At 67.0% G+C, this 56,403-nt stretch carries 53 protein-coding genes and 1 pseudogene (1 of these 54 only partly in view); 16 read left to right on the forward strand and 38 right to left on the reverse strand.

Annotated elements, in window-relative coordinates; genetic code table 11:
* Positions 1-1,604 carry the 3' portion of an ATP-binding protein gene (locus ACYVAK_RS04795; RefSeq protein WP_461058492.1) on the forward strand. It extends 1,168 nt beyond the left edge of the window, so the window shows 1,604 of its 2,772 coding nt (coding positions 1,169-2,772); its start codon lies off the left edge, out of view; the stop codon is at positions 1,602-1,604.
* The gene (locus tag ACYVAK_RS04800) at positions 1,601-3,802 is read left to right on the forward strand and encodes a putative bifunctional diguanylate cyclase/phosphodiesterase (RefSeq protein WP_461058494.1); all 2,202 of its coding nucleotides are present in this window, start codon (positions 1,601-1,603) and stop codon (positions 3,800-3,802) included. The genes ACYVAK_RS04795 and ACYVAK_RS04800 overlap by 4 nt, the downstream gene beginning before the upstream one ends.
* Before the next feature lie 7 nt (positions 3,803-3,809).
* On the opposite strand, the gene ACYVAK_RS04805 is transcribed toward ACYVAK_RS04800, so the two are convergent.
* Positions 3,810-4,283, reverse strand: coding sequence for a GNAT family N-acetyltransferase (locus tag ACYVAK_RS04805; RefSeq protein ID WP_461058496.1), 474 nt, complete (start codon positions 4,281-4,283; stop codon positions 3,810-3,812).
* A 62-nt stretch (positions 4,284-4,345) separates the two neighbouring features.
* Between ACYVAK_RS04805 and ACYVAK_RS04810 the strand changes: the two genes are divergently transcribed.
* A complete protein-coding gene (locus tag ACYVAK_RS04810) occupies positions 4,346-5,140 on the forward strand; it encodes a bestrophin-like domain (protein WP_461058498.1) in 795 nt (264 codons plus the stop codon).
* Here ACYVAK_RS04810 and ntrC read toward each other — a convergent pair.
* The 3 genes from ntrC to ACYVAK_RS04825 are packed head-to-tail and all read right to left on the reverse strand — an operon-like array spanning position 5,137 to position 8,818.
* The gene (gene ntrC, locus ACYVAK_RS04815) at positions 5,137-6,567 is read right to left on the reverse strand and encodes a nitrogen regulation protein NR(I) (RefSeq protein WP_461058501.1); all 1,431 of its coding nucleotides are present in this window, start codon (positions 6,565-6,567) and stop codon (positions 5,137-5,139) included. The two genes, ACYVAK_RS04810 and ntrC, sit on opposite strands and share 4 nt — an antisense overlap.
* The gene (locus ACYVAK_RS04820) at positions 6,564-7,604 is read right to left on the reverse strand and encodes a two-component system sensor histidine kinase NtrB (protein WP_461058503.1); all 1,041 of its coding nucleotides are present in this window, start codon (positions 7,602-7,604) and stop codon (positions 6,564-6,566) included. Before ACYVAK_RS04820 ends, ntrC begins: the two co-directional genes overlap by 4 nt.
* Positions 7,605-7,639: 35 nt before the next feature.
* Positions 7,640-8,818, reverse strand: a complete 1,179-nt coding sequence (locus tag ACYVAK_RS04825) for an acyltransferase family protein (protein WP_461058505.1) — start codon at positions 8,816-8,818, stop codon at positions 7,640-7,642.
* A 180-nt stretch (positions 8,819-8,998) separates the two neighbouring features.
* Here ACYVAK_RS04825 and ACYVAK_RS04830 point away from each other — a divergent pair, with 180 nt between their 5' ends.
* Positions 8,999-9,913, forward strand: a complete 915-nt coding sequence (locus ACYVAK_RS04830) for a LytTR family DNA-binding domain-containing protein (protein WP_461058507.1) — start codon at positions 8,999-9,001, stop codon at positions 9,911-9,913.
* A 218-nt stretch (positions 9,914-10,131) separates the two neighbouring features.
* On the opposite strand, the gene ACYVAK_RS04835 is transcribed toward ACYVAK_RS04830, so the two are convergent.
* From ACYVAK_RS04835 to ACYVAK_RS04845, 3 genes are all read right to left on the reverse strand, one after another.
* Entirely contained in the window at positions 10,132-11,388 is a 1,257-nt protein-coding gene (locus ACYVAK_RS04835; protein WP_461058509.1) for a hypothetical protein, read from the reverse strand.
* A gap of 11 nt (positions 11,389-11,399) precedes the next feature.
* Positions 11,400-12,650: a hypothetical protein gene (locus ACYVAK_RS04840; RefSeq protein WP_461058511.1), complete on the reverse strand. Its 1,251-nt coding sequence runs from the start codon at positions 12,648-12,650 to the stop codon at positions 11,400-11,402.
* A 351-nt stretch (positions 12,651-13,001) separates the two neighbouring features.
* Positions 13,002-13,610 (reverse strand): WYL domain-containing protein, encoded by a 609-nt coding sequence (locus tag ACYVAK_RS04845; RefSeq protein ID WP_461058646.1) that lies wholly within the window; start codon positions 13,608-13,610, stop codon positions 13,002-13,004.
* Here ACYVAK_RS04845 and ACYVAK_RS04850 point away from each other — a divergent pair.
* Positions 13,572-13,859 carry a hypothetical protein gene (locus tag ACYVAK_RS04850; RefSeq protein WP_461058654.1) on the forward strand — a complete coding sequence of 96 codons (288 nt, stop codon included), beginning with the start codon at positions 13,572-13,574 and terminating at the stop codon, positions 13,857-13,859. The genes ACYVAK_RS04845 and ACYVAK_RS04850 overlap by 39 nt on opposite strands.
* A 255-nt stretch (positions 13,860-14,114) precedes the next feature.
* Here ACYVAK_RS04850 and ACYVAK_RS04855 read toward each other — a convergent pair whose 3' ends face one another.
* Positions 14,115-14,699, reverse strand: a complete 585-nt coding sequence (locus ACYVAK_RS04855) for a PIN domain-containing protein (RefSeq protein ID WP_461058513.1) — start codon at positions 14,697-14,699, stop codon at positions 14,115-14,117.
* On the reverse strand, positions 14,699-15,172 hold the full coding sequence (locus ACYVAK_RS04860; protein ID WP_461058515.1) for an excisionase family DNA-binding protein: 474 nt from the start codon (positions 15,170-15,172) through the stop codon (positions 14,699-14,701). Before ACYVAK_RS04860 ends, ACYVAK_RS04855 begins: the two co-directional genes overlap by 1 nt.
* Positions 15,173-15,440: 268 nt before the next feature.
* Here ACYVAK_RS04860 and ACYVAK_RS04865 point away from each other — a divergent pair, with 268 nt between their 5' ends.
* From ACYVAK_RS04865 to ACYVAK_RS04890, 6 genes are all read left to right on the forward strand, one after another.
* Positions 15,441-16,028, forward strand: coding sequence for a recombinase family protein (locus ACYVAK_RS04865; RefSeq protein ID WP_461058648.1), 588 nt, complete (start codon positions 15,441-15,443; stop codon positions 16,026-16,028).
* A gap of 93 nt (positions 16,029-16,121) precedes the next feature.
* A complete protein-coding gene (locus ACYVAK_RS04870; protein WP_461058517.1) occupies positions 16,122-17,576 on the forward strand; it encodes a class I SAM-dependent DNA methyltransferase in 1,455 nt (484 codons plus the stop codon).
* The gene (locus tag ACYVAK_RS04875; RefSeq protein ID WP_461058650.1) at positions 17,576-18,826 is read left to right on the forward strand and encodes a restriction endonuclease subunit S; all 1,251 of its coding nucleotides are present in this window, start codon (positions 17,576-17,578) and stop codon (positions 18,824-18,826) included. Before ACYVAK_RS04870 ends, ACYVAK_RS04875 begins: the two co-directional genes overlap by 1 nt.
* Complete coding sequence (gene hsdR, locus ACYVAK_RS04880; protein ID WP_461058519.1) at positions 18,823-21,177, forward strand: EcoAI/FtnUII family type I restriction enzme subunit R; 2,355 nt, start codon at positions 18,823-18,825, stop codon at positions 21,175-21,177. The genes ACYVAK_RS04875 and hsdR overlap by 4 nt, the downstream gene beginning before the upstream one ends.
* Positions 21,164-21,814 (forward strand): SHOCT domain-containing protein, encoded by a 651-nt coding sequence (locus tag ACYVAK_RS04885; protein WP_461058521.1) that lies wholly within the window; start codon positions 21,164-21,166, stop codon positions 21,812-21,814. Before hsdR ends, ACYVAK_RS04885 begins: the two co-directional genes overlap by 14 nt.
* 79 nt (positions 21,815-21,893) lie before the next feature.
* The gene (locus ACYVAK_RS04890; RefSeq protein ID WP_461058523.1) at positions 21,894-22,490 is read left to right on the forward strand and encodes a hypothetical protein; all 597 of its coding nucleotides are present in this window, start codon (positions 21,894-21,896) and stop codon (positions 22,488-22,490) included.
* Between the two features lie 113 nt (positions 22,491-22,603).
* Here the strand turns inward: ACYVAK_RS04890 and ACYVAK_RS04895 are convergent, their stop codons facing one another.
* The 5 genes from ACYVAK_RS04895 to glnA all read right to left on the reverse strand — a co-directional run bounded on the left by ACYVAK_RS04895 (position 22,604) and on the right by glnA (position 28,082).
* Positions 22,604-23,014, reverse strand: coding sequence for a GIY-YIG nuclease family protein (locus tag ACYVAK_RS04895; protein ID WP_461058525.1), 411 nt, complete (start codon positions 23,012-23,014; stop codon positions 22,604-22,606).
* Complete coding sequence (locus ACYVAK_RS04900) at positions 22,903-24,099, reverse strand: hypothetical protein (protein ID WP_461058527.1); 1,197 nt, start codon at positions 24,097-24,099, stop codon at positions 22,903-22,905. Before ACYVAK_RS04900 ends, ACYVAK_RS04895 begins: the two co-directional genes overlap by 112 nt.
* A 566-nt stretch (positions 24,100-24,665) precedes the next feature.
* Positions 24,666-25,094, reverse strand: a complete 429-nt coding sequence (locus tag ACYVAK_RS04905) for a helix-turn-helix domain-containing protein (protein ID WP_461058529.1) — start codon at positions 25,092-25,094, stop codon at positions 24,666-24,668.
* Entirely contained in the window at positions 25,091-26,296 is a 1,206-nt protein-coding gene (locus ACYVAK_RS04910) for a tyrosine-type recombinase/integrase (protein ID WP_461058531.1), read from the reverse strand. Before ACYVAK_RS04910 ends, ACYVAK_RS04905 begins: the two co-directional genes overlap by 4 nt.
* Before the next feature lie 376 nt (positions 26,297-26,672).
* On the reverse strand, positions 26,673-28,082 hold the full coding sequence (gene glnA, locus ACYVAK_RS04915) for a type I glutamate--ammonia ligase (RefSeq protein WP_461058533.1): 1,410 nt from the start codon (positions 28,080-28,082) through the stop codon (positions 26,673-26,675).
* A gap of 219 nt (positions 28,083-28,301) precedes the next feature.
* Between glnA and ACYVAK_RS04920 the strand changes: the two genes are divergently transcribed.
* Positions 28,302-29,144 carry an undecaprenyl-diphosphate phosphatase gene (locus ACYVAK_RS04920; RefSeq protein WP_461058535.1) on the forward strand — a complete coding sequence of 281 codons (843 nt, stop codon included), beginning with the start codon at positions 28,302-28,304 and terminating at the stop codon, positions 29,142-29,144.
* 37 nt (positions 29,145-29,181) lie between these two features.
* On the opposite strand, the gene ACYVAK_RS04925 is transcribed toward ACYVAK_RS04920, so the two are convergent.
* The 9 genes from ACYVAK_RS04925 to ACYVAK_RS04965 form a co-directional block, all read right to left on the reverse strand.
* On the reverse strand, positions 29,182-31,233 hold the full coding sequence (locus ACYVAK_RS04925; RefSeq protein ID WP_461058538.1) for a tetratricopeptide repeat protein: 2,052 nt from the start codon (positions 31,231-31,233) through the stop codon (positions 29,182-29,184).
* A gap of 40 nt (positions 31,234-31,273) precedes the next feature.
* The gene (locus ACYVAK_RS04930; protein WP_461058652.1) at positions 31,274-32,296 is read right to left on the reverse strand and encodes a YheT family hydrolase; all 1,023 of its coding nucleotides are present in this window, start codon (positions 32,294-32,296) and stop codon (positions 31,274-31,276) included.
* 61 nt (positions 32,297-32,357) lie between these two features.
* Positions 32,358-33,110 carry a lysophospholipid acyltransferase family protein gene (locus ACYVAK_RS04935; protein WP_461058540.1) on the reverse strand — a complete coding sequence of 251 codons (753 nt, stop codon included), beginning with the start codon at positions 33,108-33,110 and terminating at the stop codon, positions 32,358-32,360.
* Positions 33,111-33,113: 3 nt separating this feature from the next.
* Positions 33,114-33,557 (reverse strand): hotdog fold thioesterase, encoded by a 444-nt coding sequence (locus ACYVAK_RS04940; protein ID WP_461058542.1) that lies wholly within the window; start codon positions 33,555-33,557, stop codon positions 33,114-33,116.
* Between the two features lie 4 nt (positions 33,558-33,561).
* Complete coding sequence (locus ACYVAK_RS04945; protein ID WP_461058544.1) at positions 33,562-34,170, reverse strand: YkvA family protein; 609 nt, start codon at positions 34,168-34,170, stop codon at positions 33,562-33,564.
* 91 nt (positions 34,171-34,261) lie between these two features.
* Positions 34,262-36,142: a phospholipase D family protein gene (locus tag ACYVAK_RS04950; protein WP_461058546.1), complete on the reverse strand. Its 1,881-nt coding sequence runs from the start codon at positions 36,140-36,142 to the stop codon at positions 34,262-34,264.
* Positions 36,139-36,732: a YceI family protein gene (locus tag ACYVAK_RS04955; protein ID WP_461058548.1), complete on the reverse strand. Its 594-nt coding sequence runs from the start codon at positions 36,730-36,732 to the stop codon at positions 36,139-36,141. Before ACYVAK_RS04955 ends, ACYVAK_RS04950 begins: the two co-directional genes overlap by 4 nt.
* Entirely contained in the window at positions 36,723-37,199 is a 477-nt protein-coding gene (locus ACYVAK_RS04960; protein WP_461058550.1) for a SixA phosphatase family protein, read from the reverse strand. The genes ACYVAK_RS04955 and ACYVAK_RS04960 overlap by 10 nt, the downstream gene beginning before the upstream one ends.
* 13 nt (positions 37,200-37,212) lie before the next feature.
* Positions 37,213-37,845: a nucleotide-binding protein gene (locus tag ACYVAK_RS04965; RefSeq protein WP_461058552.1), complete on the reverse strand. Its 633-nt coding sequence runs from the start codon at positions 37,843-37,845 to the stop codon at positions 37,213-37,215.
* A 95-nt stretch (positions 37,846-37,940) separates the two neighbouring features.
* Here ACYVAK_RS04965 and ACYVAK_RS04970 point away from each other — a divergent pair, with 95 nt between their 5' ends.
* Positions 37,941-39,428, forward strand: a complete 1,488-nt coding sequence (locus tag ACYVAK_RS04970; RefSeq protein WP_461058554.1) for an AAA family ATPase — start codon at positions 37,941-37,943, stop codon at positions 39,426-39,428.
* Between the two features lie 150 nt (positions 39,429-39,578).
* Here ACYVAK_RS04970 and ACYVAK_RS04975 read toward each other — a convergent pair whose 3' ends face one another.
* Positions 39,579-40,964, reverse strand: coding sequence for a transposase (locus ACYVAK_RS04975; protein ID WP_461058556.1), 1,386 nt, complete (start codon positions 40,962-40,964; stop codon positions 39,579-39,581).
* Positions 40,965-41,197: 233 nt separating this feature from the next.
* Here ACYVAK_RS04975 and chrA point away from each other — a divergent pair, with 233 nt between their 5' ends.
* Positions 41,198-42,409 carry a chromate efflux transporter gene (chrA, locus tag ACYVAK_RS04980; RefSeq protein ID WP_461058558.1) on the forward strand — a complete coding sequence of 404 codons (1,212 nt, stop codon included), beginning with the start codon at positions 41,198-41,200 and terminating at the stop codon, positions 42,407-42,409.
* Between the two features lie 65 nt (positions 42,410-42,474).
* On the opposite strand, the gene ACYVAK_RS04985 is transcribed toward chrA, so the two are convergent.
* From ACYVAK_RS04985 to ggt, 6 genes are all read right to left on the reverse strand, one after another.
* Positions 42,475-43,614: an efflux RND transporter periplasmic adaptor subunit gene (locus ACYVAK_RS04985; RefSeq protein ID WP_461058560.1), complete on the reverse strand. Its 1,140-nt coding sequence runs from the start codon at positions 43,612-43,614 to the stop codon at positions 42,475-42,477.
* Between the two features lie 19 nt (positions 43,615-43,633).
* A complete protein-coding gene (locus ACYVAK_RS04990; RefSeq protein ID WP_461058562.1) occupies positions 43,634-46,744 on the reverse strand; it encodes an efflux RND transporter permease subunit in 3,111 nt (1,036 codons plus the stop codon).
* Positions 46,745-46,851: 107 nt separating this feature from the next.
* A complete protein-coding gene (locus ACYVAK_RS04995) occupies positions 46,852-47,661 on the reverse strand; it encodes a LytR/AlgR family response regulator transcription factor (RefSeq protein WP_461058564.1) in 810 nt (269 codons plus the stop codon).
* Entirely contained in the window at positions 47,658-48,734 is a 1,077-nt protein-coding gene (locus ACYVAK_RS05000) for a sensor histidine kinase (protein WP_461058565.1), read from the reverse strand. The genes ACYVAK_RS04995 and ACYVAK_RS05000 overlap by 4 nt, the downstream gene beginning before the upstream one ends.
* Positions 48,735-48,831: 97 nt before the next feature.
* Complete coding sequence (locus ACYVAK_RS05005) at positions 48,832-49,719, reverse strand: pseudouridine synthase (RefSeq protein ID WP_461058567.1); 888 nt, start codon at positions 49,717-49,719, stop codon at positions 48,832-48,834.
* A gap of 23 nt (positions 49,720-49,742) precedes the next feature.
* Positions 49,743-51,473, reverse strand: coding sequence for a gamma-glutamyltransferase (gene ggt / locus ACYVAK_RS05010; RefSeq protein WP_461058569.1), 1,731 nt, complete (start codon positions 51,471-51,473; stop codon positions 49,743-49,745).
* Between the two features lie 144 nt (positions 51,474-51,617).
* Here ggt and ACYVAK_RS05015 point away from each other — a divergent pair, with 144 nt between their 5' ends.
* Complete coding sequence (locus ACYVAK_RS05015) at positions 51,618-52,412, forward strand: EAL domain-containing protein (protein ID WP_461058571.1); 795 nt, start codon at positions 51,618-51,620, stop codon at positions 52,410-52,412.
* A 64-nt stretch (positions 52,413-52,476) separates the two neighbouring features.
* Here the strand turns inward: ACYVAK_RS05015 and ACYVAK_RS05020 are convergent, their stop codons facing one another.
* From ACYVAK_RS05020 to ACYVAK_RS05055, 8 genes are all read right to left on the reverse strand, one after another.
* The gene (locus tag ACYVAK_RS05020) at positions 52,477-52,761 is read right to left on the reverse strand and encodes a hypothetical protein (protein WP_461058573.1); all 285 of its coding nucleotides are present in this window, start codon (positions 52,759-52,761) and stop codon (positions 52,477-52,479) included.
* A gap of 64 nt (positions 52,762-52,825) precedes the next feature.
* Positions 52,826-53,026 carry a hypothetical protein gene (locus ACYVAK_RS05025; protein WP_461058575.1) on the reverse strand — a complete coding sequence of 67 codons (201 nt, stop codon included), beginning with the start codon at positions 53,024-53,026 and terminating at the stop codon, positions 52,826-52,828.
* Positions 53,027-53,105: 79 nt separating this feature from the next.
* Positions 53,106-53,435 carry a hypothetical protein gene (locus ACYVAK_RS05030; protein WP_461058577.1) on the reverse strand — a complete coding sequence of 110 codons (330 nt, stop codon included), beginning with the start codon at positions 53,433-53,435 and terminating at the stop codon, positions 53,106-53,108.
* A 238-nt stretch (positions 53,436-53,673) separates the two neighbouring features.
* Positions 53,674-53,997 (reverse strand): hypothetical protein, encoded by a 324-nt coding sequence (locus tag ACYVAK_RS05035; protein WP_461058579.1) that lies wholly within the window; start codon positions 53,995-53,997, stop codon positions 53,674-53,676.
* 66 nt (positions 53,998-54,063) lie between these two features.
* Positions 54,064-54,390: a hypothetical protein gene (locus tag ACYVAK_RS05040; protein WP_461058580.1), complete on the reverse strand. Its 327-nt coding sequence runs from the start codon at positions 54,388-54,390 to the stop codon at positions 54,064-54,066.
* A gap of 259 nt (positions 54,391-54,649) precedes the next feature.
* Positions 54,650-55,381, reverse strand: coding sequence for a DUF4304 domain-containing protein (locus ACYVAK_RS05045; RefSeq protein ID WP_461058582.1), 732 nt, complete (start codon positions 55,379-55,381; stop codon positions 54,650-54,652).
* Entirely contained in the window at positions 55,374-55,745 is a 372-nt protein-coding gene (locus ACYVAK_RS05050; protein WP_461058584.1) for a hypothetical protein, read from the reverse strand. The genes ACYVAK_RS05045 and ACYVAK_RS05050 overlap by 8 nt, the downstream gene beginning before the upstream one ends.
* An 83-nt stretch (positions 55,746-55,828) precedes the next feature.
* Positions 55,829-56,158, reverse strand: coding sequence for a hypothetical protein (locus ACYVAK_RS05055; protein WP_461058586.1), 330 nt, complete (start codon positions 56,156-56,158; stop codon positions 55,829-55,831).
* Positions 56,159-56,329: 171 nt separating this feature from the next.
* On the opposite strand from ACYVAK_RS05055, the pseudogene ACYVAK_RS05060 reads away from it, so the two are divergent.
* Positions 56,330-56,403 (forward strand): annotated as a pseudogene (locus ACYVAK_RS05060) (DUF1153 domain-containing protein); the annotation flags it as partial.

The raw sequence follows: 56,403 nt of genomic DNA on the forward strand, positions 1-56,403 counted from the left end.
GCTACCGCGCCGACGAGCTCCTGGCCGGCGACGCGAGCGGCTTCACCCGGCTGATCCTGTCCGAGGACGTCGCGTCGATCAATCCGGTGGTTTCCGACGCCATCCGCGAACGGGGCCGTTTCGACGTGCGCTACCGCATCCGCCATCGCGACGGCAGCGTGCGCTGGATCTGGGAGCTGGGGTCGGTGCACAGCGCCGACGCCGTCCGCGGCCGAAGCCTCACCGGCGTGCTGTTCGACGTCACCGACCGCGAGACCGCCAACCGGGCGATGGGGCTGCTGCGCGGCGGCATCGATGCCCGCGTCGGCGGGGACTTCTTCCTGGCGCTCGCCGAGGGGCTGGTGCGCGTGCTCGACGTCGACACGGTGCTGATCGGCCGGGTCTGCGGCACGCCGCCCCAGCGGCTGTCCTCGCTGGCCCTGGCGCACCGCGAGGGGCCGAGCGAGCAGGTGGCCTTCGACCTCGCCGGCACGCCCAGCGGCGCGGTGGTGGCCGAGGGCCAGCTCGACGTGCTGGACGAGCTCGCGAAGCACTTCCCCGCCGATGCCGACCTGCCCCGCCGCGGCGTCCGCGCCTACATCGGGCGGCGGCTCGACGATTGCCACGGGCGGCCGATCGGCGTGCTGGCGCTGCTGAACGGCCAGCCGATCGCACCCGGTGGCGGCGCGGCACGCCTGCTCGACCTGTTCCAGGCCCGCGTCGCCGCCGAGCTGGAGCGGGTTATCGCCGAGGAGGACCTGCAGCGCCTCGCCGATACCCTGGAGAACCGCGTCGCCGAACGCACGCGCGAGCTGGAAGCGGCGAACGCCTCGCTGTCGCAGGCCATGGAGCAACTGGTGCAGCGCGAGAAACTGGCCTCGCTCGGCAGCCTCGTCGCGGGCGTGGCGCACGAGCTCAACACGCCGATCGGCAACGCGCTGACGGTCTCCACCGCACTCAACGACATCCACCGCCAGTTCGCCGACGACCTGGCGAACGGAGCGTTGAAGCGCTCGTCGCTCGACCGCTTCGTCGCCGAGAACAGCGAAGCCACCGCGCTGATCGAGCGCAACCTGCAGCGCGCCGCCGGATTGATCAGCCATTTCAAGCAGGTGGCGGTCGACCAGGCCAGCGTCAGGCGCCGGACGTTCGTCCTCGCGGCGCTGGTGGAGGACGTACTGTCGACGCTCAGCCCGCGGCTGAAGCGCTCGCCGCATCGCGTGCTGGTCGAGATTCCCGCCGACCTCGCGATGGAGAGCTATCCGGGGCCGCTCGAACAGGTGCTCACCAACCTCGTCGAGAACAGCCTCGTGCACGGCTTCGAGCCGGGGCAGGCTGGCGTGATCCGGATCTCCGCCGAGGCGGAGGGCGGCCGCATCCGCCTGCGCTATGCCGATGATGGACAGGGCATTCCCCCGACGCTGCGCCATCGGGTGTTCGACCCCTTCTTCACCACCCGGCTTGGCCAGGGCGGCAGCGGCCTCGGCCTGTACCTGGTGTACAACCTCGTCCACGGACGGCTCGGTGGCAGCATCCAGCTCGAGGAGAGCACCGGTCCGGGGGCGTGCTTCATCGTGGAACTGCCGGTGATGGCCCCGGCGGCGGCGCAGGAGACGAGCGGATGAACGACGAATGGATCAGCTTCGCCAAAGAGGCCGACGACGGTAGCGGGAGCGCGATGCCCGGCTGGAGCATCGTGGTGATCGACGACGACGAGGAGGTGCACGAAGCGACCCGCTTCGCCCTGCGCCACGTGCACGTCCACGGCAGGCCGCTGTCACTGGTCCACCTGTTCTCGGCCACCGAAGCGCGGCGCGTGCTCCCGACGCTCGAACTGCCTGCCGTGATCCTGCTCGACGTGGTGATGGAAACCGAGAACGCCGGGCTCGACCTCGTCGACTTCATCCGCAGCGACTGCGACCTCGCCGCCACCCGCGTCGTGCTCCGCACCGGCCAACCCGGCTATGCGCCCGAGCTCAGCGTCTTCGCGCGATACGACATCAACGACTACTTCACCAAAGCCGAACTGTCACGCACGCGACTGATCACCGCCATCACCTCCGCGGTGAAGAGCCATGAGCAGATCCGCACGATCGACGAGAGCCGGCGCGGCCTGGAGCTGATCGTCCGCTCCTCGCCCGGCCTGCTGCAGCCACAGGGTCTCGCGAGCTTCGCCGAAGGGGTCCTCACGCAGGCGAAGGCCCTGCTGCGCGCCCCCATCGACGGCATCGTCTGCGCCCAGCGCGGCTCGCCGCTGGACCCGACCGACGACCGGCTCTACGTGGTCGGCGCCGCCGGCGCCCTCGCCGCCTCCGTGTGGCATCCGCTCTCCGACCTCCATGCGGAGCCGGTGGTGGCGGCGATCGCCCGGGCGCTGCGCGAGCGCCGCAACGTCCACGGCGGTGACTACAGCGTGCTCTACCTGTCGACGCGGGAACGCGAGGCGGCGATCTACGTCGCCACGCCGACGCGGCTCAACGACGTCGACCACCAGCTGCTCGAGGTGTTCGCCTCCAACCTCTCGGCCTGCTTCAGCAACCTGCAGCACTTCGAGGAGGTGCACCGGCTCGCCTTCCGCGACCCGCTCACCGGCTTGATGAACCGCGCCGGTCTCTTGCGCGAGCTCCACGGCGTGGCCGGACGGCAGGACCTGCGCCTCGTGCTGGTGGACATCGACCACTTCACCGACTTCAACGACGGTCTCGGCCAGGAAGCGGGCGACCTGCTGCTCAGCGCGGTGGGCCAACGCCTGCGCGAACGGTTCGGTGGGCAGGCGTCGCTTGCCCGCGTCGGGGCCGACGTGTTCGCGGTGGTCGGCGATGCCGAATACCTCGGCGCCAGCGCGCTGCAGGCGGCCTTCGAACAGCCCTTCGCCTACGGCGAACATCTGACGCCAGCGCGCGCCACCCTGGGCCTCTGCGACCTCGGCGACTGCACCGACGGGGTGACTGCGCTCCGCCACGCCAACATCGCCCTGAAGGCGGCGAAGCGCAGCCTCGTCGACGACGCCTTGCGCTACCACCCCGACCTGGCCGAGCACACCCGCCAGCGCCTCGACATGCTCGGACAGCTCCGCCGCGACCTCGAGGGCGGCCGGCTCGACGTCTGGTACCAGCCGCAGGTGCGGCTCGCCGACGACGCGGTCCAGGCGGTGGAGGCGCTACTGCGCTGGCCCGATGGCGGCGGGGGCTGGGTGCAGCCGCCGCACGTCTTCATCCCGCTCGCGGAGTACTCGGGGCTGATCGTCCCGATGGGCGAGTTCGTGCTCGACCGCGCCTGCGCGATGCTCGCCGGCCTGCCCGGGGACGGCACCACGGCGGCACGGGTCGCCGTCAACGTCGCCATGCCGCAGCTGCGCGACCCCCGCTTCGTGGCGATGGTGGAGCAGACCCTGCGGCGCCACGGCCTCGCCGGGGAGCGGCTGGAACTCGAGATCACCGAATCGATCGCGATGGACGAGGCGCGCCGGCTCCGGCGGAGCCTCGAGCACCTCCGCGGCCTCGGCGTTCGCGTGGCCGTCGACGACTTCGGCACCGGCTATTCCTCGCTGGCGCAGCTGCGGGAATTGCCGGTGGACGCGCTGAAGATCGATCGCCGCTTCGTGTCCGAGCGCAGCGAGGGCCCGGACGTGGCCTTCGTCGAGTGCATCGTCGGGCTGGCGCGTCGGCTCGGCCTGTCGACCGTCGCCGAAGGCATCGAGACCGAAGCGCAGGCGAGGCAGTTGCAGCAGCTGGGCTGCGAGCTCGGCCAGGGCTACTGGCACGCGCGACCGATGCCGGAGCCGTCCCTCCGGCCTTGGCTCGCGCAGCGCGGGAAGGGCTGAGCGGCGTTCAGGGCGGCGAGGCGCGGAGGTTCGCGGCAGGCGCCTCGAAGACGCGGTAGTGCGCGTCGTCCATGCCGAGCGCCGCATAGGTGGCCTGCGCACGCCGGTTGTCGTTCTCGACGTAGAGGCGCAGCCCGCAGACGCCCGGCGTCGCCCGAGCCTCCGCCGCCACGTGCGCGTAGAGCGCGCGGAACACCCCGAGGCGGCGCGCGTCGGTGGCGACGAAGACGCTCTGGATCCACCACCACCAGCCGTTGCGCCAGTCACTCCATTCGGTGGTGAGCATCAGCGTGCCCGCGGGCCGGCCGTCGTGCTCGGCGAGGAAGTAGCGCGCCTTCGCCGGGTCCGCGAGGCCCGCCGCGATGCCGGCACGGATCGTCCCGGGGTCGAGCACCTTGCCTTCGGTCTCGAGCGCCATGGCCTCGGCCCAACAGGCGAGGGTCTCGAGGTCGGCGGCGGTGGCGGGACGGATCGTCGTCATCGGGGAGCTCGGGATCGGCGGGTGGCCCGCCATACTAGGGGCTCGACGGGTGGGAGCGCGGGATGGACTGGATCGCAATGTCGGCGGCGGCGGTGCTGGCGCTCGCAGCGCTGCTCGCCGGATTCATGGAGCTCGGCTTCCGGCTCGGGCGACGCGCGCGGGCGCGCGACGGCGCCACCGCGGAGGGTGGCCTCGGCGTCATCGAGGGCGCGGTGTTCGCCCTGCTCGGACTGCTCATCGCCTTCACCTTTTCCGGAGCCGCCGAACGCTTCAACGAGCGTCGCGCGCTGATCGCCGCGGAAGCGAACGCCATCGGCACGGCCTTTCTGCGACTCGACCTGCTGCCGTCCGCCGGACAGGCCGACCTCCGTGCCGGCTTCCTGCGCTACGTCGACGAGCGGATCGACACCACCCGCCACGGCGACCAGGACCCGAACGCCTTCGGCGCCGAAACGCGCACGCAGGCACTTCAAGCCGAGCTTTGGCGGCAGTCCGTGGCGGCCGTGCAGGCCAGCGGCCAACCCGCCCTCGCCGCCGTGGTGCTGGGTCCGATCAACGACATGATCGACCTCACCACCACGCGGCGCATGGAGCGGATGATGCATCCGCATCCGGTGGTGTTCATCGCGCTGGTGCTGGCGGCCGTGCTCTCCGCACTGCTCGCCGGCCACGCGCGCGGCCTCGTGGGTGGCCGCAGCCCGCTGCATGCCGCGGTCTTCGTGCTCGTGATCGGCGGCACCGTGTACGCCATCCTCGAACTCGAATACCCGCGTTTCGGCGTCGTGCGCATCGACAGCGCCGACGTGGTGCTGCTCGAACTGCGCGAGCAGATGGCCGCGCCGGCTCCCGCCCGCTAGGCGGGTTTGCGCCCGCGCCGCCCCGGGCCAAGCTTGCGGGCGACGGTGTTGCGGCCGATGCCGAGCTGTTCGGCGGCGCGTTGGCGATGCCCGCGGTGGTGCGCGAGCGCGGTAGCCAGCAGCGTTTCGTCGAAGGCCTCGCGCAGCGCCTCGGCGAAGCCCTGCGTGCCTTGCGCCAGCCGCGCCTGCACCGCGGCCTCGAGCGCCCGCCGCCAGGCGGTGTCGGGCTCGCCCGAGCCCGCGTTCGCCACGCCGGCGTCGCGCAGCGCGGCATCGACCGCCGCGGCGGGAATCCGCTCGCTGGCGGCGAGCGCCACCAGACGGAAGCACAGGTTGCGCAACTCGCGCACGTTGCCGGGGAAGGCATGCTGCTGGAGGCGTTCGATCGCCGCGGTCGCGAGCCGCCGCGGGCCGAGGCCCATGGCTTGGGCCGCCTCGTTGATGAAGCGTGCCGCCAGCAGCGGAATGTCCTCGCGACGCTCGCGCAGCGGCGGCAGGCTGAGGCGCAGCACGTCGAGGCGGTGCAGCAGGTCCTCGCGGAAACGGCCCTCGCGCACGCGCGCGGCCAGATCCTGGTGCGTCGCGGCGATCACCCGCACGTCGACGCGGATCAGTTCGCGCCCACCGACGCGGAAGAACTCGCCTTCGGCCAGCACGCGCAGCAGGCGCGTCTGCAGGCCCGCGGGCATGTCGCCGATCTCGTCGAGGAACAGCGTGCCGCCATCGGCCTGCTCGAAGCGGCCGACGTGGCGCTTGGTGGCGCCGGTGAACGCGCCGGCCTCGTGGCCGAACAGCTCGGATTCGAGCAGCTCGGCAGGGATGGCCGCGGTGTTGAGGGCGACGAAGGGCCGCGGCGCGCGCGGCGATTCCGCGTGCAGCGCGCGCGCGACGAGCTCCTTGCCGGTGCCGGTCTCGCCGGTGACGAGCACGGCCAGCGGCAGCTGCGCGTAGCGGCCGATGGCGCGGAACAGGTCGCGCATCGGCGCGCTGCCGCCCACCAGCTGCGGCGGACCCTGGGGCGCCGAGGCCTCGGGCCCGGCCGCCTTCGCCACGGCGCCCCCGCGCGCCTTGAGCAGGTCGCGGGCGAGCTGCACCGGCGCATCGAGGTCGAAGGGCTTCGGCAGGTAGTCGCGCGCACCGCCGCGGAAGGCGCCCGCCGTGGTCGCGACATCGGTGTAGGCGCTCATCACCACGACCGGCAGCGTCGCGTCGCGACGGCGCAGAGCATCGAGGAAATCGAGGCCGCCGGTGCCCGGCATGCGCACGTCGGTGAACACGAGGTCGGCGCGTTCACCGGCGGCCAGCGCGGCGAGCGCGGCATCGGCGCTGTCGAAGGCCTGCACGGCGAAGCCAGCATCGCGCAGGGCCTCGACCAGAACGAAGCGCACGGTGCGATCGTCGTCGACGACGAAGATGCGCGGGCTCACGGCGCGGCCTCCGCGCCCTCATCGGGATCGGGCAGCGGCAGCAGCACGGTGAACACCGTGTGGCCCGGGCGCGATCGATAGGCCAGCGAGCCGCCATGCTCGCGCGCGATCTGCTGCGCCAAGGGCAGGCCGAGGCCGGTGCCGTCCGCACGGCCCGAGACCAGCGGCAGGAACAGGCGCTCGACGAGATCCTCGGGCACACCGCGGCCGTCGTCGCCCACCTCGACGCGCACCGCGAGGCGATGGCTGCGATCGCCGATCAGCACCTGGTGCTCGGCGCGCGTGCGCAAGCCAACGGTGGTCGCGCCGCTCTCGAGCGCGTTGCGCACGAGGTTCCACACCGCCTGCGTCAGGCGATCGGCATCGCCCAACAGGTCGGGCAGGCTGGGGTCGTAGTCGCGCACCACTTTCACCGACCAGCCGGCCTCGGCTTCGGCGAGCTGGCGCACGCGCTCCAGCACGGCGTGGATGTTCATCGGCTCGAAGGGCCGCGGCGCGGCGGGATGCAGGATGCGGTCGACGAGGCCGTTGAGGCGCTCGACCTCGCTGGCGATGAGGCCGACGAGTTCGCGGCTGTCCGCATCGCTGGTGCGTCGCGAGAGCAGCTGCGCGGCGCCCTTCAAGCCCGCGAGCGGATTGCGCAGCTCGTGCGCGAGGCCGCGCAGCGAGGCGCTGAGCGCCTGCGGCAGCGCGGTGACCGGGTCTTCGCCGGGGAACTCCTCGACCGGGTGCAGCTCGACGCGCACGCCCTCGCCTTCGCGCACGCACCAGACGTCGGCGAAGCGCGCGGCCAGGGCGCCGAAGCCCAGGCCCACGCGCTGCAGGCGCAGCGCCTGCTCGTCGTGGGGCACGCGCGGCAAGGCGGACGCGATGCGCTCGCCGCCGTCGAGTTCGGCGAGGCCGAGGCCGACCAGCCGGCGGGCGCTCACCCCCAGCCAGCTGGCGAAGGCCGGGTTCAAGGCCGTGATGCGGCCCTCGGCGTCCAGCCAGAACAGCGGCGTGGCGAGGCGATCGAAGGCGGCGAGGTCGGCGGGCATGGCCGAAGTATCGCACCATGATCGGGCATTTGAACCTACCCGGCCGAGGCGTCGGCCCGACGTCCGCGTCGACGCGGAAGCCCGAAGACCCAGCGCATCGGCGCCCAGCGGCGGACCGCGAACTCGTGAAGCAGGGGGCAGCCCAGTGCGGTTCCGCCGAGCACCACGGCGACGTCCGCCGCCGGCCCCAGGCCGCGCTCTCCCGCCCACCACGCGAGCGGCACGATCAGGCTCTGGTGGGCCACGTACCACGGCAGCACGGCGTCGTTGGCATAGGCGAGGCCCGGCCACCGCCGATCGAGGGCGTGGCGCGCCCAACCCAGCACGGCCAGCACCACCGCCGCCATGTAGCCGGCCCGCAGGCTGCGCAGGCTCCAGACCTCCCAGGGCGGCAGGCGATCGTCCACGGCAAACAGCCAAGGAAAGTAGGCGAGCGCGAGCACCACCGCGGCCCCGAGGCTCCACCAACGCGCGCGCCGGAGGGTTTCCCAGGCCCCATCGCCCGAACCGAGCCACAGGCCGAACAGGAAGACGGCACCGTAGTGGGCATGGTTGTAGAGGTCGGGAAAGAAGTCCTTCCGATCGGGCCAGGCGTCGGCCAACAGGTTCATCGCCAAGGCCGCGGGCAACGCGAGCCCGAGCCAGAGCACGGGCAGTGGCGCACGGTGGACGGCCGCGATGGCGGCCTGGCCGGCCCGGGAGCGCCAGACGAAGGCCACGGCCAAGGCGAGCGCACCGTAGAGCCACGCGTAGGGCAGGAACCACAGGTGGTTCCAGGTGATGCCGTAGGCCCAGCCGCCGAAGGCGTCCTCGGGCCAGGGGTGGCCGCCGAAGTAAAGGCCCAGGAAGTCGAGGTAGCCCGGCGGCACATGCCCGCCGCGCAGGGCTTCGATGTACGGCTGCACCGGCACCACCAGCAGCATCCCGACCACGAGGGGCAGCAGCAGGCGGCGGCTGCGCTGGCCGAAGGCGCGCCACGGCGTCGACCACGGCCGCGCGAGGCCGAGGGCGATGCCCGACAGGAGGAACAGCAGGGGCATGCGCCAGCGGTTGAGCAGCGTCATCGGCACCTCCAGCCAGGCGGTCTGGTGCGCGGACTTGATGTGGTAGTCCCAGTCCGCCACGTAGACGAGGCCCACGTGGTAGAGCACCAGCAGGCCGAAGGCGATCACGCGGAGCGCGTCGATGTCGTGGCGGCGGTGGGCGGCAGGCATGGGCGTTCCCGGACGTGAGGCGCCAGCGTGCAGGCCCGAGTCACGAGTCGGACGACGGATGTGACGCAACGTCACGAGGTGGGGACGACCTGCACGTCGACACCGGCCGGAGGGACGAAGGGCGGGCCTTCGGGGACGAAGAGCGGTCATCCCAGAAGCCTGCCGGCCTAGACTGCGCTGATGCCTCCTGCCCCCCTGCTGGAACGCGCACTCCTCGCGCTCCACCGCCGCCCCCTCCTGGTCGCCGTCCTCGTCTGGACGGCGATCTACGCGCTGAGCGGATGGTTCGAGACGCGAACGATGCAGATGGAGTACACACGGCTCGGCATCGCGACCGCGCCCTGGGAGATCCCGACCTGGCAAGGCACGAGCGCGCTGTCCTCGCTGATGCTGGTCGCGCTGGTCGGCTGGGCCGAGGCGCGCTGGCCGCTGCGTTGGGGCCAACTGCGGCGCCATCTCGCGTTCCACGCGGGCCTGTCGATCGCCTACTGCCTGCTGCACGTGGGCGGCATGGTGGCGATGCGCGAGGCGGTGTACGCCTGGCAGGGCGCGAACTACGACTTCGGCGAGTGGCCGCGCGAGCTGCTCTACGAGTACCTGAAGGACGCGCGGAGCTACGCCTTGTTGGTGTTGGTGTTCCACTACTCACGGGCACTGATGCGCCTGGCGCAGGGTGAGGCCCGGCTGCTGCACGAGCCGGACGTCCAGGCCCTCGCCACCGCATCCGACGCCGAGCGACCCGCCTCAGCCCCGACCGACGCCCGCCATCCCCAGCGCTTCGTCGTCCGCAAGCTGGGGCGGGAGTTCATCGTGGACGCCGACCGGATCGATGCGGCGTTGGCCAGCGGCAACTACGCCAACCTCCACGTGGGAGGCGCCGTATACCCGCTGCGCAGCACGATGGCGCAGCTCGAGGCGCAGCTCGACGCCGAACGCTTCCTGCGCGTGCACCGCAGCGCGATCGTCCGCATCGATGCGATCGCGTCGGTGTCGTCGGGCGAGGGCGGCGAAGCGAGCGTGCAGCTGAATTCCGGGCTGCTCGTGCCCTGCAGCCGCCGCTACCGCAGCCAACTGAAGGATCGGATCAAGGGCTGACGCACCCTTGGTCGTTCGACGACTTCAGCGTGCGCCAGGCCTCGTCGAACGATGCCATCTTCGCGTGGTGCAGGACGATGAGCTGCGCCTGCCGAGCATCGTGGCTCGGCGACGGCGACCACGCGGCCAGCGGGCGGCACCGGGGTGCGCGGCACATGCGGCAAGCGACCGCGCGACGGCCGCGACCACGGGCAACGACCAACCGCGCGCCATCGGCGTCATGTCGATGGCGCGTTCGCGCCATCACGGACAGCGGCGGGACGATCCGGCACGGCGAGATGCAACACGTTGTTGTTCCGCTCGTATCGCCGGGAACGCAGCGGCACCGAAATGGCGTTGACCGTCCCGTCGAAAACCAGCGGCCTAGGCCCTCCGCGCAGTTCGGCGGGAAGCCCGGCGAAACGCTCGGCGTTTGAAAGACCGACGGGCATCCCTTCCATCTGCAGGAAGGCGGAGAGCAAGCGACGCATGGCCACGTAGTCGAGCTGGCGCTCGCTGTAGTCACGATAGGCGGGCGTCGCGATATCCATCAGCACGGCGGAGCTCGCGAACGCGATGCGATCGACCCAGCGCAGTGGCGGAGCCACCAGCGCATGGGGGCGGTCCTCGGCCGCGGCGCGACGCGCCTCCTCGCTGCAGGCCGAAGCAAAGTGCTGGGCACTGGCGGCCAGCTGCCAATCGATGTCGCTGACGATGGGGTTGATCGGCTTGGACCAATGCCATTCCAGCGACTCGGCCATCTGGCGCGCCAGCTCCGGGAACATCCTGCGCTGGTAGTGCCACTCGCCGCGAAGCGCGTTGCACACCGTGCCTTCGACGGCGGGGTCCGGGGCTTCGGCCAGCGCACGACAGCTCGACGGCAGCGGGTCGCTGGGCGCTCGCCGCCGCATGTCGGCGATCAGGTGCGCGTTCTGATGGACGATGGCGATTCCGATCATGGCGTCGGTCAGGACGTCCGGGTTCGTCGCCCAGCGCACCGCACCCAAGGTATCGGTGCACGCCGCATCGAGCGCCTCGGCCGTCTGGCCGGTGCTGAACTGGAAAGCCCGCAGGGCGTCGATGCTGGTGACGGGCTCGTAGGCAGGAACGTTGACCATGATGTCCGCCGTGGTGCGGCGATCGCGGTACACCGGCGCGCGCAGCGCGCGGGCGGCGGCCTCCAATCGCTCGCGCGACGCTTCGATCGCTACGGCACTGGCTTCCGGCGCTGCCTCGATGGCGGCGATGCACGAGGCCCGTTCGTCGCAGCGCAACGCGGCGGGGAGACCGCCCTCCGGGCCCGGCGGCAGCGCCATCAGCAACTCGAAGCCGTTTTCGCCCTGGCCGGGCTCGTCGCGCTGCATCAGGTCGATCGCTGACTGTTGCGACGCGGTCGGCGAGGTCAGGCGCCCATAGGTCCAGATCGCGGCGAGCAGAAGGATCAGGGCGAGAAGGGCCAGCAGCAGTCGGGACAACCAGCGCCAAGCAAGGGACATCGGCCGGCTCCTCATGGGGCCGTGGCGACGGCCAACGGGGCCGCCGGCGACACCAATGGCAGCATCAGCCGCGCCTCGTTGCCGGGTGCGCCATCATGCTGGCGGCCGCGAAGGGCCACGCCGAGCGTGTTCGCCCCGGCATCGAATCGCAGCGGGCGCGGCCCATCGCGCAACTCGGCGGGAAGCGCGGCGAAGCGCTCGGCGTTCGAAAGACCGGCCGGCATCGCGTCCATCTGCAGCAAGGCCGCGAGCAGGCGGCGGCGCGCGACATGGTCGAGCTGGCGCTCCCAGTAGTCGGCGTACATCGGCCCACCGGCGATCTGGCCGAGGATGTGCGAGACCGGGAAACTCAGGCGATCGATGGCCCGCGGCGGCACATCGAGGCTCACGCCGTCGATGTCGTCGCGGAAAGCGGCGTCGACCGCCGCAGGCCCGCAGTAGCCGGCCATCCGCTCTGCGCTGCGGGCGGAGAACTGCTCCGGGCTGTGCGGCCAATGCGCGCCAGAACGCTGCGCCTCCGGCACGTGATCGATCACCGACGCGCTCATGCGATCGATCATGCGCCATTCGACCCGGACGCCGTCGCAGATCAATCCCTCCGCCGCGACATCGGGCGCTTCCGCGAGCGCAACGCAGGATGCCGGCAAAGCGACGCCCGGCGAACGGGCCCGCATCTCGGCGATCAGCGGAGCGCTTTGGCGGAAGCCGGCGACGGCGATCATCGCGTGGATCAGGCTGTCCTGCTCCCGCGACCAGCGTGCGAAATCACCCGCATCCCGGCACGCGGCATCGAGCGCCTCCGGCTCGCGGCCCGCCGCGAAATCGAAGGCTCGACGCGCCGGCAGACGCATCAGGATCTGGAACGGCGGCAATGCGTCCTCGGGTGCGGGCGTCGCGTCGGGGTTGCGGAACACCGGCGCACGCAGCGCGCGCTCGGCGGCGTCCAGCGCGGCGGCATTGGCCTGCAGGGCCGCCTCGTGGGCCTCCGGTGCCGATTGCACGGCGTCGAGGCAGGACGCGCCCTCGCCTCGGCAGTTCAACGTGCCAGGCCACTCGCCTTCGGGCGGCGGCGAGGCCATCAGCAGCGGGAAGCCGTTCTCGCCTTCCGGCAGCGGTGCGCGCGCCTGCATCAGCGCCAAGGCTTCGCGCTGCGAAGGCGTGGGCGTCGTGAGGCGGCCGTAGGCGTAGAGCGCCAGCACGACGCCGATCAACAGAGCGATCACGGAAAGCACGCGGGAGAGCCAACGCCAGACGGTCGACATGGTGTCGTCCTTGATTGCGGGAGGGGGGCGACGCAGCGTACCAAGGCGCACGATGTCGTTGCGGCCCGGTATCGCCATGAACGAAAACGGCCCGCTTGCGCGGGCCGCCTCCGTCGACGTCCGTTGTCGAAGTGCCGGCGCTCCCCCGCCGGCACCGCGCGATGGTCAGCCGGGAATGTCTAAAGATGTCGAGGGAGTACGCTCAGAAGCAATGCCTTCAATGAACAAGCGTAGCTGCGATCGTTTCTGCAGTCGAGAAAAGACTGCTGAACTATCCAGCGTCTCAATAAGACACTGACGACTCAGTTCCAGATCAGAAGGAAGAATGGGTACACATTGCCTTGGGCTGCGCTAGATGATCCGCAAGCGCTTCATGCGAGCAAGCGCAAACTTTCGCTCGGATTTCCTTAACTCGCAGTAGCCCGCCACACAAAGCGTGAACCCGGAATCATGCTTGTGCGAAACACTCTCCAGTCCCACGGGGCGAATTGTCCGTTTTTCGAAGTGATCTTCGCCAGGCTTTCGATAAAGGAATTCAATTCTGGCCCCGCGATCAACTGCTAGTTGAATCTCGGCGACCCGCTTCGAAAAGGCCGTATCGCGTTGGACAAAGGTCCCCGACAAGTCTCGACCTCCGTGCTCCATGGAGTGGCAATCTCCACATAGGATGGTCAAGTTCGTGAGTTGGTTGCTACCGCCAAAAGCAAGAGGCTTCAGATGATGAACCTGAAGACCCCAAGTCTCGCCGCACTTCGAGCATTGCTCACCATGTAAGCCAACCAACAACGCTCGTCTCTCACTCCAGTCCGGCGGGTACGTCAAGAAAAAGTCGTAGATTGACGCTAGTCTCTCCTTCGCAAGGCGTAGCCGATTTGACAGCCCCCCTGCCTCTTCTTCTAGCTCCAGCAATCGTCTAGAAGCTTGGTCATCGTCTTTCGAGCGGCGAAGGAAGCCCAACACCCTGTGCGCGAGAGAATTGGTCTGCTCAAGAAGTCGATTCCGCTCCGCAAGCTTGGCTCCGAGATGAGTCTCAAGCTGAGCAATGAGCGCATGGAGATGCTCGAGACACGAGGCGTGCACAACGTGCCCGTTCGAAAGACCGATCTCTTTCGAAGCTGCCTTGATGCAGACAAGGCATGTTTTTCCTCTACCCAGTCCATCAAGGATCGCACGGCCACACGCACCACAGTTTGCCCTTTCAATGATTGAGCATTCGGGCAATCGGTTTTTCTTCCCGCAGTGAGTGCAGGAGATAACTGCTTGCTGCATACGTGATCACCGATCTCCCTTTTGCACTCTTTTTGTAGCCTCAATGAACAGGGAAGAGACTCTCCACGGAATGCATTTGCACGCACAGCGAGTCCTTAGCTGGCGACCACACCCCCACATCGACATCTTGGAAGCCATGAGGATTGTTGAGCAGCTCGATTCACGATCGAGAACACGCCCATAGTTGAGCCTCTGTCAGATCAGCTCAGCAGCCTCGCGGAGCCTTTCGGCCATCAGAACCATCCCATTACGCTCGAAGGCTGCTGCGAACTCGTCTGGCGATAGCGGTGGATTTTTCGATCGCGAGCGCATTTCCTTCATGGTGGCCAGCGCGATGATGGGATCAAGATCCATCTGCGCGATCAAAAAGTCGTCCGGATGAAGTGCGCAAAGACCATGCGCCTCAAGAACATCCGCGGGAAAATCCTTGATGTTTATTGTGACGATGCAGTCAGCGTGCCCGGCAATGGCAGCCGCTAGGACGTGTACGTCGCGAGGATCCGGCAAGCTCAGACCGGAGACGAGCGCGCCGTATGAGCGGATTGGGACTTCCCAGTCCGGTATGGCATCACGCATCAAATCTCGACGGCGCTCGAGCTTCTCAACATGGAGATCAGGGCGATTCTTCGCCAGGTTTCGGATCCACTCGCCTTCTATCTCGACTGTCCACTTGGCGGCATACAGCTGCGCCACCGCAAAGCTGATCAATGCGTCAGCGACTGAGACGGGATAAAGGACGCATGCGTCCAAGACTGCCGTATAGCGCGCATGACCCGCCATCAATAGTCCAGATTTAGCTCATCAGCCATCTGAGAGAGCTTCCTCAGCGCTTCTTTCTGGCCTGCCACCATCCTCTGCTTGTACGTGTGCAGATCGTCGAACTGAATTCGCCGGTGGGTTCCAACCATTCGATGAGGAAGTCGACCTGCTTCGATCTCACGGATAACGAAGGGGCGTGAGACATGAAGATAGTTGGCGGCCTCTACAGTCGTCATTTCCCGCTTGCCGGAAACTACCGTCACGGCCTGCCGCTCACTAAGCGCTCCAAGAACTTCGCCAATCAGACGAAGAGCCTTCGTTGGCAGTTCCACAGGCGGAAGCTCACCATCTTCACTGATCAGCTTTATGGAAGCCGCTCGTGCTCTGTCGAGAGACTCGCCGATGCATCTATGGGCAACACGAGCCATCTCGAGCTCGCCCGGCGTCATATCGGCAGGCTTCAGTCGACGAGTGCGTTCTTCAATGTTTGTCATGGCTTTCTCCTCTAGGGGGCACTTCCGTCCACACCCCTCAGCAAACGCAGTATGTGCACTAAATGCACCATCTGCAACGCGTAGTATGGACACGTTCAAACGTCACTCAGTGTCGGACTTGGGCGAGAGCACAAGCGCTGAGAGACGGCAGATCGCAAAGCAAACCACCGTTTTCTTTCGATCCGCCGCGACGCCCCGCCGCAGCCCCAATCGGCTTGCCAGAACCGAAAGATTCTCGTAAAACAATCAACGTACACCAAAGGTACGTCTGATGATCATCGGCTACGCCCGTGTCAGCACGCAGGACCAGAACCCTGAGCTCCAGCTCGACGCCCTCCACCGGGCCGGCTGCGAGCAAGTGTTCTCCGACAAGGCGACTGGAGTCTTGCGAGAAAGACCGGAACTGATGGCTTGCCTGCGAACACTCAGGCAGGGCGACACGCTGGTGGTGTGGAAGCTCGACCGACTGGCCCGATCGGTCAAGGACCTGGTCGAACTCATCCACGACCTGGAGCGGCGAGGCATCGGGTTCCGGTCACTCACAGAGACCATCGACACGACCAGCGCCGGCGGGCGTCTCATCTTCCACATCTTCGGCGCCTTGGCGGAGTTCGAGCGAAGCCTCATCCGTGAGCGAACCCTCGCCGGCCTGGCCGCAGCAAGGGCTCGAGGGCGCAAGGGTGGTAGGAAGGCCGCCATGAGCAAGGCTGACGTCCGAAAAGCCGCCGCCATGCTCTCGGACTCAGCGATCACGAAGGCCGAGGTGGCAAAGCACTTCGGCGTCAGCCGTGTCACCCTAAATGCCTCTCTGGCCAGGGAGGGCCTCTCTACGGAAGCCCCTCGCCCCGCCGCGTAATTGGAGCGCTCATGGACGACTGCCCCGCGACCTACTCCTTCAACACCGTTCCGTCGGCAGCCGCTAGGTTGCCGAGCGATGGAGATTTGCGCCTTGTTTGAACAGACCTTCAAGAACATCGACAACATCCTCTTCAAGGATGCTGGCTGCGTCAGCGAGCTCGACTACACGGAGCAAACGTCGTGGTTGCTATTCCTCAAGTACCTCGACGACCTTGAGTTTGCCAAGGCTGACGAGGCCGCGCTGGAGGGGCGCAGCTACGATTACATCCTTGCCCCGGAGTTCCGCTGGTCGAAGTGGGCAGCACCGAAAGATGCCCAAGGGCGTATTGACCACAAAAAGGCGCTGGCGGGCGACGATCTGCGGGACTTCGTCAACCAAAAGCTGTTCCCCTACCTGGCCGGCTTCAGGCAGCGCGCCTCAGGGCCGAACACCATCGAGTACAAGATCGGTGAGGTGTTCGGCGAGATAAAGAACAAGATCCAAAGCGGCTACAACCTGCGCGATGTGCTCGACCTAGTCGATGAGCTGCGCTTCCGCTCACAGACCGAGAAGCACGAGCTCTCGCACCTGTACGAAGCCAAGATCAAGAACATGGGCAACGCCGGGCGCAACGGCGGCGAGTACTACACGCCGCGCCCGCTCATCCGCGCCATGATCAAGGTGCTCGACCCTAAGATCGGTGAGCGCATCTACGACGGTGCTTGCGGCTCGGCGGGCTTCCTTTGCGAGGCCTTCGACCACCTCCGCCCGCAGGCGACCAAGGCGCAAGACCTGCAGACCCTGCAGACGGCCACGTTCTACGGCAAGGAGAAAAAGAGCCTCGCCTACGTCATCGCGATCATGAACATGATCCTGCATGGCATTGAGGCGCCCAACATCCTGCACACCAACACGCTGGGCGAGAACCTTAACGACATTCAGGACAAAGACCGCTACGACATTGTGCTGGCCAACCCGCCCTTCGGCGGTAAGGAGCGCAAGGAGGTTCAGCAGAACTTCCCCATCAAAACCGGGGAAACGGCCTTCCTTTTCATGCAGCACTTCATCAAGACGCTGAGGGCGGGTGGCCGTGCGGCCATCGTCATCAAGAACACGTTCTTGAGTAACACCGACAACGCTAGCACCAGCATCCGCAAGCTCCTGTTGGAAAGCTGCAATCTGCACACAGTGCTGGATTGCCCCGGTGGAACGTTCTTGGGCGCTGGCGTGAAGACGGTGGTGCTGTTCTTCGAGAAAGGTGCGCCCTCGCGCAAGGTCTGGTTTTACCAACTGAACCCGGGCCGCAACATGGGCAAGACCAACCCGCTTAACGACGACGATCTGGTCGAGTTCATCGAGCTACAGAAGACCTTCGCGGACTCGGAGAAAAGCTGGTCGATCGATGTGGCCAGCGTTGATGCCGCGACCTTCGACCTGTCGGTGAAGAACCCGAACGGCAGCGATGAAGTAGTGCTGCGCACGCCGCAGGAAATTCTTGACGAGATCGCGGCACTCGATGCCGAAAGCGCCGAGGCCTTGGCCACGATCAGGGAGCTGGTGGCGTGATGGATGGGTGGCGGATCACATCTCTAGGGAGCGTTTGTGAGTTCCGCGGCGGAGGCACGCCGTCGAAGGCAGTCGAAAACTACTGGCGCGGCGACATCCCATGGGTCTCGCCCAAGGACATGAAGTCCAAAGTGGTGGCGGACTCGATTGATCACATTAGTGCAGCGGCGGTTACTTCCAGCGCAACCTCGATAGTCGAACCCGGCGCGGTTCTGATGGTTGTGCGATCAGGAATATTGGCGCGTACCGTCCCGATTGCTGTTGCTGGCAAAGCATTGGCATTGAACCAAGACATAAAGGCTCTTTGCCCTCGGGGCTCTATTGACTCTTGGTTCCTCTATTACCTTCTCGAATCCAAGATGCCGGAACTGCTGGCACTCGTCAGCAGAGGTGCCACCGTGCATCGACTCATCACTGATCAGGTTCGGGCGGTCACATTTGGGATGCCGCCTCTCCCAGAGCAGCGCCGCATCGTCGCCATCCTCGACGAAGCGTTCGAGGCCATCGCCATCGCCAAGGCCAATGCCGAGAAGAACCTGCAGAATGCGCGGGAGGTATTTCGCAACAACCGTGAAATGATGCTGGCTGGCACTGCACCGGGCTGGGCATCAGCGCCGCTGCGTGATCTTTGTGAAATCAAGCATGGATACGCCTTTGAGGGAGAGTTCTTCGCGCAGGATGGCGACTACGTGCTGCTTACACCGGGTAACTACTACGAGTCAGGCGGCTATCGCGACCGAGGTGGGAAGCAGAAGTATTTCGTGGGCGCGATCCCTCAGGACTTTGTTCTCTCCGAGGGGGATCTGCTTGTTGCCATGACAGAGCAGGCGGCCGGACTCTTGGGCAGTCCACTGCTTGTGCCGGAGTCAGATCGATACCTACATAACCAACGGCTCGGCCTTGTCGTTGGCAAACCAGGCGTCGTCTGGTCAAACGCGTTTTTCTTTCACGTCTTCAACTTGGGGCGTGTGCGTTCCGAGATCCATGCCAGTGCCTCCGGCGTAAAAGTCAGACACACGTCACCAAGCAAGATCGGTGCAGTGCGGGTCGCGTTCCCGACTACTTTGGCCGAGCAACTGAAAGTCGCGTCTTCGCTCGATGCTCTTATAGTCGCATGCGAAGAGCTAGCACTGGTCAATCAGCGAAAGCTAGCTGCACTAGACGAACTAAAGAGGTCCCTGCTGCACCAGGCCTTCACCGGCCAACTCACGGCCAAGTCCACTGATCATCAACTGGAAGCGGTGGCATGAACGAAGCCGAGACCCGCGCCGAGCACATCGATCCTGCGCTTAAGGCCGCCGGCTGGGGCGTGGTTGAGGGCAGCCGCGTGCTGCGCGAGCACGGCATCACCCAAGGCCGTCTGCAGGCCGGCGGCAAGCGCACCCGGGCCGAAATTGCCGACTATGTGCTGGTCTATCGAAACACCAAGCTGGCCGTCATCGAGGCCAAAGCGTGGGATAAGCCGCATACCGAGGGCGTCGGCCAAGCCAAGAGCTACGCCGCCAAGCTTTCAGTGCGTTTCACCTACGCCACCAACGGCCAAGCGATCTATGCGGTCGACATGGCGACCGGCACCGAGGGCGACGTTGCCGCCTTCCCCAGCCCGGACGCGCTTTGGGCGAAGACCTTTGCCGAAGCCAATGCCTGGCGTGATCGCTTCGCTTCCATTCCGTTCGAGGATCATGGAGGTAGCTGGCAGGGGCGCTACTACCAAGACACCGCCATTAGCCGCGTGCTCGCGTCGATTGCAGAGGGCAAGGACCGCATCCTGCTCACCTTGGCCACCGGCACGGGCAAGACCTTTATTGCGTTTCAGTTGGCGTGGAAGCTGTATCAGAGCCGCTGGAACTTGGCCGACTGGAAGACCAGCGAAGAGCCAACGCGTCGCCCGCGCATTCTGTTTCTGGCGGACCGGAACATTCTGGCCGATCAGGCCTACAACGCGTTCTCGGCATTCGAGCAGCGGTCTCCTGGCAGCTTGATCCGAATCGACCCAGACGAGATTCGGCGAAGGGGCAATGTGCCGATGAACGGCAGCATCTTCTTCACCATCTTCCAGACCTTCATGAGCGGCCCGGGCGATTCGCCGTACTTCGGTGAGTACCCGCCCGACTTCTTCGATTTCATCATCATCGACGAGTGCCACCGCGGCGGCGCCAACGACGAAGGGCAATGGCGCGCCATCCTGGAGTACTTCAAGCCGGCGGTGCAGTTGGGCCTCACCGCGACGCCCAAGCGCAAGACGAATGCCGACACCTACGCCTACTTCGGCGAGCCGGTTTACACGTACTCGCTGAAGGACGGTATCAACGATGGATTCTTGACGCCTTTCAAGGTTAAGCAGATCGCGACAACGATCGATGACTACACCTATACCCCCGATGATTCCGTCATTGACGGCGAGGTAGAAGCGGGAAAGCGCTACACCGAAAGCGACTTCAACCGGATCATCATCATCCCTGAGCGCGAGGCCTATCGGGTCAAGCTGCTGATGGAGATGATCGACCCGAACGAGAAGACCATCGTCTTCTGCGCCACCCAGAACCACGCGCTACTCGTGCGCGACCTGATCAATCAGGTCAAGACTGTCAAAGACCCCAACTACTGTGTCCGCGTGACGGCAGCCGATGGGAAGCTAGGCGATCAGTCGCTTCGCGACTTCCAGGACAACGAAAAGACGATCCCGACCATCCTGACCACGTCGCAGAAGCTTTCCACGGGAGTGGATGCGCGGAACGTGCGAAACATCGTGCTGATGCGCCCCGTCGGCTCGATGATCGAGTTCAAGCAGATCATTGGCCGGGGCACACGCCTGTACGACGGCAAGGACTACTTCACGATCTACGACTTCGTGAAGGCGCATCAGCACTTCAACGATCCCGAATGGGACGGCGAGCCGGCTGATCCAGAGCCGCCAACCAAACCTCGCGGGAAAAGGGACGGCGACGACGGCCTTACGACCACACCGCCCGGCTCGCCCCCCACGGCCAGACCGGAGCGAGTCACTGTCAGGCTAGCGGACGGAAAAGTCCGCAAGCTCCAGCACATGGCAGCGACGACTTTTTGGAGCGCCGACGGACGACAGATGTCTGCTGCGCAGTTCCTTGAGTCACTGTTCGGCATCCTGCCCGAGTTCTTCAAGGACGAGGATGAGCTTAGGAAGCTGTGGAGTGACCCGGACACCCGTCAGCGCCTTATCGATGGGCTAGCAGAGCGAGGGTTCAGTCGCGAAGCCCTCTCAGAAATGCAAAAGGCCGTCGAAGCTCAGGATAGCGATCTCTTCGACGTCCTCGCCTATGTGGCTTTCGCAGCCGCGCCAGTCCCACGCCTCGATCGTGCGGAAGCGGCCAAGGCGGCTACCCTGAAGTCAGTGTCTGACAAACAGGGGGCCTTCATCGAGTTCCTGCTGGCGCAGTACGTCGATCGCGGCATTGATGAACTGGCTTCGAGTCGTCTCAAGCTGCTGCTCGAGCTTCGATATGGCGCCACTAGCAATGCATTCAGCGAGCTGGGTCGGCCTGAAGTAGTTAGAACACTGTTCTTGGAAGCCCAGAAACATCTGTACTCAAATGGAATGGAGGCTGCAAATGCGCACGCTTAGGCATCTTCTGCTGGTTGTCCTCACGCTCACATTGGCAGCGTGTGCCACACATCGCAGCCCTACGGCCAAGTCTTCCGAACCTGCATTTCTGTTCGTCACCGACGACGAGCGAGCGGTTTTCCAAGCGGCATATGACGCCATGCTCGATGGCCGCCGCGAGTCGCCCATTGAAGACATTGACGGGCCAATCCGGGGCTTCACGCTAACGCAGCGGTTCGCGCTGGACTACTGGACCTCATCCATTCGAGTGTTCCCGGCGACCGGCGTTACAAGTGATGGGCGAACCGTATCGGGGTACTACCCAGAAGTCTCCGGCGATGGAAGTCTGATCATCCGCGGCCCCGCGATGGATAAGCGGATCTATGAATCCGCACTTCAGAGGATGTCTTCTGTTGGTTCCAGGGTTGAGGTTATCAGCCTGGCTCGAGGCGAATACCGCTTTGATCGCGACCAATGGAGGTTGAATGCATCGCCAAGCCTAAGGGATGGCGGGACGATTAGCTTGCAAGGCACAGCTTCTATGCAGAGTCGGACAGTCACGGAACGCCTACGCGAGCTTGATGCACTGCTTGAGGGCGGCGCGATATCCAAGGGCGAGTATGAGGAGGCGCGCAAGAAGATCATCGAAGACTTGTAGCCAATTGGTTCACGCCAGAACATCTTCACTCGCTTTGTCTGTGCAGGCGAAAGTCGGAGCTTGGAAAATGTGGCTTAACTTGAAATCGCTCGTGATTGCCGTCGCCACCATAGCGATGCCCCTGGGCCCAGCTCAAGCAGCGACCTATGTGGCCACTCATGGAAGCAACTTCGGGTTGTACGTTGACTCCACGGATGGCACGGCAACGCTGATGTTGGTTTGCCAACCAATGCCTGTAGAGACAGAGGCGGGAGGCAGCGCCATAACCATGGTCTTCGAACGCCTAGGTTTTCGAGTGAACAGCGATTCGACGTTTGGCGAAGGAAGAAAAGGGTCGACGCTGTTCTACGTCGTTGGAACCAACGAACAAATCGGCTCAACTTCGGGTGAGTTCGATTGGTCTGCGTCGCAGAAGCGCTTTTCAAAGGACATCGGTTTTCCGTTTGTTCGCACGGCCGAAATTGACTCCTCGAGCGTCTGGAAGACTATCGAAGCGAGCGAAACGGTGACCGCGGAGCTTTGGCTTGTCGACCGTTCCATCGAAGAGGAATCCGAACGCCTTAGGAAGCTTCGGTTTGTCTTCGACTTGAGCGATTTTCATGAGAAGCGAAGCGCCGTTCGGGAGCAATGCCGATCCGGCAGTACCGAAGGAACCACTGCACTTCGGCTTTACTGAGGAGCGAAAGCGACAGGCGTGATAGGCGCTTGCGCCACGCATTCAACCTCGCGCGTTCTGGAGGAATCCGTGTGGAACCCCGCCAAATGCTGCCGCCGTCTCATTGGCGTTCGCTAGCGCTGTCCAACGCCAGCCTGGTGATTAGGGAGGGTTGAGGCTAGGTGCTTCTTGGCTTCTGGGGAGAGCCGCTTGACTTGCCTTTCGAGCTTGCATGCCGCCGAGTAAGGCCCGACAGGGACACTCGCAATGAGGCTGACTGGCTTGTTTATCTTCATGTGCGCGCTCCTTCGCTGCCGATGAACGGCATAACGAAGCTCTGGATTCGGGCTGATTCCGGTATAGATCCTGCCGTTCTCGCAGAGCACGAGATACAACCACCAAACGACGCTTGGATCAGATCGGAGCGAAAGGCTCATGAGCCCTCCACGTTCATCTGGATGATCCTCTGCGAGAAAGCGCGGAAAGGTTCGTTGGAAACCTGCCCGGAGTCGTTCCAGTAGCGCAATGCGGTGCCGTGGCTCCATCCGAACTGCTCGACGAGGGCAGATGGACTAATCATCCCACGTGAAATCATGACGTGGATTCCTGTCGCAGTGAGTTGCCGAACAGTGACGTCGTGATTTTCCTTCAGCCATCGGAGAAAGGCGTTCGCATCAAGCGCCTTGTTCGGAGAAAGCCCAGGGAACAAGTATGGATTGTTCTCCTTGCTCACCGATCGCGAAGGACTACTCCAAGCAGCGACCCAAGATCTGAGGATGCGAGCGACTTCGACATTGACGCTTTCTGCTGTCGATCCTCGCGTGAAGTGGATTCGCATGTTCCGGCCATCATCCTCAACCTGATCACGCGTGATCGAAAGAATGGCGCCTAGTGGCCGGAGATGGAGCATGCAAAGAAGCGCAATGCTCGCGTACTTGGACGCCACTATTTCTTTAGTCGCCAACAGCTCGGAGAGGAGGCGAAGAAACCTCGGTTCGCCCAAGTGATGTTTCAAGGTCGAGCCTTTCTGCTGCTTCGCAAGACGGAGTCGATTGACGCGATGCGTGGTTGCGTTCAGATATCGGACGAAGGCCGCCGCTCCACTAATCGTCGACCTTCTCTCGAGGCAAAAGATATCGACATGCTTCTGTCCAATCTCAGCGATCGATTCGCATCCAGCCGTAATTGCCGATTCCAAGAAGTAGCAGCCGTACCGAAGCGCCAAGTCAATGCTTTTCCATGACTTAGCGCCAGATCGAACGACATTTGGCCTCAGTAGCTTTTCTCGCTGAACGTACAGGTGGTCAAGAAACTCGCGAAGTACCGCCAACACCCAGGCGGGCTTGCCTGCAAGCATCCGATCGGCAAATCGCTTGTGAGCCACCTCACCACAGTCCGATGGGCGAAGCTTCAGACCGAATCGCGCCTCCAGAAATCGACGCAACGCGAGGTTGCGCTTGTGGTCTCCCTCCGGCGTCAGAGTTTCGAAGACGCGCTCCGAGGTGAACTGATGGACTCCCTCAAAGGCGTGCTCCAGGGCCAAAAATCCCTCGCGACTCTCGCGCGCTCTCGCCAAGGAAGATACACCTCGCTGCTCTCCACCACAGTGCTCGATGAATTCGAAGAACAAATCCCTGATCCATGGCGTCCCGAATGCCTTAGCTATGAGCTTGACGGAGGAAAAAGCGTGGCGATTGGCACGGCATCCCCTGCAGTCCGTGGTGTTAGCGACAAGAGAGGTTTTGCCGCACGTCTTGCACTTTTGGGGTCCGACGATCCTGCGTTGACAGCAAGCTCGACAGAAGGATCCATCCTTCTCTCTGCAAGTGACTTTGACCCTTCGCCTGCAGCAGTCGCAGCGCGGCGTCGCTTTCGCAACACATCTTTCACAGGCCGGCCTCTCAAGTCCCGTGGATCGTGAAACGAACACCGTGACTGAGAAACGCCCACAGTATTGACACTCTTTGGGTTCCCTCGCGAGTCGCTTGCATTTTCTGCAGTAGCCCTTTCCTTTCCACACCACACTCTTTTCGGCGCACGGCCTTTTGCACTGGACGCAGGCGGAACCGAAAAGCGCGTGCGCATGCGGCATCGATTTTGCTCGGCCGTTTTCGCTCTTTGCTGATTCCGTCAACGCGGTGTTCGAGACACCGCGGGTCCCATTCGTGACCTTGTTGACGACTTCCGTTTCTTCATTCATGTGCTCAACCGCTTCGAGAACGACAAAAGGCGAGCCTTCGGCCCGGTGATGGGATGAGGTGCTTTCGTGATTGGCTTTGCTTCGGGCGTCGCAGGCAGCGCCGGTGGAGCGCTCGATTGGGCACGGTCGCGCCTGTCGGCATGCCCGTAGCGATCAGCCTCCCTGGATCGATCTGGCCAGCCGCCATCGGGATAGATCAGATCGCCGATCTGGCAGTTCAGGACACAGCACAGGGCCGAGAGCAAGCCGATATCGACCGTTTTGCACGGGGTTTTCCGCAAGCGCGACAGCGTCGGCTCTGAGATTCGGTAGCCAACCTCGACCAGCGCTTTTTTCAGCTCTCGATTGGACCGGATCCCGGCCTGGGCCATTGCCACCCCCAACCGAAGACGAAGCGCAGCCACTACCTGGGTTGAAGCGCTCACTGAGCGCCCCCTGACTTTCCACGAGCCACCGCACTCTCGTCCGCCTCATCGCCACTTCTTCCGTTCGAGTCCGAAGGTCTTTCGACCCGCATCGACTCGGCAACGATGGCATCGATGATGCTTCGCGTCTGGGCGTCGTAGTGCTCTGGCGGGATGTGCGTGTACAGCGCTGTCGTTGCCGAGCTAGCGTGCCCGGCCTTGTTTCGAGCAAATTCCAAGGAACCATGGATCGTCGCGCTGGTGACCATGGTGTGGCGCAAGCTGTGAGGCGAATAGCCGCGGCCGTCAAGGCCTGCAATCACAAGAATTTTCTTGAATCGGGCCCATGTGTTCTTCGCGGAGATGCCGCGTCCCCGTTCGACAACGAAGACAAGGTCCGATTTGCCGCTTGTCTTCCCGTACAGGGGATACACGCTATCCCGATACCACGCCATCATCTCTGCGACGTGGGGATTGTCGATGGAGACCGTTCTCGACCTCTTTCCGCTGCCCCGGGCCGCCTTGCCCGCTCGGATGACAAGGGTTGCAAACTCACCACACTCTGGCGCAGCGGGTCGCGCGGCGAAGTCTGACCAGCGGATGGTTCCGACTTCGCTGGCGCGCAATCCCGTCTCCTGCATCAAGTAGAACATCGCCTTGTCCCGCATGAACTGCCTCGCCTCACGAGGCGTGTTGTCCAAGGCGTCTTGGATCGCGACGTCGAGCGCCTCAAAAAGATGCGTCAGCTCATCGGGGGGGACCGCAATGCGCCCCTTCTCCGCCGCCGCATCCGTGACATGAACGACGCTGTTTTCGCTCGTGGCAAAGCGCTCGATTCGGCATCCGAAGAGGGCGACGGCCTTGTTCTGCAAGTCGGCACCAAGGGTGTTCAGGTAGTCGAGGAACTTCCTGATGTACTTCTGCTTGGTCCGAATCGTTGAGGGAACATTCTTCCGCTCGATCGCAAGGTAGGCCGACCAACCTTCGTAATCGGCGCACGTGACCGTCTCCAAGGGGCCGGCGTACCGAATGAAGGACTGAACGCCCCCAACGACCTGATCGATGTACGAGGGAGCATGCCCACGCGATCGCCCATGGTTTCGATACCGCAGGAGACACTCCGCCTCGAAGTCGAGGCTTTCCTTGGAGCGCGGGGCGGGCTGGAGGGGTTCGACAGCGGCGGCATGTGCGCCGGCACCCGGGAAGCCAAGGACCTTACCCATGGGAGACCTCCATGGGCAGGGCGAAGGAGAGGCCGACCGACGGGACGGACGGGGCGCTTGCGGAGTGAGTGGGCGTTTTCATGCCCCTCAAACTCAGTGGCGCTGGTCTCCCAAAAAGTTGGGGATGTTTTTGTTCGGGTTGTCGAAAGTCGCTTCCACAGCCTGAAAGCGCTTTTCCGTCGCGAGAAGACGAACGAGCCATCGATGGGTGCGCTCCAGCGTCTTTGTCGGACCGCCAGACCGCTTTTTCGATGACTTCCGAAATCTGAAACTTTCTTTCAGGCATCAAGAAGCCCCGCCGGGTGGGAAAGCCTTGTGGAACAAGGCCCCGGCAGGGCTTCTGGGGGTCTCCCTAAACTTGGGAGACTTCAGTGGCTCAGATCGCGTAGTACAGCGCGTACTCGAGCGGGTGCGTGGCCGCGCGGAACCTGGTCACTTCCTGCATCTTCAGGTCGATGTAGCCGTCGATGAAGTCGTCGGAGAACACGCCGCCGGCCTTGAGGAACTCGCGGTCCTTGTCCAGCGCTTCCAGCGCCATGTCCAGCGAGTGGCAGACCTTCGGGATGTTCTTCTCTTCTTCCGGCGGCAGGTCGTACAGGTCCTTGTCCGACGCCGCACCCGGGTCGATCTGGTTCTTGATGCCGTCGAGGCCGGCCATCATCAGCGCGGCGAAGGTGAGGTAGCCGGACTGCATCGGGTCGGGGAAGCGGATCTCGATGCGGCGGGCCTTCGGGTTCGACACGTACGGGATGCGGCAGCTGGCCGAGCGGTTGCGGGCCGAGTAGGCCAGCATCACCGGGGCTTCGAAGCCCGGCACCAGGCGCTTGTAGCTGTTGGTGGTCGAGTTGGTGAAGGCGTTGATGGCCTTGGCGTGCTTGAAGATGCCGCCGATGTACCACAGCGCGATCTGCGACAGGCCGCCGTAGCCGTCGCCCGAGAACAGGTTGGTGCCGCCCTTCGACAGCGACTGGTGCACATGCATGCCCGAGCCGTTGTCGCCGACGATCGGCTTCGGCATGAAGGTGGCGGTCTTGCCGTTGCGGTGGGCGACGTTCTTGACGATGTACTTCATCGTCGTCAGCTCGTCGGCCTTCTTCACCAGCGAGTTGAACTTGACGCCGATCTCGCACTGGCCGGCGTTCGCCACCTCGTGGTGGTGCACTTCGACTTCCTGGCCGACGGCGGCGAGCACCTTGCACATCTCGGCGCGCAGGTCATGCAGCGAGTCGGTCGGCGGCACCGGGAAGTAGCCGCCCTTCACGGTCGGGCGGTAGCCGTGGTTGTTGCCGTCCTGCTTCTGGTTGGTGGCCCAGGCGGCCTCGTCCGAGAAGATCTCGTAGCCGACCTTGCCCATGTCGTTGCTGAAGCGGACGCCGTCGAAGATGAAGAACTCGGGCTCCGGGCCGAAGAAGGCCTGGTCGGCGATGCCGCTCGACTTCAGGAAGGCCTCGGCGCGCTTGGCGACGCCGCGCGGGCAGCGCGAGTAGCCCTGCATGGTCGACGGGTCGAGCACATCGCAGAGCAGGACGAGGGTCGGGTCGGCGAAGAACGGATCGACGAAGGCCGAGCTGGCGTCCGGCAGCAGGATCATGTCGGACTCGTTGATGCCCTTCCAACCCGAGATCGAGCTGCCGTCGAACATCTTGCCGTCCTCGAACAGCGAGGCGTCGACGATGTTCACCGGGAAGGTGACGTGGTGCTGCACGCCACGCATGTCGACGAACCGCAGGTCGACGAATTCGATCGCGTGGTCCTTGATCAGCTTCTGGACGTTTTCGAGGCTCATGGCCGCTCCGAGGGGTGGTGGATGCCCGATGGATAGCAAGGGGCGTGCCAAGGGGCGGGAAGGTCCTGCTTGCTCTCAAATCAATGCCTTGGCGACCACTCCGGCCATTGATTGCACCAGGCCAATCGGATCAATGCACCGGAATGGGCTTTTTACTCCGGCACGCAGGGCCGGCAGCGGCTGCGTACACTGCCGCGTCCCCTGCCCTCGTCCTCCGCTTTGAACGACCTGCTCATCGCCCTGCTGCTCGGGGTCCTCGAAGGCCTCACCGAGTTCCTGCCGGTGTCGTCCACCGGCCACCTGCTGATCGCCCAGCATTGGCTCGGGCCGGAGTCGGACCTCTTCAACATCGTGATCCAGAGCGGCGCGATCCTCGCCGTACTGCTGGTGTTCCGTGCGCGACTCTGGGCGTTGGCGGCCGCCTGGCGCGACCGCGCCGCGCAGGACTACGTGCTGAAGCTGGGTGTCGCCTTCGCCGTCACGGCGGCGGTGGGTCTGCCGGTGCGCAAGCTGGGCTGGGAACTGCCGGAGACCGTGTGGCCGGTGGCGACGGCGCTGATCCTCGGCGGCATCGCGATGATCCTCATCGAACGCGTCGTCGAAGCGCGCGCCGCGCGCCGCGCCGTGTCGGCGGACGCCAGCCCTGCCGGCACGCTCGCGGCCTCGCTGCCGACCGTGGGCTGGAATGTGGCGGTGTGGGTGGGCCTCGCGCAGGTGCTGGCCGGCGTGTTCCCCGGCACCTCCCGCTCGGCGGCGGCGATCTTCGCCGCGATGCTCGCGGGCCTCGTCTCGCGCCCGGCCGCGGCGGAGTTCGCCTTCCTGCTCGGCATCCCGACGATGTTCGCGGCCAGCGCCTATGCGCTGCTGGAGTACGCCGGCAACCCGGCGGCGCCGCGCGAGGACTGGTCGGCGCTGGCGGTGGCCTTCGTTGCCGCGGCGCTCACCGGTTTCGTCGTGGTTCGCTGGCTGATGGCCTACGTGAAGTCGCGGCGCTTCACCGTGTTCGCGGTGTACCGCATCGTGCTCGGCGCCGGCCTGCTCCTGTTCCTGCCCGGGCAGTAGGCCGCCGCGGCGCGCCAGGCGCCGCAGCGACCCCGCATCACTCGGCCGGGTAGCCGAGGCGCACGGCCATCTCGCCCAGCGGCACGAACAGGGCCTTCATCGGCTCCGCGTACTGTCGCCAGGTGCCGGCGACGAAATCCGTGGCGCCACCGTTGGCCGCGCGCGACAACGCGAACGCCGCCTCCATGTCCGGGGCACTCTCGAGATCGAAGGCTTGCGTGAGCTGTGCGGACAACGCGGCGCGATCGGTGTCGAGCAGGTCGGCGTCGATGCGGATGACACGCTGCGGATTCGCCGCCTCGGCGGCGAGCAGCTGGTCGAGCTGGCGATGCAACCAGGCCGCGGCCAGCGCCGGGGACGGGAAGGTGAATCCGGCGGCACTGCCCCAGGCCATCCAGTTCAGCAGCAGGTCGCGAGGATCGCGCAGGACGGCGACCAGGGTGGTGCCGTGCAGGGTGGCGTGCGTCCAGCCGTCCCAGAACGGCAGCGCATCGATGAGGGTGGTCGGCTCGACGCCCGTGGCCTCGAGCGGCTGCCGCCAGCTCGCCGCGGTGCCGGCCAGCGGATGGCCCGGTGGCGCGCGCAGCGCATTGAACCCGTCGTCGCGCATGGGCTGGCGGAACCGGTCCAGCGCCAGCCGGTTTGGCGCCGCTGGAATGAGCGCCGCATGGATGCGCTCCACGCGGCTGCCCGGCAGGCCCCAGAGCAGGCGACCGGCGCCACCGTCCTCCACCGGCGTTGCGCGTTCCGCCGGTTCGGGGTTCGGCAGTGGCATCCCAAAGGCCGGCCCGCCCATCCACATGCGCCCCCATGCGCGCAGCGCGTCCTCGACGCGGCCGGCACGATGCAGGGCATGCGCGTACCAGCCCGACAGCGACCGGGCCTGCTCGGGCGTCACCGCGGCCGCCAGCAGGACCTCCATGCGCGTCACGGCGGCGTCGGGCGTGAGCAAGGCCGTGGCGCGGGCGCGCAGCAGGGCCGATTCATGCAGCCGCGGCTCCGCGGCCAGCGCGCGCTCGGCGTAGGCCAGGGCATCGCCCTCGCGGCCGTCGCGCTCGGCGAGCAGCGCCGCGACGTCGAGTGCGGCGGGATGGTCCGGAGTGGCCTCGAGCCAGCGCTGGGCCAGCGCCGGCGCGGCGTCGATGGGCTGCAGGTTCAACAGCAGGCGCCAAGCCAGGGCGAAGCCGGGCTCCGCGGCGACGCGGGCCTCGAGGGCCGCCAGCAGCGCCGGCCGACCCTCCGTTTGACCGAGCAGGTCCATGGCCAGCTCGAACGCCTGGGCATGCTGCGGCACCACGACGAGGATGGCGTCGAGGTCGGCGCGCGCACCGTCGACCTGGCCAGCCCGCAGGCGAAGCTGGGCGCGATGCCAGTGCGCGGCCGGCGACCCGGCCTGGGCCACCCAGGCCCCGGCGACGGCGAGCGCCTCCTCGCCCTTGCCTTGCGCGTCGAGCGCGGCGATCAGCGGCGCGTGCAGCGCGGGCGACGCGTCGGTCAGCGCGAGGGCCTTGCGCAGCGTCTGCTCGGCGAAGGCGAAATGCTGGCGCTCGAGGAACGCCATGCCCAGGGCCGACAGCACGAGCGGATCGTTGGGCGCACGCTCGGCGGCGGCGGTCAGCAGCGGCAGCACCCGCTCCGCCTGGTCCGGCCGGCCCGCGGCCAGCATCGCCTCCAGCAGCAGCACGCGCGGATGTTCGGCATCGATGCGCTTGGCGAAGGCCACGTGGCGCTCGGCCTCGGTGCGGTCGCCGCGGGCGAGCGCGAGGTGGGCGAGGGCCACGTAGGCCGGGAACTGGTTCGGGTCCTGCGCCAGGGCGTCGCTGAGTCGGGCCTCGGCCTTCGCCAGGTCGCGGCCCTGCAGGTCGAGGTAGCCGCGCAACGTCAGCAGGTCCGCGCGCTCGGGCGCGACGGCCAGGGCGGCGTCGAGCGCCTCGCCGGCACCGGCCACGTCGCCGGTGGCCCCCCGCGCTTGCGCCAGCCAGAACAGGGCGTCGGCGTTCTGCGGCTCGGCAGTGCTCCAGCGGGTGGCGGTCGCGAGCGCGGCGGCGGTGTCACCGGCGCGGAGCGCGGTCTGGACGTCTTGCTGCATGGGATTCCTCGGAGAAAGCGGCCGGCGACACGCCCGGCGGTCAGTGGTCGGCGAGTGTACCGGCTCCGGCCGGGGCGGCCGCGCCCAGCGCGGCGTGGAAGCGGCTCCGGATCCAACGTTCGGCGAACCCGTCCAGGCGGGCATTGAGGATGAAGCCGCAATGGCCACCGTGCTCGGCGATCTCGAGCCGCGCCGTCGATGGCAGCCGCAGGTCGTGGAAGTCCGCGACCGGGATCACCGGATCGTCGGCCGCCATCAGGATCGATGCCGGGACCTGCAGCCCCGCGAGCCGGTCGCCGGCGATGGCATAGCCGTCGAGATAGGCCTCGAGGCTGGGGAACTCGGTGTAGTGCTCGACGAGGAAGCGCGTCAGGCCGCGCATGTCGCGGTCGAGGTCCGCGGGGGAAAAGCGGTGCCGTCCCGGGAAGTGCCGGCGCTTGGTCTCCAGCGAGCGCCGCCACTTCTTCATGAAGTACCAGTGGTAGAGCGGGAAGCCGCGCTCCAGCGCACGCAGGCCGGATTCGCCGTGCACCACCGGGCAGACCGCCGCCACGTGGGTGAGGCGCACGCCCGCCGCCGGCGCGGCGTTCGCCACGCGCAGGGCGAAGTTGCCCCCCAGCGAGAACCCCGCCAGGAACCAGGGCAGCGTCGGGAGGCGCGACTGCGCGGCTTTCGCCGCCAGCACCACTTCATCGAGCCGGCAGGAGTGGAAGGGCTCGGGGTTGAGGTGGTGCGTGTCGCCATGGTCGCGGAAGTTGAGCTTCACCACGTCGATGCCGGACTTCAGCAGCGCGTTGGCGGTGTGCCTCACGTAGCTCGACCGGTGGCTGCCCTCCCAGCCGTGCAGCAGCAGGGCGACGCCCCGGGGCGGGCGCGAGGGCAGGGTCAGGTGGAAGGCCTGCAGGGTCGCGTCGCCGGCCGGCAACAGCCATTCCTCGACCGTGGGCGCCAACGCGCGCAGCAGGCGCTCGCCCGCGAGCCGGCGCGGCGGCGCGGCCGAGAGCAGCGACTGCACGTGGGCATTGCGCAGCCATGTCGGGGGGCGGTAGTCGGAGGCGGTCAGCACGGCGTGGCGACGGAAGGCGGGCGTGGGAGCCTGGTCGAGCCCCGCCGGCAGCAGGCCCTCAACGCGCCAGCGCGGCGGCGATCCGCTCGCGGCAGGCATCGGCCATGCGGCGGCGGCCGTCCTCGCTGGCGGAGACCGGCTCGAGGAAATGCACCTCGGCCACCCGCGAGGGCTCGCCGAGCAGGCGCACGAAGTTGCCCATGAAGGTCTCGTCCGGCGCGAAGGCGACGATGGTCTGGGCGTCGCCGCCCGTGCCGTAGCGCAGGGCCACCGGCTGGGCCGGCACGTTGGCCAGCACCGCCGGCTGGAAGATGCGGGCGTGGAAGACCCCGAGGCCTTCGCCCGAGGTGGTGCGGCCTTCCGGGAACACCGCCACCGGGCGGCCCTCCTGCAGGCGCAGCACCATCTGGTGCATCACGCCGTGCAGCGAGTCCTGGTTGCCGCGGTGGTGGTAGATCGTGCCGCCGAGGCTGGCCAGCCAGCCCACCAGCGGCCACTTCTCGACCTCCGCCTTCGAGACGAAACCGGCCCAGAGCTGGCTGTGGAACAGCTCGATGTCGATCCAGCTCACGTGGTTGGCCACGAACAGCACGGCGCCCGGCAGCGGCGTGCCCGTGCGCTTCACGGTGAAGCCGAACACGCGCATGAGCCCTGCCGACCATCGGCGGATCACCCGGCTGTGCAGGCACTCGCCGTTCCAGGTGAGGCGCCGGGTGCCGGGCACGGTGAGCACCAGCACCACGAGCGGCAGGAACACCCCGAGGTGCACGGCGAGGAACGGCAGCCGCAGCAGGGTGCGAAGGAGACGCATCGCTCAGCTTTTCCGGACCGCCAGCGTGAGCCGGCTGGCGCAGACCAGCCGACCCTGCTCGTCCTCGATGCGGATGTCCCAGACCTGCGTGCTGCGGCCGACGTGCAGGGGGCGGGCGGTGCCCACGACCCAACCCTCGGTCATGGCGCGCACGTGGTTGCAGTTCAATTCCAAGCCCACCGCCTGCCCGGCGCCCTCTTCCATGCAGAGATTGGCGGCGATGCTGGCCAGCGTCTCGGCCAGCAGGGCCGAGCTGCCGCCGTGCAGCAGGCCGTAGGGCTGCCTGGTGCGGGCGTCGACCGGCATCCGGCCGCGCAGGAAGTCGGGGCCGAGCTCCGTGAGTTCGATGCCGAGATGGCCCACCGCGCAGCCCTCACGCTGCGCGTTCAGCACGTCGATCGGCGGGCGGCGCCGGAAGGGGCCGCCCGATGACGCCTGCGCCGCCAAGGGATCAGCGCACGTAGGTGCTGGGGCGCCAGACGTTCTTCAGGTAGCTGCGGCGGCCGTAGCCCGAGCTGCTGCCGTAGCCCTGGCCTTCCTCGCGCTCGCGGCGGCGGTGCATGCGGTTCTGCAGCTCCTCGCGGCGGCCTTCCAGCCAGTCGGCGCGGCCGACGGTGGCCGGCTGCACGCCGCGACGCTCGGCTTCCGTCTGGCGGTATTCGCAGAAGTCGTCGTAGGCCTCGAACTCGTGGCCGAGCTCGCGCACGCACAGCTCGATGGCGATGGCGTCATCGAGGAAACCCAGCACCGGCACGTGGTCCGGGATGATGTCCTTCGGGTCGGCGAAGTAGGCCAGGGCACCGATGACGCGCTTCGCGTCCGACTCCGGCAGCGCCCAACCCTCGTCCTTGACCATCGCCACGAGGGTGTCGAGCTGGTCGAGGCGGTCGGCGATGAAGTCCGGCAGCTGGCTGGCCTGGGCCGTCGCGAGCAGGGCGGTGGCGGCCGCCATCACATCGGTGGCCGACTTGTGTTCGGCGGCAGCGCGCGCGGCTTCGATGGCCTTGGTGAAGTGCTCGAGGTCGCGGTCGGAGAGTTGGATCGTCAGGGTCAGGGACATGGCTGGCGCCGGGGATGAGGGATCGCCGGGAGCCTAGGCGGGGGGCGTGACGGCGTCAATCGACGAACGTCATGGCGTGGCCGGCGCGCCCTCAGAGGATCGGCGTCAAGCCGGCGCCGAAGCCGGTGATGATCCGGGTGTAGACGCGCTTGCTGCCCACCCCCACTTCGGGGAAGTCGCCCACGTCCTCCCAACACTCGAAGAAGCGCGGATCGCCCCACGGCAGGGGTTCGCAGCCCGGCTTCAGGTCATAGCTCCGGGCATAGGGAAAGGGCCAGATCCAGAGGTCGAAGACCGGCAGCGCCTCCGAGAGCCTGCCGAGGCTGTAGCTGAGCCCGGACAGCAGCCGCGGCTTGGCCCGCGGGGCGATCAGCCAGGCGTTCTCCGGGGCCATGTCGCGCTCGATGGCGTGCGCGAGCGCGTCGGCGAACGCGGCGTCCTCCACGACCACGAGGCTCTCGGTGTTCCAGTGGTCGGAGCGCGGGTCGAAGTTGTGGGTGCCGACGATGCCGATGCGGCGGTCGATCACGATCGACTTCGAATGCAGGCCCACGCGCACTCCCGCCCGGCGCAGCGGCACCGGGCCGTTGCCGCTGCCGCGGGTGGCCGAGCCGAACAGCGGGAAATCCGCCGCCGCCTGCGCGCCCAGCGCGCCGGTCGAGGCCGGATCGATCGGCGCATCGGTCGGGTACGGCTTGTACTCGTGGATGGTGAACCCGAGCTCGCGCAGGTACGTGCGCTTGTACTTGTGGCTCATCGCGTAGACCGGGAAGGCATCGGTCGCGGCGAGCGAATTGGTCGAGACACGCACGGAGGGGGGGGCCTCGCGTTGCCGGAGGTCCTGGAACAGCTCGCGCGCCGGGCGCGACATCACGAGGTAGGGCGTCTGCAGCAGCACGTCCTCGCGGGCGCCGGCGATGATCGCGCGCATCGCCTCGCTGGCGTCGCGGCGCGCCGCAGCGCCGCGGGCGTGCTTCTCCGGGAGGTCGGCGATGAAGCGCACCGCACCGACCTCGAAGGTCATGTCGCGCAGGCCCGCGCGCAGCGCGGCATCGTCCTCGGCCGCACGGCGCATGGCGCCGAGCCGGCCCTCGTCCAGCCGGTCGCGGAAATCGAGGCGCCCGGGTGGCGCCCCACCGTCCCGGCGCCAGCGTTCGGCCACGTCGACCAGCGCCTCCGCGGGGACGCTGCGCTCGGCGTCCCAGAACAGGTCGAACTCGTCACGCATGGCGCGGGCGGCCGGGCCGGCCACGACGAGGTCGCGGTCGCGGTAGTTGTAGGCCGGGTCCCAGTCGAAGTAGCGGTCCTGCACGTTGCGACCGCCGGTGATGGCCACGGCATCGTCGACCACCAGGGTCTTCCCGTGCATGCGCTGGTTGAATCGACGGAAACAGCAGACGATGCCGGCGGCGAACTGCAGCGGCTGGGTACGCGCCTCGTCGAACGTCGGGTTGTACAGGCGCAGCTCGAAGTTGCGGTGGTGGCTGGCCAGCGCGGCTTGCAGGTTGGGCTCGGATAGACCGTAGAGCTGGTCGAGCAGCACGCGCACCTGCACGCCACGCTCGGCGGCGTCGAGCAGGGCGTCGAGCACCAGCTGGCCGCTGTCATCCGCTTCGAAGATGAAACTCTTGAGTTCGATGCGCTGCTGGGCCGAGCGGATCAGCGCCAGTCGCACCGCCAGGGCATCCGGGCCACGCTCCAGCAGCACCAGTTCGTGGCGGGGCGCGCCGGGCGTTGACGCGGCGAGCTTGGCGACGCCTGCCTCGCGGAAACCCGACGGCGTCGCGCAGCGGTCCGGCAGGGCGCAGGCGACCGCATCGCTCCGCGCCGCGACCATCTCGGCGGCGATCGCCTCGCGGGCCGGCTCCGGCAAGCTCTGGCAAGCCGCCAGCCACAGCGCCGCCAGCGCCACGCCCAGCACCCGGCCCCGTCGGGCGCGCCGGGTCGCCCCGGGCCGCTCGGCGCCACTCATGGCGAGGCCTCGAGGCGGATGGTGAAGTCGAAGCGGACGGTGTCCTTCACGGTGAAGCGGTAGGCCTGCATGCCGAAATCGCGTCGGCTCACCTCGCCGCTGACGCGGATGGCGCAAGCCTGTCCGGGGGTGTCGCAATCGGCGGGACGGAGCCTGAATTCTACGGGCCGCTCGCGGCCGCGGAGCTTCAGGGCACCGCGGATCGATCCGCCTTCGTTCAGCCACGCGGCGGGAAAGGCGGACGATTCGAAGGCCACGTCGGGATGGGTTTCCGCATCGAGGAAGGCCGGCGAGCGCGTGAGCTTGGCCATCCATTCGGGGCCGGAGTATTCGACGGTGTCGGCACGGAGCCGGACGTTCACCTCGCAGCCCCCGTCAGGCCGCGGCCGGAGCTCCCCTTCCATGCCGGCGAAACGGCCTTCCGCCTTGATCGGCAGGCGCACATCGACGATGAAACGGGCCTCGCTGGCGGACGCCTGGATGCGGCCACGGCAGGCCGGGGGCACCTCGAGCCCATCACCCGCGGACGGCGCGGTCGCGGCGGACGCCACGCCGCCGGCAAGGGCGAGCAGCAGTCCGCCTACGGCCACCAGAACTGGGTCAGGGTGCCGATGCCCGGCTCCAGCGCCGTACCGGCCGGCAGGCTCAGGCGCGCGATGCCCGCGGTGGGCATGCCCCGCGCATCGCCGCTGATGCCGCTGTGCAGCAAGGCCACGACCTGCTCGAACCCGGGGTTGTGGCCGACCATCAGGACACTGTCGATATCGGCGTGTTCGTCGAGCACCGCCATCAGGGTGCCCGGCACGGCATCGTAGATGCGCGGCTCGTAGCGCACCTCGGCGTAGCCGAGCACCTCGAGCACGCGCTCGAGCGTCTCGCGCGTGCGGCGCGCCGGCGAACAGAGCACGCGCGTCGGCTTCGCGTGGTGGGCCTTCAACCACTGGGCCGCGGCCTCAGCCTCGGCCTGGCCGCGCAGCGAGAGCGCGCGGTCGGCATCGGACTGGCCCGGCTGCGCCGGTTCGGCGTGGGCGTGACGAAGGAGGATCAGGTCGCGCATGGGTTTCCTTGGGTCAGGTGTGCTTCTTGATCCAGCGGTAGAGAGCCGCGAAATCGTCCTGGTGGCCGCGCATCTGCTCGGAGCGGTAATCGTCGACACAGCGCCCGAGCGCCGCGAGCAGCACGTAGGCCTGCGAATCGCGCAGCTGGGCCACCAACGGGTAGGGCCAGGACTGCAGTTGCTCGATCGCCTGCTGGCTCACCGAGGTCCAGGCCTTGACGCGGTTCGCGACGAGGCCGACCGGCAGCTTGCCCTTCTTGATGCGCGGCACCTGGGCCAGCGTGTTCAGGAACGGCACGGTGGCTTCGATGTCGATGGCCGAGGGCAACACCGGCACGAGCACCACGTCGGCGATCTCGAGGAAGGGTTCGAGATCGTCGGCCATGGCCCCGGCGGGCGCATCGATGACGACCCGCTCGGCGTCCTCGGGCAGGTGCTTGCGGAAGGCACGGCTGTGGCCGTTCACCGGCAGCACCGCGGTGTCGAGGTCGGCGCGCTTCTCGCACCAGCGGGTGGACGAGCCCTGCGGGTCGGCATCGACCAGCACCGTGGCCTTGCCGCCCACCGCGAAATGCCCGGCGATCTGGGTGGAGAGCGTGGTCTTGCCGGCACCGCCCTTGGAGCTGGCCACGAGAATCGTCTGCATGCGCATGCTTCCCCCACCGGACCTGCGGCGGACTGTAGCAAGGCCGCGCGGCCCGTACACTCCGAGGCCGATCTCCCGTCGCCCACGCCCACGGCATGCCCACCCACGACCTCAAGGACCTGGCCGCGCTGGTGCGCGCCGGGACGCCGCTGATCCTGATCGAGACGCCCGAGGAGCCCCGCGTCGTCGAGCTGTTCCGCGGCCTGTTGGCCGAACTGTTCCGCCCGCTGTACCGCTGGACGATCACGACCGGCCTCGTGCGCCTCGACCTCGACCTCGAGCAGGAGGAGCGCGGCGGCTCCGACGCCAGCAGCGCCCTGCGCGCGATGGCCCAGCACACCCAGCGCGGCCTGTACCTGCTGCTCGATTTCCACCCCTACCTCGGCTACGCCAGCCACCAGCGCCAGCTGCGCGAGCTGATGCAGGCCGAGAACGGCGTGCAGCACACGATCGTGATGGTGGGCGGCAAGATCGAGCTGCCGCCGGAGCTGGAATCGCGCGCGGTGCGCTTCAGCCTGCGACTGCCCGACGAAAAGGCGCTGCGGAAGATGGTGCGCGACGAGCTGCTGGCCTACGCCCGCGAGCACGGCGGCAAGCGCGTGGTCGTCGATCCGCAGGCCGAGGTCGCGCTGGTGCGCAACATCCGAGGCCTCACGATGGTCGACGCCCAGCGCATCGTGCGGCAGCTGATCTTCGACGACGGCGTGCTCGACGCCAGCGACCTGCCGCGGCTCGGCAAGCTGAAGTTCGAGCTGCTGAACAAGGGCGGCACCTTGCAGTACGAGCCCGACACCACGAAGTTCAGCGACGTCGCCGGCCTGCGCAAGCTGAAGCGCTGGGTGGAGCAGCGCGGTGCGGGCCTCCGGGGCGAACCGCTGCCGCCGGGGCTCGATGCCCCGCGCGGCATCCTGCTGCTCGGCGTGCAGGGCTGCGGCAAGAGCCTGGCCGCGAAGGCGGTGGCCGGCGGCTTCGGCGTGCCCCTGCTGCGCCTCGACTTCGGCGCGCTCTACAACAAGTACCACGGCGAAACCGAGCGCAACCTGCGCGAGTCGCTGGCTTCAGCGGAACAACTTTCGCCCTGCGTGGTATGGATCGACGAGATCGAGAAGGGCCTCGCCGCCTCCACCAGCGACGATGGGGTTTCCAAGCGCGTGCTCGGCACCTTCCTCACGTGGATGGCCGAGCACAAGAGCGGCGTGTTCCTCGTCGCCACCGCGAACGCCATCGACCAGCTGCCGCCGGAACTGCTGCGCAAGGGCCGCTTCGACGAGATCTTCTTCGTCGACCTGCCGAAGCCCGACGTGCGCGAAGCGGTGCTGGCCCTGCACCTGAAGCGCCGCAAGGTCGACGTGGAGGGCTGGGACTTCGCGCCGCTGGTGGCCGCGAGCGAGGGGTTCTCCGGCGCCGAGATCGAGCAGGCCGTGGTCAGCGCGCTGTACGCCGCGCACGGCGCTGGCGAGCCGATGGCGGCCTCACATGTGTTGAACGAGATGCAGCACACGCGGCCCCTGAGCGTGCTGATGGCGGAACAGGTGAACGCGCTGCGGGAGTGGGCGAGTACGAGGACCGTGGCGGCGGATTGACGCTGCTCGGTAAACGTCGACGGGCTGGAATCGACCTATTCCGTTGAAAAACTCTGTTTTTGGCGGCGTGTCGGGTGTGGCGAAGTCGCCGCAGAGTCGATTGTTTTGATCCGCGCTACAAAAAAGTGGACGCGCAACCGCCCCTGATCCTCAAAGGGCAGTTGCCATTTCCGGGTCGGTGCCTGTTGGCATCAACCACGCCGCCATTCTTCGTAAATTCTGCGCAGTCGCAGCCAATAGGAACTCATCTCGAGCGCCCTTCAGGCCGCGAAGTCGAAGCCGATCCAGCTTCAAGATGCGCTTCAAGTGCGCGAACAGCATCTCAACCTTCTTTCGATGCCGTCGAGATCGCGCGTATGCCTCCGTCTTCGCAATCTGACGCGCGACGTCACGCGCTGATTCGTTGAGTTGCCGTGCGATCTTTCGGATCGGCGTATTCGGGCAGCATCGCGTCTTTAGCGGGCAGCTCACACAGTCGCTGGCGCTCGCTCGATAGATGATGGTGTCGGCTTTGGTGACGCCGGATCGCGGCACCATGAACTTCCTTCGGTCGCTACGAAGAGCCTTATCGGCGGGGCAGCGATATTCGTTGTCTTCCGAACGCCACTCGAAATCGGAACGCGAGAACGTTCCATCAGAGCGCTCGGTCTTGTCCCATACCGGCACGTGCGGTTCGATCTGCTTTTCATCGACCATCCAGCCCAGCATCTCAGCGCTGCCGTAGGCGGTGTCGCCAATCAGCCGGGTCGGCGAAAGATCGAAGCGCTGTTCGACTCGGTTGACCATCGTCCTGGTCGCTTCTACCTCATCACTACGGTGCGCAGGTGTGGCCTCGACATCGACAATGACTCCCGCCTTCACATCGATCAGGTAATTGGTCGAGTACGCATAGAACGCTGGGCCACCTGGTGCTGCGGTCCACTGCGACGCAGGGTCGGTCGTCGAAACATTCTTGGGCGTCCGCGGCGGCATCTCAGCGTCGTCCAGCGCCTCGAGATACTCGCGCACCGGACGGGCAAGCGGCGACTCGCGGTCCCACGTGGCGTCGGCGCCAGGAACACCCTTCTGGCGGTTGGCATCTGCCTTGATGACGCTGGCGTCGATGGCGAAACCCTCGCCTCCGACCAAACCTTCGGTGAGGCAGCGCTCGAGTACCTTCTCGAACACGAAGCGCAGGGTGTCGTTGTCGCGGAATCGCCCGTGGCGATTCTTCGAGAACGTCGAGTGATCGGGGACCGAATCTTCCAAGCCGAGCCGGCAGAACCAGCGATAAGCGAGGTTCAAGTGAACTTCTTCACACAGCCGACGTTCCGAGCGAATCCCAAAGCAGTAGCCGACGATCAGCATCCGGATCAGCAAGGCCGGATCAACGGATGGCCGGCCGGTGTGGCTGTAGTGCGGAGCGAGATGCTGGTGGAGTTCGCTCAGGTCGAGAAACCGATCAATCCCGCGGAGCATGTGGCTCGCCGGGACGTGGTCCTCAAGGTTGAAGGCGTAGAAGAGAGGCGCTTGTCCGGCGTCCTGACGTCCCATCATCGCTGCGGAATCCGCTGGATCGATGGGATGTCAGTGGACCACCTTCAGATGATCGCTTCAACCGAGTTTTTCAACGGAATAGACCCAAAGCGGTCGTTCGCCTGAGGGGCCGACTCCAGACAGCAGCGCTACTCAAGATTGGTGGGGCATCGCCGTTGCGCCAGAAGCACTATGCAGTCTCACCTGCCATAGGATGGAGCTGAGACTGTGTCAGTCGCCTATACGGAGGCCGCGTGAGTGAAAGTCTATTGACGCCGGTCTGGAGCTCGGGGCCGGCCAGTGAGGTCTTCCGCGTTTTCCTCCGCCTTGGACTGACATCATTCGGAGGGCCAGTCGCTCACTTGGCTTACTTCAAGGAGGAATTCGTCGAACGTCGCCGCTGGCTTGACGAAGCGCAATTCGCCCAGCTGCTCGCGATTTGCCAGTTCCTCCCCGGCCCAGCGAGCAGCCAGATGGGGTTTGCCATCGGCTTGTTCCGGAGCGGGTGGGCAGGAGCGCTGTTGGCCTTTGTTGGCTTCACCTTGCCCTCGGCGGTATTGATGGTGGGATTCGCCGTTTTGGCGACGCATCTCGACAGCGACATGGGGCGATCCGCCATTCATGGACTTAAGCTTGTAGCCGTCGTCGTAGTGGCCCATGCCCTGTTCGGTATGGCGAGGCAGTGGGTTCCCGACCTTCGCCGAGCAATGATTGCCCTAGGCGCCCTCGCACTGATCACACTGTCCGGTCAAGCTTGGGGCCAGCTGGTCGCGATTGCGGTAGGAGCGGCGCTTGGTCTGTGGCTATGTCGGCGCGTCGACACGCCCGTGACCACCGTCTTTCCTGTCCGCTACGGACGACGTGGCGCATCTGTCTTCTTGGCGCTGTTCGGTATCGGCCTCGCCTCGGCCTTAGCCATGCCCGATGGCAACGATGCCACGGCTATCCAAGTTGCGGGGGCGTTCTATCAGGCGGGTGCACTCGTTTTCGGCGGCGGACACGTGGTGCTGCCGTTGCTGGAGCAGGGCCTTGTCGACGCCGGTTGGGTGGCTCAAGACCGCTTCGTTGCCGCCTACGGTGTGGCCCAAGCGGTGCCCGGCCCGATGTTTTCGCTCGCCGCCTTCCTGGGGGCAGATATCCCGACTGGCCTGCCCTTTTTGGCCGGGGCTGTTGTCGCGGTGATTTGCGTCTTTCTGCCAGGTTTTCTTCTGCTGCTAGCAGTTTTTCCAATCTGGACCAGCCTGATGCGCCATCCGACCGCGCCCCAAGCCATGGCCGGCATCAATGCAGCCGTCGTCGGACTGCTGCTCGCCGCCTTCCTCGATCCGATTTTGGTCCACGGTATCGCGACACCGGTAGACGGTGTGATTGCTGCCGTGGGTTTGGCGATGATGGGGCGGCGTCTATCGGCGATTTGGATCGTCATTGGGTGCTTCGGAGCATCCATAGGGGCTTCGCTGATTTGACGCGATAAAGCAAACCGAGCAGAACAACAAACGTCGGCTATTGGCCGTTCGCTGCCTTTGGTGAGTCACCTCGCCGCCACCCGCTCCGCCGCCCCCCTCACCTCCACCCGCTGCCCGGGCAGCAACCGCTCGCCGCCCCGCACCACCAGGCGATCGCCAGTGCGGACGCCGCCGATCACCTCGACGAGGCTGCCCTCGACGCTGCCGGTCTCGACGGCCAGGCGCTCGGTGGCGCCGTCCTCGCCGACGCGCACCACGTAGGTGCCGTCCTTGCGCAGCAGCAGGGCGTCGCGGGGCACGGCGACGACGTTGCGCGGTGCGTCGCTGGGCACGCCGACCTGCACCGCGGTGCCGACCACCCAGCCCTGTGCTTCGACCTGCGCGGGGCTCAGGGCGACGCGGAGTTCGAGCTGGCGCGAGGCCTCGTCGCCCACCGGCACCACGGTGGCCAGGGGCACGGCCTCGATGCGGTCGTCGTCGCGCAACGAAACGCGCTCGCCGGCACGCAGGTGGCCGGCCAGCGCGAGTGGCGCGCGGGTTCGAACTTCCAATGCGGCGGGATTGACCAGCCGCGCCACCGGCGCCCCCGTGCCGAGGAACTCGCCGAGCTGCACGGAGCGCTCCACGACCACGCCGGGGAAGGGCGCGCGCACCGTGGCTTGGCGCAACTGCAGGCGCGCCTGCTCCAGCGCGACCTGGGCGGCGGCCACGTCCTGCTCGCGCATGCGGCGTTCCGCACTCACCTGGTCGAGCTGCGCCCCGGCGATGCCGCCGTCGCGCACGAGGGCGGCGTAACGCGCTTCCTGCTTGCGCGAGAAGTCGAGCTGCGCGCGCAGGCGGGCGAGGTCGGCTTCGGCCTGGCGCTCGCGCAGGCGCAGCGGCGTCGGATCGAGCCGCGCCAGCACGTCGCCGGCGGCGAGGCGGCTGCCGACGTCGGCCACGAACTCGACGCGGCCGCCGATCTCGGCGGCGATGCGCGCGTCTTCGCGGCTGGCGACGCTGCCCGGCGACCAGTGCAGCGGCGCGAGCGCGATGTCGACGGCCGGTGCCACGTCGACAGGGGCCGGCGGTGGCGCGGGCGGGGTCGGCTCGGCAGCCGCGGTGGCGGCGTCGACGGGCGCGGCGCCGCCGAGCAGGGTGAAGGCGAGCGCGGTGCCACCGGCAGCGACGGCCGCGGCAAGGGCGAGGTGACGGAAGGCGGGCATGACGGTGCTCCGGAGGGGATCAGAGGGATTCGACGGGCGCGGGGGCGGCGAGCTCGGGCGTGGCGACGGGGCGACGGGCCGGCCAGGCGGCCTGCAGGCCAGCGCCGAGGCGCATCAGGGCCGGCACCAGCACGACGGTGAACACCAGGCTCAGGGCGACGCCGCCGACGGTCACTGCGGCGAGGCCGCGGTAGATCACCGCACCGGGGCCGGGGTTGATGGCCATCGGCAGGGCACCCACCACGCCGGTGAGCGCGGCGATCAGGATCGGGCGCAGGCGGCGGTCGAGCGATTGGGCGAGCGCGGCCTCGAGCGACAGGCCTTCGGCCTGGCCTTCGCGGGCCTGCGCGACCAGCAGGATCGCGTTGTTGATGACCATGCCCAACAGCATGATGAAGCCGATCATCGACAGCAGGTCGAGGGTCTGCGGGGTGAACAGTTGCACTGCGCGCAGGCCGAGCACGCCGCCGAACACGGCCATCGGCAGGGTGGCCATCACCACCGTGCTGTCGCGCAGCGACTTGAACAGCGCCGCCATCAGCAGGAAAAGCACGAGCAGGGCCATCGCGAAGTTGCCGACCATGGCCGAGACCACGTCACCCAGGCGATCCGCGCTGCCGGCCACCTGCACGCCGGCGTCGGACGGCAGGGCCTCGCGCAAAGCCGGCACCACCTCGTCGTTGACCACCTCCAGCGCCTCCTCGAGCGAGAGCGCCTGCGGCGGGTCGACGGTGAGCGTGACGGTGCGGCGGCGGTCGACGCGGCGCAGTTGGCTGGGTGCCATCGTGGTCTGCAATTGCGCGAGCTCGCCGAGGGTGAGCACGCCACCCTGCGGCGTGGCCAGCGGCGCCGAGGCGAAGCGCTCCGGTCCCGCACCACCGGCGCCCGACGCCCGCAGGATGATGGGCAGGCGGCGATCACCGTCGAAGTGCTCGCCCAGCCACATCCCTTCGCCGAGCATGCGCACCACGGCACCGAGGTCGGTGCGGCGCCAGCCGGCCTCGGCGAGGCGGCGGTCGTCGGCCAGCACGCGCAGTTCCGGCTCGGCGGCATCGGCGGTGGGCCAGGCCTGCACATTGGCGCCGGGGAAGCGCTCAGCCAGCAGGTGACGGCCCTGCTCGGCGGCGGCGTTCAGCGCGTCGCCATCGACATGCTGCAGGTGGATGGCGATGGCGCGCGGCGAGCCACCGAAGCCGCCGAACAGCTCGCCCTCCGAGACGAAGGCCCGCGTGTCGGCGAGGCCCACCACGACTTCGTCGCGAAGGATGCGTTCCAGCTCGCCGATCTGCGATTCATCGACGACGCGGGCGCCGATCGTGCCGCCGTTGGGCCACAGGTTGAGGTACCAGTTGCGCAGCTGCGGTTCTTTCTCGCCGTCCATGTACGGCTTCATGCGTTCGAGCAGGGTCGGCGCGAACTCAGCGTTGACGACGCCGGGGCTCATGCCGGGCGGAAAGTTGAACCACACGTCGACGGCGGCGCGCTTCACCGGCGGCAGGTAGTCGATGCGCGGCATCAGCAGGAAGGCGCCGAGCACCGGCGCCACCGCGAGGCCCAGCACCCAGGCCCACTGCCGGCGCGGCGTGGCGGTGGCGCGCATCGTCCACGCCGTCAGGCGCGCGTAGCCGCCGTCGGTGCCAACCGAGCCGGCCTTCAGCCAGCCACCGGCCGCGGCGGGCAGCACGGTGAGCGCCACCAGCAGGGAGATGCCGACCGCGATGGCGATGGTGAGGGCGAGGTCGGCGAAGAGCTGGCCCTCGACGTCCTGCATGAAGACGACCGGAAGGAACACCGCGACCGTGGTGAGCGTCGAGGCGAACAGCGCACCGCCGACCTGGCGTGTGCCCTGCAGGGCGGCCTGCAGGGGCGGGAGGCCTTCGCCGCGCAGGCGGACGATGTTCTCCGCCACCACCACGGCGGCGTCCATCACCATGCCGACGGCGAAGGCCAAACCCGCCAGCGAGATCACGTTGAGGCTGCGGCCCGTGAGCTGCAGCACGATGAAGGTGGCGAGCAGGGAAATGGGAATGGCGGTGGCGATCAGCACGGTCGCGCGCAGGTCGCGCAGGAACCACCACAGGCAACCGACCGCGAGCAGCACGCCGGCACCGAGGCTGCCCGAGAGCAGGCCGATGGCGCGGTTGATGAACAGCGAAGCGTCGAAGCTCTGCTCGATGCCGAGCCCCAGCGGCGCCAGCTCGCGCTCGCGCAGTTCGGCCACCACGCGCTTGACCTCGGTCAGGGTGCCGAGCACGTTGGCACCGCTCTCCCGCCGGATGCGCAGGCCGATCGCCGGGTTGCCGTTCTGGTAGCTGAAGAAGCGCTGCTCGGGGCGCTGCACGCGCACGTTGGCGACATCGGCGAGGCGCACCGGCCGACCCTCGCGCCACAGCACGATCTGCTCGCCGAGCGCCTGCGGCGAGAAGCGGCCGGCGAAGCGCAGGGTGTACTGGCGGCGGCCGGCGTCGAAGCTGCCGCCGGAGACGTCGGTGGCGCGGCCGGCGACCTCGGCGACCTGCGGCAGGGTGACGCCGTAGGCCGCGGCGCGATCGAGGTCGAGGTCGATGGCCAGTTCGTCGCCGTCGGCGCCGTTGATCTCGACGCCGGCCACGCCGGGCACCGCCGTGATGCGCGGCACGATGCGGTCCTCGATCAGCTGGCGGTAGTCGTTGATCTCGCCGGTCGTGCCCGGCAGCTTCTGCACGAAGAAGAAGGTCAGCGAGTCGTTGGCACGATCGGCACCGCGCTCGACGCGCGGCGGGTCGGCGTCGCGCGGCAGGGGCGGCAGGCGATTCAGCCGGGCCAGCACCTCGAGGAGCGCGGCGTCCATGTCGGCACCGACGGCGAAGGTGAGGTTGATCCAGGCGTTGCCGGCGTTGACGTTGGCCTCCATCTGCTCGAGGCCCGGCAGGCCCTCCAGCACCGACTCGACCGGCTCGACGATCTCGGCCTCCATCTCCTGCGGCGACGCGGCGCGCCAGCCCGTCTGCACCGTCAGGCTCGGCCGCTCGATGTCGGGGAACAACTGCACCGGCAGGTCGAAGAGCGCGATCAGCCCGAACAGGGCCACCAGCGCGACGACGACGGCGACCGCGGCGGGGTTCTTCAGCGAGGCTTCGGTGAGGGTCATCGTCGTGGCGCCCGTTGGAGTGGGCGCACTCTGCGCGCGGGCCTCGCGCGCCACCCCTGACCAAAGTCACGGGCCGCGCCGAAGCGTGGGCGGCGTGCGACGAAGTGTTACCTCAGCAACGGAAGTCGATCGCGATAGGAGCGCGAAAGCTTGATCTCGTGGCCGCAGTCGAGCGCGAGGAACTGCTCGCCGTTGAGGTGCGGGCGGATCGACGCGACCCTCGCGGCATTGACCAGGGTGGAGCGATGCACGCGCGGGAACTGCCGCGGGTCGAGCTGCGCCTCCAGCTCGCGCATCGTCGCGCGCAGCACGTAGGTCTCGCCGTCGGTGTGGATGCACATGTAGTCGCCGGCGGCGTCGATCCAGCGCACACTGGCCAGCTCGACGCGCACGGTGCGCTGGCCGTCGCGGATAGCGAGGCGATCGCCACTGCCGAGGCGCCGTTCGCCAGCGCCCTGCAGGGCTTCCTCGAGGGTCAGGGCCGGCTTGCCGCTGAGGTCGCCGAGCAGTTTCAGCAACTGCGCGCAGTGGCGGCCGGCCTCGCGGCGGTCGAGCTCTTCGCGGACGCGGAACAGGGCCTGGTGCAAGCGGCTGTCGTCGACGGGCTTGAGCAGGTAGTCCACCGCGCTCGCCTCGAAGGCCTGGATGGCGTAGTGGTCGTAGGCAGTGACGAAGACCGTGATCGGCATCTGCGGTGCCGGGATCGCCCGCAGGGTGCCGAAGCCGTCCAGGCCCGGCATCTGGACGTCGAGGAACATGAGGTCGGGCGCGTGTTCGGATACCGCCTTCATGGCCGAGGCGCCATCGCCGCATTGGCCGACGATGGTGATGTCCGGTTGGTCGGCCAGGCGCAGTTCGAGCCCGCGTCGTGCCAACGGTTCGTCGTCGACGATCAGGGTGCGGATGCTGCGGCTCATTCGCGTGGTGCCCCGCCCGCCTCGAAGGGGATCGACAGCGTCACCTGCACGCCGGAGGGCGTGCCGTTGCGCACCTCGACCGACTGCGCGTCGCCATAGAGCACGTGCAGGCGTTCACGCGTGTTCTTCAACCCGACGCCGCAGCCCTCGCCGTTCGCGTGCTGGAGGTCGGGACTGCCCGGACCGTTGTCGGCGACCTGCAGCACGAGGCGGTCGCCCTGCCGCGCGGCGCTGATCACGAGGCGGCCACCCTCGACCATGCGGGCGATCGCGTGCTTGATGGCGTTCTCGACCAGGGGCTGCAGCAGCAGGCTGGGCAGCAGGGCCGACCAGCACTCCGGCGCGATGCGGGTCTCCACCGTCAGGCGCTCGGCGAAGCGGATGCGCTCGATGCCGAGGTAGAGGTTCAGTGCGTCGAGCTCCTGCTTCAGCGTGACGCGCTGCATCGGGTCGCTGTCGAGGGAATGGCGCAGGAAGGCGCTCAGGCCCTGGACCATCTGGTTGGCCACGGCGTTGTTGCGGTCGAGCACCAGGGTCGAGATGGCGTTGAGCGTGTTGAACAGGAAGTGCGGGTTGAGCTGGTAGCGCAGCATCTTCAACTGCGTCTGGTGCGCCATCGCGGTGGCGGCGAGCATCTGCTGCGTCTGCGACTGCAGCTGCCGGTAGTACTTGAGCCCGGCGTACAGGCCGACCCAGCTCAGCAGCACGTACAGGTAGCTGGTGGAGTAGGCGACGTAGCCGAGCGTCGTGGTGGGCCGGCAATCGTCGCAGACATTCGCCAGCAGGTTCAGGTAGACGAGGCCGAGCACGACCGAGCCACCGACGACGCAGCCGCCGGCGATCGGGACGAACTGCCGCAACGGGCGGCCCCAGGCGCGACGCAACAGCGGGCGCAGGCCGAGCGTGACGAAGAAGCCGGTGACCGCGATGCCCACCGGCACGGGCCAGTAGCCGAGGCCCTTGCCGTGCGCCAGCGACGACAGGTAGCTGATGCTGCCGTAGGCCATCCAGCCGCCGACCTGCAGCCACCAGAACAGCCGGCGGTTGCGGGAATCTTCGAGGATCGAGGACACGAGCGGATCCGGCAGGGGCTGGCCGCCATCCTAAAGCAAGGTTCCCTCGGGGCCGAACGGCTCGGCGCGGCGCATGCACGCTTCGTCGCGGCCGGGCTCAGGGCGCGGGACGTTGGAACGTCCGCGCCGCGCCACGGATCGGGTCGACGAAGGCCACGCCGGTGGCGACCAGCCGCAGCGGCGCCTCGAAGTCCCCCGCCTCACGGAACCGCACCTCGGGGTACAGCGGGTCGTCGCGGATCGGCGCACCCAAGGCCGCCAGGTGCACCCGCAGCTGGTGCTTCTTCCCCGTGACCGGTTGCAGGGCATAGCGCCACCACCGCTCGCCGCGCTCGATCACGTCGATGCGCGTCTCGCTGTTCGGTTCACCCTCGACCTCGCGCATGCGGAAGAAGGGCTCGCCAGGCACGATGCGGCTGCGGCAAACAAGCGGGAAGGCGAGCTGCGGCAGTGCAGGGGCCATGGCCTCGTAGCGCTTCTCGATGCGGCGTTCGCGGAACAGGGCCTGGTAGGCCGCGCGTGTTGCCGGATTCGTCGAGAACAGCACCAGCCCCGCGGTCTCCCGGTCGATACGGTGCAGGGGCGCGAGATCGGCGTTGCCGGTGCGGCGGATCAGCCGCCCGAGCAGGGTCTCGTGCACGTGCGGCCCGCTTGGCGTCACGGGCAGGAAGTGCGGCTTGTCGGCCACGAGCAAGTGCGCGTCCAGGTGCAGCACGCGCTCGTCGAAGGGAATGGGCGGCTCGTCCGCGACCTCGCGGTAGTAGTGGACCTCCTGCCCGACGCGATAGGCCGCGTCGGGCCCAAGCGCGTCCCCGTCGTCACCGAGCACGCGGCCGCGCGCCATCCGGTCCAGCCACACATCGCGCGACATGGCCGGAAAATGCGCGCACAGGCCGTCGATCAACGAACCCCACTGGCCCGGAGGCAATTGCAGGGTGCTGGCCGCGAGCCCGTCGATCGCGGGCGGGCGGCGACGCACGCTCATGGCCTCGCCGCCCGAGGGGCCACTCAGTAGCCCGCCGCCTGCCCGTCCTTGCGGCTCTCGCTCGCCCCCACCCAGCCGCCGTGCGGGTTCTTCATGATCGCCTGGTAGCCGCCGTAGGGGCCGTCGGCGAACTCGACGTGGTGGCCCTTGCGCATCAGGCCGCGGATCGTCTCGTACGGGAAGCCGCTTTCAAGCTGCACCACGCCGCCGTCGTTCATCGGCGTCACGGCGCCCACCGGCTCGTCGCTGCCGTCGTGGTGCAGGCGCGGCGCGTCGCCGGCCTCCTGGAGGTTCATGCCGAAGTCGACGAGGTTCATCACGATCTGCACGTGGCCCTGCGGCTGCATGGCGCCGCCCATCAGGCCGAAGCTCACCCAGGGCTGGCCGTCCTTGGTGATGAAGGCCGGGATGATGGTGTGGAACGGACGCTTGCCCGGTGCGTATTCGTTGGGGTGTCCGGGCTTGAGCGAGAACTGCTCGCCGCGGTTCTGCAGGATGAAGCCGAGGCCCGGCGGCGTCATGCCGCTGCCCATGCCGCGGTAGTTGCTCTGGATCAGCGAGACCATCATGCCGCTGCTGTCGGCGGTGGTCAGGTAGATGGTGTCGCCCTCGTCGAGCGAGGGCGGCGTGCCCGGCGCGACGACGGTTTGCGCGCGATCCGGATTGATGCGCTTGCGCTGCGCGTCGGCGTATTCGTCCGAGATCAACCCGGCCACCGGTGCCGGGTGGAAACTCGGGTCGGCGTAGTAGCGCGCGCGGTCGGCGAAGGCGAGCTTCTTGGCTTCGACCAGCAGGTGCAGGTGCTCGCTGCTGCCGAAGCCGATCTTGCTGAAGTCGTAGCCTTCGAGGATCTGCAGCATCTGCAGCGCGGCGATGCCCTGCCCGTTCGGCGGCAGTTCCCACACGTCGACGCCGCGGTAGTTGACGCTGACCGGCTCGACCCATTCGCCCTTGTGGGCCGCGAAGTCGGCGGCGGCGAGGAAGCCGCCGTTGGCCTTGAAGTAGGCCTCGACGATCCTCGGAACCTCGCCCTCGTAGAAGCCGGCACGGCCGTTCGTGGCGATGCGCTCGAGCGTGCGGGCGAGGTTCTCGTTCTTCCACATCTCGCCGGTTCGCGGCGCCCGGCCGTCGATCGTGAACTGCTCGGTGAAGCCGGGGAACTGCGACAGGCGCGGGACGGAACGCTCCCAGTAGTAGGCGATGGTCTCGTGCACCGGATGGCCATTGCGCGCGTAGTCGATGGTCGGCTGCAGGAGGTCCGCCATCGGCAGCTTGCCGAAGCGGCCGTGCAGCGCGAACCAGCCGTCCACGGTGCCCGGCACCGTCACCGGCAGCGCGCCATGCGAGGGGATCAAGGCCATCTTCTGCTCGTCGAACCACTCGCGGGTCAGGCCCAGCGGCGAGCGGCCGGAGCCGTTGTAGCCGTGCAGCGTCCTGGTCTTCGGGTCCCAGACGATGGCGAAGAGATCGCCACCGATGCCGTTCCCCGTCGGCTCCATCAGGCCGATGGCGGCGTTCGCGGCGATGGCCGCATCGACGGCCGTGCCGCCCTTGCGCATCACGTCGAGCGCCACCTGCGTGGCCAGCGGATGCGAAGTGGCCGCCATGGCCTGCGGGGCGTAAACCTCGGAGCGCGTGGCGAACTCCCGACCGGTGATGCGGTCGGCGGCGCGTGCGTCGGGCATCGACGCGAGACCAGCGGTGAAGACGAGCACGGCAGCGGCGAGGGCAGCGCGCGGCGACAGCGGGGCCATGGGCGGGATCCTGGATGGGGAAGGCGCCGAATGTACTCCGCGCCGGCGCGACGGTGCGGTGGAGGCCACGAAACAACGCATCCGCCCGCCATCCCGCCGGCCGGGTACTGATAGGCTTGGGTGGTGTCAGGGAGTGCCCGAGCCATGATGACCGCCCAGCAACGCCCCGCGCCGCCGGATTTCACGGCCCTCGGCTGCCGCCAGTGCCGCGACGCATCAACGCTGGGCTTCCCGCTGTCGATGGCGTTCCAGCCGATCGTCGACGTCGATGCACGCGGGGTCTTCGCCTACGAGGCCCTGGTGCGCGGCCCGGCCGGCGAGCCGGCGGCGACCATCTTCGCCAACGTCAATGACGGCAACCGCTACCGCTTCGACCAGACCTGCCGCTGCACGGCCATCGAGTTGGCGGCCCGCCTCGCCATGCCGACGGCGCTCAGCATCAACTTCCTGCCGAACGCGGTGTATCGGCCGGAGCTGTGCATCCGCACTACGCTGGAGGCCGCGGAGACCTTCGGTTTCCCGATCGAACGGATCATCTTCGAGATCACCGAGGGCGAGAAGGTCGACGACCAGAAGCACCTCCGCAACATCGTCGAGTACTACCGCAGCCGGGGCTTCCGCACCGCGATCGACGATTTCGGCGCCGGCTATTCCGGCCTGAACCTGCTGGCCGAGATCGGCGCCGACATCATCAAGCTCGACCTCGCCCTGGTGCGCGACATCCACGAGCACCCGGCCAAGCGCGCCATCGTCCGTGGCATCTGCCAGGTCGCCAGTGACCTCGGCACCACCGTGATCGCCGAGGGCGTCGAGCAACGCGACGAGCTCGCCGTCCTGCGCGACTTCGGCATCCGCCTCTTCCAAGGCTATCTGTTCGCCCGGCCCGCTTTCGAAACCATGCCGGACGTCGACGACGCGCTGGTGGCGCTGCTCGGCTGAGCATCGCGCGCCGTCAATGGCGCAGGCTAACCCGTGAGCCCGGCATGAGCCGGCGGCCATGGGCCTACCGCAGTGCCGCGACGATGAACGCCAGCGCAGGAAACAGGGCGGCGCCGATGCCGAGCCCGAGGACGACCGGCGTCAGCCAGAGCGGACCGGGAAGATGGCGAGCCAACCAGGCCGGGACCAGCGAAAAAACAGCGGCAACGGCGAAGCCGTACAGCCAACGGCACGGGCTCGACCCGCCGACGGGGCCGCCGAGCGCCTGCGAGAGAACGACGAGCGCCGCAACAACGGCGTATCCGTAGGCCACCAGGAAACGTGTCCGCCGCTCGCCTTGGCCGATCATCGTGCCTCCGTGCCCGAGGTCCGGGCGATGGCATTACGGGAAGGATGGAGCAAGGGGCCGCCGCCTAACGCGCCGACGGGGTCACCTGGCCGTCGTTGTAGCCCTCGGTGAACCCCTCGCTGAACCCCGTGACGAAGTCCGGAAGAGCGAAGGCAAGCACGATGAGGACGGTGCCGATCAGCATCCGGTTGCGATGTGTCTTCCGGTAGCCGACCACGAAGAGGGCGATACCGAAGACCATCAACGCGATTTGCAACACTGCCATGAACTCTCCTGGTGCCAAGGGCCGCGGGGGTGAATCAACAGAGCGGGGCCGTCGTGAGGCAACGGGCAGCGTGGCAAGCCTAGATCGCCGCGCCCAGCGCCCGGATGGGCAGGTACCCGCCGATCACGACAAGGACCGGCGCGGCGATGCCGATCAGCAGGCCAAGCAACAGCGAATACAGCCCCCGCTGCGTCTTGTTGGGCCAGAGGAAGGCCACGAGGAGGATGACCGCGGGGAAGACCAACAGGCTGGCCGGGTGGTCCAAGAGCACCTTGGTCAGCCAAGGCAGCTCCGCGCCAAAGGCTTGGAAGGTCTGGCGGAACTGTGGCATGACGACCGCGGCCAACACGGCGGGCGCGCAAGAAAGAACGAAACCCAGTCCTACAAACAGCGTGTCGAGTCGTGTCATCCGTGAGCCCCTGGCGCGTGAGCGAGAAACAGCACCGATCGCAGCGCCGGATTGGCGCGCGTGGGTGCAGCGCCGGAGGAATGTGCCGCAGTGCGCTGCGCCCCACAAGGCGTGTTTGAGAATGTTTGTATGTCGTTGCGGGCAGCGTTGGCCGTCTCGACACGCACGGCAGCCCCGGCGGGCTCCGAGCCGGACGCCCCGCTCCACCCCACCATAAGGGCTTCTGCGAGGTCGAACCTCACTGGAGGTTCTCACGATCATGCACCCGCCACCACCAGAGGCGAAAGCGTCGGACCGGGCTCTTGGCATCGAACACCGGCCGCCAACGATCGAGCACGTCCGTTCTCTTGCCCGCATGATCTTGAAGGGCGAGCGGCTGGACGGGGGGCGTCACGCGATGAAAGAGCACCATCACCGGGCCAAAGACCGGCACGAACGCGACGACGGTCAGCGAGAGCTTGATGAACCAGGGCTCGCCAGAGCGCCACAGCCCGGCAACCAGCCAAACGGCGATCGCGGTGGAGCCAATGGCGACGATGACAAGCATCGGATCGCGCGTCATGAGCGGCCCCACGAAGCTCCGAAGCTGGGCCGGCGCGGCCGCATCGGTCGTGAAGCGACCGAGGGGCTACGAGGCTGCGGCACGCGGGCCAGCATCACGGATTGACGCCGTTAGCCAGTAGATCGGCCCGATGACCGGAAACATGAAGAAAAGACCGGCGACCCACGCCGCTCTCTCGCGGTCACGAAGGGACGGGTTGCGGACGGCATGAACGATCAGCCCAGCCAGCGAAGCGAACGACGCGGTGACGATCAAGGTCGTCACCGCGAGGAAATGCATCCAGCTGATCTCGCCGGACTGGACTCGCGGCACGACGCTCCCCACGAGATGGAACAGCCCAGCGCCCGGTACGAGCGTGAGCACGCCGAAAACGATCCTGCCAAGAACACCCATCCTTGCGCCTCCTGACGACTGGACCCAGCGGCATCCTCAATCGCGACGCGATCGATGGGACCGCGTGAGCAAACGGTTGGATGGAATGTGCCGGAGCGAGGAACAGCCCGCAAGGTGGATTTGACGTTTATTGTGTCGGCCCTTGCCTCGGGACAACACCGGCCACTCGGCGCACCCCGGCGTGGCGGCGTGGCGGCGTGGCGCGTCCGATGGACGGCGGTCCAACCGCAAACGGGGATGCCTCTCCCATCGGACGGCACTAACGCATCACCAGGTCGCCGCTTTCGATCAGCGCCAGGGTATCGATCACATTCCGGAGCCGCTCGATCTCATGGGGTTCCGGCTTGTGGACCCTCGCGAACGCCTCCTTCTCATGGACGGTACGGCCATCGCGCGTGTAGTAAACCGGAAGACTCATGAGCCGTCTCGCCTCCATCAGCCAACGCCTGGCGTCCGCGACGCGTCCGGCCCTGAGGAGGAGATAGCCATAGATGGCGGAGCGGAAATCGGCGCCGTAAACGATCGAATGGGCCCCGATCCTCTCCTCGTCGATGGGGTTGCGCACATAGTATTCGTCCGCAATCCGGGCCCAGGAACCCAGGTTGGCGAACCATGGAATCGCCATGCTCCGGAGCTGCACGAGCACCCGCTCGGCGCTTGCTTGCATCTCCGCCTTGCTTCTCGCGTCGAACCCGCCCGTGTCGTCGATATTCCGCAGGCGCTCGGCGATAAGCAGACCACAATCCTTGATGTCCTTGACCTCCGCCACGGGGCACGGCTGCGGCACCAGGATCCCGAAATTCACGTAGAAGGTTTCACTCCCATACTGTGACGCCTGCAGGGCGAAGACCTCATACCACCCGCCCCTGTCCTTTGCGTAGAGGACACCTGACATTTGCTGGAAGTCCAGGGCCTCCGCAACATGCCGGAAGCGCGACTTCGCAGCCGACGCAAAACTGCTGTAGTCACGCTTGGGCGAATTGTCAGGCATCGCTCTTGATCCTGAAGAGCGGCAATAGATCGGCCAGCGCAACAAGTAGTGCGATCCCACCCGCGACAACCGCGAAACGCATGGCGCCAGAAAGGGCGAAATAGTCGGCAACGACGATTCCCGCAACGAGTGCCACACCAAGCGCGAACGCACGGTACCAATTGACCTGCTTGCTCAACAGGCGTTGCACCAAGGCCGACGCGAGCGCAGCGGCAGCAATGACGCCAACAGCACCAAGTAGCGAACCTCCGACAATCTCCACGTTGCGACCTCCGGATTCCTTGCGCTTGAGGGGGTGGTGAGGTCCTCCACCATCGCTGGAGCGCACGCCGATGGTCGAGGACCACAACAGGAAACACAGCACGCGGGCTCCGCACGGACGCGGGCCGACAACCCACAAGAGAGCCCGCGACCACTCCGGTCGGTCCACTTGAACGCATCGCTCGGTCACACCGCCGGAACACCGCGCAACTCAGCAATGGAAAACTTCACACCATGCCGTGCCGCGAGCATGAGCTGGAGATACGGTAGCGCATAGGCATCGACCGCAGAAAGCATCTCCGCCAGGACCGTCTCAGGCGGATCGGCTCCCAGGCGATGCGATACGTCGTTGGCGTAAAGCTTCTGCACCGCTATCCGCATTTCGACGTTGTCGAAATCCTTCGGATTGTCGAGCGTCTGGATGTAACGAAGGCGTCCGCTTTGCGGGTCGTCCCGCGGATTCTCCCTTCTCGCCTTCCACTCCCGGTAGTGATCAATCGACGGACACCAGCCCACGCCCTGACCAAACCAGCAACGATCAGGGCGGCACCCAAAAGCGACAAAGACGAGGCAGCAGCCCTCGAAGCTGCGTCCAACAGCCACTTCATGGTGGCGCTTGTGCTCGTAGGACCTCTGTAACGACCCAGCGAATTCGTGCTCAGGTGTTACTTTCCTGAGGAGAGACCGATGAGTGTCGTGATGGACGAAGAGATCAAGCGTTGGACGGCCCGGCGGAAGTCGGCCTTGGTGCTGGAGATCAT

The organism is Silanimonas algicola (genome assembly GCF_054777375.1).

Bases quoted from the DNA above. Each gene is read 5' to 3' on its own strand.
- ACYVAK_RS04800 (WP_461058494.1), top strand. From the start codon at position 1,601: ATGAACGACGAATGGATCAGCTTCGCCAAAGAGGCCGACGACGGTAGC.
- ACYVAK_RS04805 (WP_461058496.1), bottom strand. From the start codon at position 4,283: ATGACGACGATCCGTCCCGCCACCGCCGCCGACCTCGAGACCCTCGCC.
- ACYVAK_RS04810 (WP_461058498.1), top strand. From the start codon at position 4,346: ATGGACTGGATCGCAATGTCGGCGGCGGCGGTGCTGGCGCTCGCAGCG.
- ACYVAK_RS04820 (WP_461058503.1), bottom strand. From the start codon at position 7,604: ATGCCCGCCGACCTCGCCGCCTTCGATCGCCTCGCCACGCCGCTGTTC.
- ACYVAK_RS04825 (WP_461058505.1), bottom strand. From the start codon at position 8,818: ATGCCTGCCGCCCACCGCCGCCACGACATCGACGCGCTCCGCGTGATC.
- ACYVAK_RS04830 (WP_461058507.1), top strand. From the start codon at position 8,999: ATGCCTCCTGCCCCCCTGCTGGAACGCGCACTCCTCGCGCTCCACCGC.
- ACYVAK_RS04835 (WP_461058509.1), bottom strand. From the start codon at position 11,388: ATGTCCCTTGCTTGGCGCTGGTTGTCCCGACTGCTGCTGGCCCTTCTC.
- ACYVAK_RS04840 (WP_461058511.1), bottom strand. From the start codon at position 12,650: ATGTCGACCGTCTGGCGTTGGCTCTCCCGCGTGCTTTCCGTGATCGCT.
- ACYVAK_RS04855 (WP_461058513.1), bottom strand. From the start codon at position 14,699: ATGGCGGGTCATGCGCGCTATACGGCAGTCTTGGACGCATGCGTCCTT.
- ACYVAK_RS04860 (WP_461058515.1), bottom strand. From the start codon at position 15,172: ATGACAAACATTGAAGAACGCACTCGTCGACTGAAGCCTGCCGATATG.
- ACYVAK_RS04875 (WP_461058650.1), top strand. From the start codon at position 17,576: ATGGATGGGTGGCGGATCACATCTCTAGGGAGCGTTTGTGAGTTCCGC.
- hsdR (WP_461058519.1), top strand. From the start codon at position 18,823: ATGAACGAAGCCGAGACCCGCGCCGAGCACATCGATCCTGCGCTTAAG.
- ACYVAK_RS04885 (WP_461058521.1), top strand. From the start codon at position 21,164: ATGCGCACGCTTAGGCATCTTCTGCTGGTTGTCCTCACGCTCACATTG.
- ACYVAK_RS04895 (WP_461058525.1), bottom strand. From the start codon at position 23,014: ATGGAGCCACGGCACCGCATTGCGCTACTGGAACGACTCCGGGCAGGT.
- ACYVAK_RS04910 (WP_461058531.1), bottom strand. From the start codon at position 26,296: ATGGGTAAGGTCCTTGGCTTCCCGGGTGCCGGCGCACATGCCGCCGCT.
- glnA (WP_461058533.1), bottom strand. From the start codon at position 28,082: ATGAGCCTCGAAAACGTCCAGAAGCTGATCAAGGACCACGCGATCGAA.
- ACYVAK_RS04925 (WP_461058538.1), bottom strand. From the start codon at position 31,233: ATGCAGCAAGACGTCCAGACCGCGCTCCGCGCCGGTGACACCGCCGCC.
- ACYVAK_RS04935 (WP_461058540.1), bottom strand. From the start codon at position 33,110: ATGCGTCTCCTTCGCACCCTGCTGCGGCTGCCGTTCCTCGCCGTGCAC.
- ACYVAK_RS04945 (WP_461058544.1), bottom strand. From the start codon at position 34,170: ATGTCCCTGACCCTGACGATCCAACTCTCCGACCGCGACCTCGAGCAC.
- ACYVAK_RS04950 (WP_461058546.1), bottom strand. From the start codon at position 36,142: ATGAGTGGCGCCGAGCGGCCCGGGGCGACCCGGCGCGCCCGACGGGGC.
- ACYVAK_RS04960 (WP_461058550.1), bottom strand. From the start codon at position 37,199: ATGCGCGACCTGATCCTCCTTCGTCACGCCCACGCCGAACCGGCGCAG.
- ACYVAK_RS04965 (WP_461058552.1), bottom strand. From the start codon at position 37,845: ATGCAGACGATTCTCGTGGCCAGCTCCAAGGGCGGTGCCGGCAAGACC.
- ACYVAK_RS04970 (WP_461058554.1), top strand. From the start codon at position 37,941: ATGCCCACCCACGACCTCAAGGACCTGGCCGCGCTGGTGCGCGCCGGG.
- ACYVAK_RS04975 (WP_461058556.1), bottom strand. From the start codon at position 40,964: ATGATGGGACGTCAGGACGCCGGACAAGCGCCTCTCTTCTACGCCTTC.
- ACYVAK_RS04985 (WP_461058560.1), bottom strand. From the start codon at position 43,614: ATGCCCGCCTTCCGTCACCTCGCCCTTGCCGCGGCCGTCGCTGCCGGT.
- ACYVAK_RS04990 (WP_461058562.1), bottom strand. From the start codon at position 46,744: ATGACCCTCACCGAAGCCTCGCTGAAGAACCCCGCCGCGGTCGCCGTC.
- ACYVAK_RS04995 (WP_461058564.1), bottom strand. From the start codon at position 47,661: ATGAGCCGCAGCATCCGCACCCTGATCGTCGACGACGAACCGTTGGCA.
- ACYVAK_RS05005 (WP_461058567.1), bottom strand. From the start codon at position 49,719: ATGAGCGTGCGTCGCCGCCCGCCCGCGATCGACGGGCTCGCGGCCAGC.
- ggt (WP_461058569.1), bottom strand. From the start codon at position 51,473: ATGGCCCCGCTGTCGCCGCGCGCTGCCCTCGCCGCTGCCGTGCTCGTC.
- ACYVAK_RS05015 (WP_461058571.1), top strand. From the start codon at position 51,618: ATGATGACCGCCCAGCAACGCCCCGCGCCGCCGGATTTCACGGCCCTC.
- ACYVAK_RS05020 (WP_461058573.1), bottom strand. From the start codon at position 52,761: ATGATCGGCCAAGGCGAGCGGCGGACACGTTTCCTGGTGGCCTACGGA.
- ACYVAK_RS05025 (WP_461058575.1), bottom strand. From the start codon at position 53,026: ATGGCAGTGTTGCAAATCGCGTTGATGGTCTTCGGTATCGCCCTCTTC.
- ACYVAK_RS05030 (WP_461058577.1), bottom strand. From the start codon at position 53,435: ATGACACGACTCGACACGCTGTTTGTAGGACTGGGTTTCGTTCTTTCT.
- ACYVAK_RS05035 (WP_461058579.1), bottom strand. From the start codon at position 53,997: ATGACGCGCGATCCGATGCTTGTCATCGTCGCCATTGGCTCCACCGCG.
- ACYVAK_RS05040 (WP_461058580.1), bottom strand. From the start codon at position 54,390: ATGGGTGTTCTTGGCAGGATCGTTTTCGGCGTGCTCACGCTCGTACCG.
- ACYVAK_RS05045 (WP_461058582.1), bottom strand. From the start codon at position 55,381: ATGCCTGACAATTCGCCCAAGCGTGACTACAGCAGTTTTGCGTCGGCT.